This is a genomic window from Streptomyces sp. NPDC093801, assembly GCF_040701585.1.
GTDB lineage: Bacteria > Actinomycetota > Actinomycetes > Streptomycetales > Streptomycetaceae > Streptomyces.
Genome location: NZ_JBFBDP010000009.1, coordinates 143,950 through 200,651 on the forward strand (window position 1 = coordinate 143,950; position 56,702 = coordinate 200,651).

Genomic DNA, 56,702 nt, shown 5'->3' on the forward strand with positions numbered 1-56,702 from the left:
TCCTCGAACATGCCCCAGACCTGGTTGTAGAGCCGCTCGTCCATGGACCAGCCGGCGGCGTCCCCGGCGACGGGGGCGGGGGGCCCTTCCGGGTCGGCGGGGTCGGCGGCGGGTGCCGGGCGGGGCGCCGGCTCGGGCGGCTCGGCGGTGGTGCGGCGGCGGCGCGGGTGGGCGTAGTCGACGGCGGGCCGGGACCCGTCGGGGTCGGCCGGGGCCGGGGCCGGCGCGGGGCCGGGCGGGCCGGCGTGGGGGACCGCGGGGGCGGGGATCGGGTCCGGCGGCGCGGGGGCGGCCGCGGGCGGCTGCGGGGCGAGGTGGCGGGTGGCGTCCGGGCCCTGGGCGTGCGACGGGAGGGAGGCGGGCGGGCGGGCGGCGTCGCCGGTGCGGCGGGCCGCGCGCAGGGCCTCTTCGGTCAGGGCGGCGGCTTCGGGCGCGGCCAGTCCCCCGTCGGCGAGGAGGGCCGCGAGTCCGTCGGCGTACCCCTGGCCGACGGCCCGTACCTTCCAGGCGCCCTGGCGGCGGTAGAGCTCCAGGGCGATCAGGGCCGTCTCGGCGTCGAGGTCGGTGGGGGCGAAGGCCGCGAACTCGGCCCCGCCCTGTGCGGCGATCGCCAGGTGCGGTGCGGGCACGGCGCCGAAGCGCGGGGGACCGCCGGGCGGGAGGACGAGGAGCACGCCGATGCGGTGGACCCCGGCGTCGACGGCGTCGAGGTCGACGGCCAGGGTGTGCCGGTCGGCCGGCTCCTCGGAGACCCGGACCCCGGGGAAGCCGGGGGCGCCCGGGTGCGCCAGGGCTCCGGGGCCGGTGAGCCGGCCCCGCTCGTCCGCCAGCGAGGCCAGTGCGAGCACGGCGGTGCCCGCCGAGACCCTGACCTCCACCCGGCTGTGGGACACGGGGTGGTTCTGCCCCCGGACCAGTTCGGCCGTCATCGTGCAGCCCCTCCCCCGTGCCTTCTTCTCTTGTTTCCCGGTGTTCCGGTGTCCGTGTGCCGGTGTTACAGGTGCGGCAGGATCGCCGGCATGAGGTCCTGGAAGGTCCGGCCGTTGGCCGGGTTGCCGAGGGCCGTCATCTGCCAGCCGCCGCCGACCCGGGACACCTTCGCCATGATCTGGGCGGTGTACTGGCCGCCGCCGTCGAGGGTGTAGCGGGCCAGTTCCTGGCCGTTGGTCTCGTCGACGATGCGGCAGAACGCGTTCTGCACTTCCTGAAAGGTCTGGCCGGTGAACGAGTTCACCGTGAAGACGATCGTGTCGATGTGCACCGGCACGCGCTGGAGGTCGACGAGGATGGCCTCGTCGTCCCCGCCCTGTCCGACGCCGCCGACGAGGTTGTCGCCGGTGTGCCGGACCGAGCCGTCGTCGCTCTGCAGGTGCCGGAAGAACACCACGTCCACGGGCTGCTTGTCGGCGAACAGCACCGCCGAGGCGTCCAGGTCGATCTCGCGGGTGCGCGAGCCGAACAGCCCCCGGCGCTTGGCCGCCTGCCAGCCGAGGCCCATCCGGACCGCGGTCAGCGTGCCTCCGCCCTGCTTCTCCAGACTGATGGCCTGACCCTTGGTCATGTTGACCGTCACGCGCGTCCCCTCTCCATAGCCACCCCCAGGCAGCGTGTACCTGCGGCTGTTGCCACACCCTACTGACCGGCCACGGGTCAGGCGAGGCCCGCTTCCCGCATCTGCCGGAGCTCCTTCTTGAGCTCGCCCACCTCGTCCCGGATGCGGGCTGCGACCTCGAACTGGAGCTCGGCGGCCGCTCCCCTCATCCGCTCGGTCATCTGCTCGATGAGGGCGGCCAGTTCGGCGGCGGGGCGGTCCGTGAGCACCTCGGCGCCCTTGGCGCCCTTGGCCCCCTTGCCGGCCTTGGCCGGGGCGGCCGCGCCGAGCGCCGGGACCGGGGCCTTCGCGCCCTTGCCGTCCTTGGTCTGCCGGTAGCCGGTGCCGAGCAGCTGCTCGGTGTCGAGCTCCTCGCGGGCGATGGTGGCGACGATGTCGTTGATCTTCTTGCGGAGCGGCTGCGGGTCGATCCCGTTGGCCGTGTTGTACGCGATCTGCTTCTCGCGGCGCCGGTTGGTCTCCTCGATGGCCTTCTCCATCGCGGGGGTGATCTTGTCCGCGTACATGTGGACCTGGCCGGAGACGTTGCGCGCGGCGCGGCCGATGGTCTGGATGAGGGACGTCCCGGAGCGCAGGAAGCCCTCCTTGTCGGCGTCGAGGATCGCCACCAGCGAGACCTCGGGCAGGTCGAGGCCCTCGCGCAGGAGGTTGATGCCGACCAGGACGTCGTACTCGCCGGAGCGCAGCTCGCGCAGCAGCTCGATGCGGCGCAGGGTGTCGACGTCGCTGTGCAGGTAGCGGACCTGGATGCCGAGCTCCAGGAAGTAGTCGGTGAGGTCCTCGGCCATCTTCTTGGTGAGGGTGGTGACCAGGACGCGCTCGTCCTTCTCCACCCGCCGGCGGATCTCGTGCACCAGGTCGTCGATCTGGCCCTCGGTGGGCTTGACGACGACCTCGGGGTCGACGAGGCCGGTGGGGCGGATGATCTGCTCGACGAAGCCGTCGGCGCGCGAGAGCTCGTAGGTGCCGGGAGTGGCCGACAGGTAGACGGTCTGGCCGATGCGCTCCTGGAACTCCTCCCACTTCAGGGGCCGGTTGTCCAGCGCGGACGGCAGCCGGAAGCCGTGGTCGACCAGGGTCCGCTTGCGCGAGGCGTCGCCCTCGTACATCGCGCCGATCTGCGGCACGGTGACGTGCGACTCGTCGATGACGAGGAGGAAGTCCTCGGGGAAGTAGTCGATGAGCGTGTTGGGCGCGGAGCCGCGCTCGCGGTCGTCCATGTGCAGCGAGTAGTTCTCGATGCCGGAGCAGGAGCCGATCTGGCGCATCATCTCCAGGTCGTAGGTGGTGCGCATGCGCAGGCGCTGGGCCTCCAGCATCTTGCCCTGCTTCTCCAGCTCGGCGAGGCGCTCGGCCAGCTCCGCCTCGATGCCGGTGATCGCCTTCTCCATGCGCTCGGGGCCGGCGACGTAGTGGCTGGCGGGGAAGACGTACAGCTCGCGGTCCTCGCTGATGACCTCGCCGGTCAGCGGGTGCAGGGTGGAGAGCGCCTCGATCTCGTCGCCGAACATCTCGATGCGGACGGCCAGTTCCTCGTAGACCGGGAAGATCTCGATGGTGTCGCCGCGCACCCGGAAGGTCCCCCGGGTGAAGGCCACGTCGTTGCGGGTGTACTGGATGTCGACGAAGCGGCGCAGCAGCCGGTCCCGGTCGATCTCCTCGCCGACCTTGAGCGGGACCATCCGGTCCACGTACTCCTGCGGGGTGCCGAGGCCGTAGATGCAGGACACGGAGGCGACGACGATCACGTCGCGCCGGGTGAGCAGCGAGTTGGTCGCGGAGTGGCGCAGCCGCTCCACCTCCTCGTTGATCGAGGAGTCCTTCTCGATGTAGGTGTCCGACTGCGGAACGTAGGCCTCGGGCTGGTAGTAGTCGTAGTACGACACGAAGTACTCGACGGCGTTGTTCGGCAGGAGCTCGCGGAACTCGTTCGCCAGCTGGGCGGCGAGGGTCTTGTTCGGCGCCATCACCAGGGTCGGGCGCTGGAGCTTCTCGATCATCCAGGCGGTGGTCGCCGACTTGCCGGTGCCGGTCGCACCCAGCAGGACGACGTCCTTCTCACCCGCGCGGATGCGCTTCTCCAGCTCGGCGATGGCCGCCGGCTGGTCGCCGCTGGGCTGGTAGGGGCTGACGACCTCGAAAGGCGCCACCGTTCGTTCGATCTTCGATACGGGCCGCATGACTCCACCGTACGGCCCCCCACTGACACTCGGGCGCCCGCACGACGCCCCGCGCCCCTCCGGGGAGCCCCCCCCGGGAGCCGGCGGGCCCGTCGGACGGAGCGGCCTCCTCCTTTCTGGTCCGTTTGTCGTAGTTCGGTGGCGTCCGTGTGATCTTCGAGCCCATGATCGCGGTGAACGCTCCGCCGTGAAGTGCACAGCCACAACATCTGCCGCTCCGCATCCGTCTGACGCGGGAACAGGGCTCACGACCCGAGGAGAACGCACATGTACGTCCGATCCGCCGCCGCCGCGGCAGCCGCCGCCTTCCTGGGCCTCACCCTGACCGTGCTGGGCGGGACGGCGCCGGCCTCCGCCGGTCCCGGATCCGCGCCGGGCTCGGCGGGGCTCCTGGGCCCCACCGTGTACGCCCACCGGGGGGCCTCCGCGTACGCCCCGGAGAACACCCTCGAAGCGATCGACCTGGCGATGCGGCTGGGCTTCGACTGGGTCGAGAACGACGTCCAGCGGACCAGGGACGGCGAGCTGGTGGTGATCCACGACGACACCCTGGCCCGCACCACCGACGCCGAGCAGGTCTTCCCCGACCGCAAGCCCTGGCGGGTCAAGGACTTCACGGCGGCGGAGATCGCCCGGCTGGACGCGGGCAGCTGGTTCTCCCCGCGCTTCGCCGGCGCCCGGGTGCCGACCCTGCGCCAGTACATGGAGCGGGTCCAGGACAACCGCCAGCGGCTGCTGCTGGAGATCAAGAAGCCGGAGCTCTATCCGGGGATCGAGGAGCAGACCCTGAAGGTCCTGGAGGAGACCGGCTGGCTGGACGCGCAGCACGTCGCGCGCCGGCTGGTGGTGCAGAGCTTCAGCGCGGACTCCGTGCGCACCGTGCACCGCCTGCGCCCCGACCTGGTCACGGCCTTCCTGGGCACCCCGGCCGTGGCCGACCTGCCCCGGTACGCCGAGTTCACCGACCGGATCAACCCGTGGCACACGACGATCTCGGCCGACTGGGTGGCGGCGGTGCACCGGCTGCGGGGGGCGCACGGCAAGGCGATGGAGGTGGACACCTGGATCGTGGACGACGCGCCCACGGCCCGGAAGGTCCGGGAGATGGGGGTGGACGGCATCATCACGAACGCCCCGGACGTCGTACAGGGGGCGGTGGGCGGCTACTAGGCCGACGCCTCGGCGTGCGGGGCTGTCGGCGGGGAGCCGTACCGTGGAGGCGTGGACAGCACCCAGCGGCCCCGCGGGCCGCACCTCGAATGGACCGTCCTCCCCAGCGAGATCGGTCCCCTGCTCCTGGCCGCGACCCCCGAGGGTCTGGTCCGGGTGGAGTTCCACGCCGGGCCCGACCGGGTCGGCCGGATGGTCGAAGCGCTGGTCTCCCGGCTCGGCGCGGACGCCTGGCGGCCGGACCCGGGCCGGGAGGTGCTGCTGGCGGAGCCGATACGCCAGCTGGAGGCGTACTTCGCCGGGACGCTGCGCCGCTTCGACCTGCCCCTGGACTGGCGGCTCAGCTCCGGGTTCAACCGCCAGGTGCTGCTGGAGCTCGACCGGTCGGTGCCCTACGGGTCGGTGGTCGGGTACGGCGAGCTGGCCGCCCGGGTCGGGCAGCCGGGGGCGGCCCAGGCCGTGGGCAACGCCATGGGTTCCAATCCGCTGCCGCTGGTGGTGGCCTGCCACCGCGTGGTGGAGAACGACGGCGGCATCGGGGGCTTCGGGGGCGGGCTGGAGGCCAAGCGGACCCTCCTCGCACTGGAGGGCGTCCTCCCGCGGCCCCTGTTCTAGGCCGTCCCCTCCGGACCCTGCTCCCGGCTCCGCCGGCGGGCCCTTCCGTCGGGGTCCCCGCCGTCCGGCTTTACCCGGTTCCCCCGGGCGGTAAGGGGTGGGACACTGCGGCGGTGACTACTGCTGCCGCCTGCGGCCCCACCGCGTACGGTCCCGCCCGACCCGTCCCGCCCGCACGCCCGCGACGGGGGTGTCCGGCGTGACGGCCTCCCCCGGATCCCCGCCCGCGGCGTCCTCCGCCACGGCGCAGGCCGCCCCGCCCGTCTCCGCGGCGGAGCTGCCCCGCATCCAGCGCCGGATCTCCACGGTCCTGATCGCCGGGCAGATGCTGGGCGGCCTGGGCGTGCCGATCAGCATCGCCCTGGCCCCCGTGCTGGCCACCGAGATCAGCGGCACCGAGGCCCTGTCCGGCTTCGCCTCCACCGCCGCGGTGATCGGTACCGCCCTGGTCTCCCTGCCCCTCGCCGCCCTGACGACCGCCCGCGGGCGCCGGGCGGGGCTGACGGCGGGCTACGCGATCGGCACGCTCGGGGCGGGCCTCGTCGTCCTGGCCGCCTCGGTGAAGAGCTTCCCGCTGCTCATGCTCGGCATGGCCGCCTTCGGCGCCGCCTCCTCCGCCAACCTCCAGGCCCGCTTCGCGGCGGCCGACCTCGCCGCCCCCGACCGGCGGGCCCGCGCGATCTCGGTGGTGGTCTGGGCCTCCACGATCGGCGCGGTGCTCGGCCCCAACCTCTCCGCCCCGGCCAGCGACAGCTTCGCCGGCACCTCCATACCCCAGACGGCGGGGCCCTTCGTCTGGGCCGCCGCCGTCTTCGTCCTCACCGGCACCCTGCTCGCCGCCCTGCTGCGTCCGGACCCGCTGCTGACCGCCCGGGCGCTGGCGGCGCCCGGCGAGGAGACCCGCCAGAGCCGCTCGCTGCGCGCCGGGCTCGCGGCCGTCAAGGCCTCGCCGCGGGCGCGGCTGGCGCTGCTCACCGTCGCGGTGTCGCACACCACCATGGTCTCGATCATGGTGATGACCCCGGTCGACCTCGGCCACCACGGCGCCGGCCTGAAGCTGGTCGGGCTGGTGATCAGCGGGCACATCGCGGGCATGTTCGCCTTCTCGCCCGTCATGGGCTGGCTCGCCGACCGGCTCGGCAGGTTCTCCGTGATCGGCCTCGCCGCCGGGCTGCTCTCGCTCGCCGCCCTGCTGGCCGGCACCGCCGCCGGCAACCACGCGCAGAGCGCCGCCGGCCTCTTCCTGCTCGGCCTGGGCTGGTCGGCCGGCATGGTCTCCGGCTCGGCGCTGCTGACCGACTCGGTGCCGCAGCCCTCGCGGGCCGCCGTACAGGGTCTGAGCGACCTGACGATGAACGCGGCGGCCGGCCTCGGCGGTGCGGCCGCCGGCCTGGTCATGTCCCGGGCCGGCTACGGGTGGCTCAACGCCATCGGTGCCTCGCTGCTGCTGCCGATGGCGGCGCTGGCCCTGTTCACCGCCCGGCGCCACCCGGTGGCCGCCGCGCCGCAGGGGGACGTCAGAGGTTGATGTGGTAGGCCTTGCGCAGCGTCTCGTGGACCGTCCAGGTGGTCCGGTCGCCCTCGCGCAGCACGCAGGCCGATCCGGGGGCCAGCTCCAGCGTCGCCCCGCCCTCGACCTCGACGGTGGCGCGGCCGCTGACGACCACGAACAGCTCGTCGGCCTCGGTGTCGGTGACCACCCCGGGGGTGATCTGCCAGATGCCCCGGATCTGGGAGCCGTCCTCGGACTCCCAGAGCACCTTCCCCGTCACCACCGGGCTGCCGGAGACGATCTGCGCGGGGTCGAGGTCCTCGGCCTCCAGCTCGCCGTCGGGGACGTCCGCGACGGAAAGGGCGAAGGAGGCGGGGGCGTTGTGGTCACTGGTGCTCATGGTGCGCCAGCCTAGGGCGGCCGCACCCGCTGCGGGGTGATCAGAGCGTCCAGCGCGGACGCGGCACACACGTCACTCCGTCGAGCCATGAGGGCGGCTTCGCGCCGACGTGGGGAGGGGCGCGTTTGGGGGTCCGCCTCCCGTGCCATGGATGGGGACATGCCACAGCACAGAGCATCCGAGGTCCCGGTCCTGTCGGACGAGGTGCGCGAGGCGCTCGCCGCGCGCCGGCCCGTCGTCGCCCTGGAGTCGACGATCATCGCGCACGGCCTGCCCCGGCCCCGCAACCTCGAGGTGGGCCTGGAACTGGAGGACCTCGTACGGGCGGAGGGTGCGGTCCCCGCGACGGTGGCGGTCCTCGACGGGGTGGCGTACGCGGGCCTGGACAAGGCCCGCCTGGAACGGATCGCGGCGGGCGGGGGCGTGCGCAAGCTCGGCCACCGCGACCTCGCCCCGGCCCTCGCGGCGGGTGCCACGGGCGCGACGACGGTCTCGGCGACGGCCCTCCTGGCCGCGCGGGCCGGCCTGCGGGTCTTCGCCACGGGCGGACTGGGCGGCGTGCACCGGGAGTTCACGCAGACCCAGGACGAGTCGGCGGACCTGTCGCTGCTGGCGCGCACCCGGATCACGGTGGTGTGCGCGGGGGTGAAGTCGATCCTGGACGTCCCCGCCACGCTCCAGCGGCTGGAGACGCTCGGCGTCGGGGTCGTCGGCTACCGGACGGACCGCTTCCCCGGGTTCTACCTGGCCGACTCCGGCGAGCCGGTGGACTGGACGGTGGAGCGCCCGGAGGAGGTGGCGGAGGTGATGGCCGCCCAGGACGCCGTGGGCGGGCCCGGATCCGCCCTGGTGGTGGCCAACCCCGTCCCGGTGGAGGAGCAGTTGGACCCCGGCCTCCACGACCGCGTCCTGGCGCAGGCGCTGGCCGAGTGCCGGGAGCGCGGGATCACGGGACAGGCGGTGACCCCGTTCCTGCTGGGGTTCCTGGTACGGGCGACCGGCGGGGCCTCGCTGGAGGCGAACCTGGCGGCGGTACGGGGCAACGTGCGCCTCGGGGCCCGGATCGCCGGGGCCTGGGCGGACCGGGCGTGACGGGGGCACCGGGTGCGCTGCTGGTCGTCGGGGACGTGGTCACGGACGTGGTGGCGGTGCACCGGGAGCCCCTCGCCCCGGCCACCGACACCGCCGCCCGCATCCGCACCCTGCCCGGCGGCGCCGGCGCCAACGCGGCCTGCTGGGCGGCCCGTACGGGCACCGCCGAGGTGCGGCTCCTCGCCCGCGTGGGCTGCGAGTCCGCGCGCTGGCACGAGCGGGCACTGGTCGACGCCGGGGTACGGCCCCGGCTGGTGGTGGACCCGGCCGAGCCCACCGGAACGGTCGTGGCGCTGGTCGGGGAGGACGCGGAGCGGACGTTCCTGACCGACAGCGGGGCCTCCCTGCGGCTGTGCCCCGCCGACTGGGCGCCCGCGCTGCTGGACGGCGCGGCCCACCTCCACCTGTCCGGCTACCTGTTCTTCGCCGAACCGAGCCGGGAGCTGGCCCTGGTCGCGCTGCGGGCCGCCCGGACGCGGGGGGTGCCGGTCAGCGTGGACCCGGCGTCGGCGGGGTTCCTCGCCGAACTGGGCCCCGAGGCCTTCCTGACGGCGGTGGCGGGGGCCGGGATCCTCCTGCCGAACGAGGACGAGGCCCGGCTGCTGGCCGGCTCGGCGGACACGGCCCGGGCCGCGGAGGCCCTCAGCCGGCGGGTGCCGCTGGTGGTGGTGACGCGGGGCACGGGCGGTGCGCTCGTCGCCGAGGGCGGGCGGATCACGGCGGAGGTCGAGGCGGAGCCCGCGGACGCGGTGGACACCACGGGGGCGGGCGACGCGTTCACCGGAGGCTTCCTGGCCGCCCGCCTGTCGGGCGCCGCCCCGGCGGAGGCCACCCGCGCGGGCTGCCGCGCGGCGGCCCGCGCGGTGACCCGCCTGGGCGGCCGCCCCTGAGCCCCTCCCGGCCCCGCCGGCCGCAGGGGGCCGATCCGGGCTGACGCGAAAGACACGGCCTAGCCGTCGGGGAGGCCGGTCCAGGCCGGGTGGCGGGGGTCATCCGCGCGGACCAGGACGTCCGCCGCCGACGCCGGGTCCGTCTCCCGTGCGTAGCGGGCGAACGCCGGCAGGGTCCAGCGCTCGGAGGGGGGCGTGCGCCGGGCCAGCGCCCCCTCCGAGAGGCTGACGTGCACGCTCAGGTCGAAGGGGAACCAGTGGCCCAGCAGCAGCGGGCCGTGCACGATCAGGGCCCCGCCCGGGGGGAGTTCGGCGTACGGGCTGCGGGTCGCGCGGTCGGTCACCGGGTCCCACAGGTCCGGCAGGACCCGGCCGCTGCCGCCCGGGTCCGTCGGCGCGAAGACCTCGCGCCACAGCGCGCCGGTGTCGTACCAGCCGCCGAGGTAGGCGTCCACGTCCTCCCGGCCGAACTCGAACCGCAGGGACGCCGGCCGCAGGAACCCCCCGGCCGCCACCACCTGCACCGACCGGCCGCGCAGCCGCAGGGCGTCGGCCAGTTCACCGGCCAGGACCCCGGTGTCGGCCGCCGGCGCACCGTCGATGCCCACGCGGTGCCACGCACCGCCCTCCGGGGGCGCGCCGAGGTGGCCGGCGAGCCGCTCGGCCATCCGCTGCCAGGTGATCGCTTCGAGCTTCACGGGCCCATTGTCAGTGGTCGCGCTTAGCGTTTTTCACGAGGGATCACCGGTGAACAGGAGCCGGCGGCCCGACTCTTTGGGGAGGGGTCTGTCATGGCTCGGGAGACGACGTACCTGGAGCTGTCGCAGGAGGACGGCGCGGCGCACAAGTTCTACGAGGTGACGGTGGACGGCGTCCTCGTCTCCGTGCGCTACGGCCGCATCGGCGCGGCCGGGCAGCTCCAGAGCTCGTCGTTCCCGACCGTGGAGAAGGCCCGGGCGGCCGCGGCCAAGAAGGTCGGCGAGAAGGTCCGCAAGGGGTACGCCCCGGCGGTGCGGGGGGCTCGGGCCGCGCGGCCGGTGACCCGCCGCCAGGTGGCCTCGGCGCCGTCGACGGCCCGCGCGGTGGCGCCGGTGCTGTGGCGCTTCCGCACCGGCTCCGCGGCCTTCGGCATCCACGTGGACGAGGACCGCTGCTGGGTCGGCAACCAGGCCGGAGACGTCTACACGGTGAGCCACGGCGGCGAGGTGCTCGCCCGCTACTCGCTGCCGGACGGGGTGAAGTGCCTGGTCGCGGACGAGTTCTGGATCTACGCGGGCTGCGACGACGGCACGGTGTACGACCTGTCGTCGAAGGTGCCGTTCGCGGCGTACGGGATAGCGGCCGATGTCGACATCTACTGGCTCGACATCCACGAGGGCGTGCTCAACGTCTCCGACGCGAACGGCGGCCTGACGGTCATCGACCACGAGGACGAGCACCAGTGGTCGCGCAGGTCCGCCGGCGCGGGCGCCTGGATGGTCCGGGCGGACGAGCGGGCGGTGTACCACGGCCACAGCGGCGGTGTGACGGCCTACGCGGCCGACGGCACGGGCCAGTTGTGGCACACCAGGACGCCCGGCGGGGTGCTGTTCGGCTGGCAGGAGCAGGACGCGGTGTACGCGGGCACGGTGCGCAACACCGTGCAGCGCCTGTCGAAGGCGACGGGCGCGGTCGAGGCCTCGTACCCGTGCGACGCGGCCGTGTACTCGTGCGCCACCTCGCCGGACGGCCGCCACGTGTTCGCCGGTGACTCCTCGTCCTCGGTGTACTGCTTCGACGCCGACGGGCGGCGGCTGTGGAAGCTGGGCACCGGCGGCGGGTCCGCGCTGTCGATGCAGTACCTCGACGAGCGGCTCTACCTGGTCACGACGGACGGTTCGCTGGTGTGCGTGGACGCGAGCGAGGCGGCGATCGCGGCGGCCCAGCAGGGGTCCGTGCCGGCGGCGGTGGACGTGAAGTCCGCCGCGGCGCTGCCGGTCTTCACCCCGGCGGCCTCGGCGGCTGCGGTGGCGACGGTCTCGGTCGCCTCGGTCCCCTCGGGCGGTGTCGTGGTCGAGTGCGTGCAGGTGGGCGGGCGGATGCGGGTGCAGGTGGTGTCGGACGGCTTCGAACCGAGCTGGAACGTGCAGTTCCCGCGCGGGATACGGGAGGCCGGGGCCCGGTACGTGGTGGACGGCCTGCACGCGGCGACCGGTGGCTTCTACCGGGTGCGCGGGGAGATACGCCGGCTGGTCTGACCCGTCGGGCCGCCGGGCCCGCGGCCCGCGGGCGGTGTCGTGGTGGACGGGGGTCTCCACGGCACGGCCCGCGGGTGCGCGGGGGCCGTCGCGGAGGTGTGGTCCGGGCAGTCGCAGGGGGTGGCGCCGGGCGGGGTCGGCGCGGGTACGGCCCAGGGCTGGTCGTCGGCGAGACCGCAGGTGATGTGGAGGACGACGGGTGCGGTGCCGAGGTTGCGGCCGAGGTGGACGTGGTCGTGGCCTTCGGGTTCGACGAAGGCGGCCCCTGCGGGGTGGACCTCGACGGTGCCGTCGGACAGGATCCGGGTGAGGGTGCCCGAGGCGACGACCGCGATCAGCGGGACGAGGTGGTAGTGCCAGCCCGTACAGCCGCCGGGTGCGATGACGACCTCCCGGCCCGTGAGGTCCGCCGGGAACCCGGTTCTCGGGCGCCGTTCCGCCGTGGCCTGCCGTCCGCCCATGCGCTGTCCTCCCTGCGCTCTCCTCCACGGGCTCACCACGGCCCGCACCGGGTGACGCTAGGCCGAGGTCACAAGGTCGGGACAGATTTTCGGAATAACCAACAACCCATCCCCGCAAGGTGATAGAGGACCCGGTCGGCGGTATCACAACGGCATGAGTCTCGTCGTCTTCGAGTCACAGAAGCCGATCCACTGCGCCGAGTGCCGACAGGGCCCCCTGCGCCGCCTCGTCCGCGAGGCCGGTGTGCCGCGCTGCCTGGACTGCGCCGATCTCGGGCACCTCGTGTACCTGCCGCGCGGCGACGCGGCGCTCACCCGCAGGGCGCGGGAGGCGAGTTCGCTGTCGGCCGTCGTGGTGCGCCGGCACCGGGGACGTCGCCGCTACGAGCGCCAGGGCCTGCTGGTCGAGGACGCCGCGCTGGCCCGCGCCGAGCGGGCCTGCCTCGCCGACGCCGACGCCAGGGCCCGGCGCAGGGAGCGCGACCGCCGCCGCCGCGCGGCCGAGGACGTACGGTTCACGGCGGCCTTCGCCGCCGAGATACTCCGCCTGTTCCCCGGCTGTCCGCCCGAGCGGGCGCGGGCGATCGCCGCCCACGCCTCGGTGCGCGGCAGCGGGCGGGTGGGGCGTACCGCGGCCGGCCGGGCCCTGGACGGGCAGGCGGTGTCGATGGCGGTCCGCGCGGCCGTGCGGCACACCGACACCGAGTACGACGCGCTGCTGATGGCCGGGGTGCACCGGTTCGAGGCCCGTGCCCGGCTGGCGGCGCGGATCGATGCGATCCTCGACGGCTGGCGCGCGGGCCCCGTCAGCTGACGCGGAAGCGGCGGTAGAGGAGCACTCCGCCGAGGAGGAGGGCGCCGCTGCCGGGCAGCAGGTAGCCGAGGCCGTCGGAGCCGGTGTGGGCGAGGGCCGAGGTGTCGCCGGGCGGCAGGGACGGGGCGGCCGGCGCGGTCGGGGGCGGGGTGGCCGGCCGCTCGGTCACCGGCGGCACGGGCTGGGGCGGCTTGGCTCCGGTGGGGGTCTCGACGTTCACGGAGCTGTTCCCGTGGGAGGCGTTGCCGACGCCGACGACGTTGACCGAGTTCCCGCTGACGTTGAGCGGGAGGTCCACGGGGAGCTGGATGCCGTTGCCCGACAGCAGCCCCGGCGATCCCTTCGCACCGCCCTGCGCGACGGCCCCTCCCCCCTGGACGGATCCGGGGCTGGCCGGACGGGCGGGCCCCGGACCGGGGCGGCCGCCGTCCGGGGCCGCGTTGGTACAGCGGTTGCCCGCGGCGGGGTTGAGGACTCCGGCCACGTTCACGGTGTTCCCGCACGCGTTGACCGGGACGTGCACCGGCAGCTGCACCAGGTTCCCCGAGAGCAGCCCCGGCGACCGCTCGGCGGATCCGCCCGCGTCGGCGTCGGCGTGGGCGAGGCCCACCCCCGCCACCGCCAGGCCGCCGCCCGCGACCATCGCCGCGATCAAGCCGTTCCGACGACTGTGACGCATCAGTTTTCCTGCCTTCCGGAGGGTTTCAGGGCGTCGCGCCCGTACCGGAGACAACGCGGTAGACCCGTTCGGGTTATAGAGCCGGTAGGCATTTCACTCCATTGTGTACTGGGTAGTGCCTACTTCATGACTGAACGCCCCCTGCTCCTGCTGGACGTGGACGGCCCGCTCAACCCCTTCCGGTCCCTCTCCGCGGGTCTGCGCGGCTACACCAGCCACCGGATGCGCCCGGACGTCTGGCTCTCCTACCGCGACCCGGAGTCCCGGCGGGCGCGGCGCGGCGTGCGGGTACGCCTCCACCCCGCGCACGGCGCCCGGCTGCTGGCCCTGCCCTTCGAACTCGCCTGGGCCACCGCCTGGACGCACCAGGCCAACACCCTGATCGCCCCGCACATCGGGCTGCCCGCCGACCTCCCCGTCGTCGACTGGCCCGAGCTCTTCGCCCGCGACCCGGACGGCCTCTCCTGGAAGACCCGGCACCTGCTCGACTGGGCGGCCGGCCGGCCCTTCGCCTGGGTCGACGACATGATCACCCCGCAGGACCGGGCCTGGGTCCGCGCGCACCATCCGGCCCCGGCCCTCCTGCTGCGCGTCCACCCGCGTCACGGCCTGCGCGACCGGGACTTCACCGCCCTGTCCTCCTGGGCGGCCGGGCTCACCCCCGCAGGGCGCTGACCGGGTCCGGGGACGGCCGGCCGGTGGGCCACCAGTCGTCCGTCCCCGGGCGGCACTCGTACGCGTACCAGAGGCCCTCGCGACCCAGCCGCAGCTGGCGGGTGCGGTCCGTGAGGCGGTTGCGCTCGGGACGGAAGGAGCCCAGGCCGGCCGCGAGCAGGCTGGGACGGGCCCGGTCGAAGGGGCCGGCCGGCGGGTCCCACGGCTCGTCGAGGACGGTGAGCGCGGGCAGGCCCCCCTGCCGCCAGGCCGCGGCGGCCCGGGCCAGGTCGGTGGTGGTCCGCCCGGTGGCCCGGGCCAGGTCCCGGTAGAGGGCGCGGGCGGCTCCGGTGAGGCCGGCCGTGGGGTGCGCGGAGGCCAGCCGGACGGCGTCCTGCCAGAGGCCGAGCCCGCCGATCGGGTCCTCGCCCGTGGTGAGCAGGGCCAGGGCGCGGGCGGCGGCGTCGCCGGCGAGCTGCTCCAGCGCCAGCGGGTCCGGGGCCGCCGGGTCGGCGGGATAGACGGGCGGCTGGCCCGCCACGGCGGGTGCGGCGAGCGGGGCGGGCAGCGGGGGCAGGAAGGTACGGGCCGCCGCCGCGCGGGCCGGGACGCCGGGGAAGTCCGGTACGGCGTCGGGCCGTTCCCGCGCGGCATGGGCGGCGTTGCGGCGGGCGAGGTCGTCGAGGAGCTCCCGCTCGCCCCGGCCGCGCAGGAGCAGCAGGACGAACGGGTCGGTGTCGAGGAGGCGGGCCGCCCGGTAGCAGAGGGCCGCGGCGTGCTTGCAGGGCGGGCGGGCGGGGTCCGGGCAGGAGCAGCGGGCGGTGAGTTCGCCCGCGCCGGGCAGGATCCGCCCGGCGAGGGACTGCGGGACCTCCCGCTCCAGCAGCGCCGCCAGGGCGGCGGGATCGGCCGCCACGTCCTCCAGCACCTCGGCCCACTCGGCGTCGGTGAAGGCGGCCAGGGCCAGCTCCGTGCGGTACGGGCGGGCCTTGCTGCCGCGGACGTAGGCCACGATCCGGCCGGGGGTGACCGTGACCGCGTCGACGTGGCCCTCGGCGGCGTAGGCGCGGCCGCGCGCGAGGCGGGCCGCGTCCGGGGCGCGCTCCTCCAGGGCGCGCACCCAGGCCCGGCCCCACCAGGTGGCGGCCTCGGCCCCGGCGGGCACGGTCTCGAAGGTGCGGCGGCGGTCCTCCCGCGCGGTGATCATGCCGGCCTCCGCAGGGAGACGAGGTCGGCCAGCTCCCGGTCGCCGAGCTCGGTGAGGGCGGCCTCGCCGGAGCCGAGGACGGCGTCGGCGAGGGCGCGCTTGGTTTCGAGGAGTTCGGCGATGCGGTCCTCGACGGTGCCTTCGGCGATGATGCGGTGGACCTGGACGGGCTGGGTCTGGCCGATGCGGTAGGCGCGGTCGGTGGCCTGCTCCTCGACGGCCGGGTTCCACCAGCGGTCGTAGTGGACGACGTGGCCGGCCCGAGTGAGGTTGAGGCCGGTCCCGGCGGCCTTGAGGGAGAGCAGGAAGACGGGGACCTCGCCGGACTGGAAGCGGTCGACGAGTTCCTCGCGGCGGGGTACGGGGGTGCCTCCGTGCAGCAGCTGGGTGGGGACGCCGCGGGCGGCGAGGTGGCGTTCGAGGATGCGGGCCATCGTCACGTACTGGGTGAAGACCAGGACCGAGCCGCCCTCGGCCAGGATGGTGTCCAGGAGCTCGTCGAGCAGGGCGAGCTTGCCCGAGCGGTGCGGGATGCGCGGATCGGCCTCCCGCAGGTACTGGGCGGGGTGGTTGCAGATCTGCTTGAGCGAGGCCAGCAGCTTCATGATCATGCCGCGCCGCTCGATGCCCTCGCTCCCCTCGATCACGGCCATCGCCTCCTCCACCGCCGCCTGGTAGAGCGAGACCTGCTCCCGGGTCAGGGACACCGGATGGTCGGTCTCGGTCTTCGGCGGCAGCTCGGGCGCGATGCCGGGGTCGGACTTCCTGCGGCGCAGCAGGAACGGCCGCACCAGCGCCGCCAGCCGGGCGACGGCGGCCTCGTTGCCCCCGTCCTCCTCGGCCTGGTGCTCCACCGGGCGGGCGTGCCGGGCGCGGAAGGTGGTGAGCGGACCGAGCAGCCCGGGCGTGGTCCAGTCGAGCAGGGCCCACAGCTCGGAGAGGTTGTTCTCGACGGGGGTGCCGGTGAGGGCCACCCGCGCCGGGGCCGGGATCGTGCGCAGCGCCTTCGCGGTCGCCGAGTGCGGGTTCTTGACGTGCTGCGCCTCGTCGGCGACGACCAGTCCCCAGCCCTGGGCGGCCAGCCGCGCGGCCGAGGCCCGCATGGTCCCGTAGGTGGTGAGGACGAAGCCGCCCCCGAGGGAGTCCAGGCTGCGGTCCCCGCCGTGGAAGCGGCGCACGGGCGTGCCCGGCGCGAACTTCTCGATCTCCCGCTGCCAGTTCCCCAGCAGCGAGGCCGGGCACACCACCAGCGTGGGTTCCGGACGGGCCCGGTGCAGGTGCAGCGCGATCAGCGTGACGGTCTTGCCCAGGCCCATGTCGTCGGCCAGGCACCCGCCCAGTCCGAGCGAGGTCATCAGGTCCAGCCAGGCCAGACCGCGCAGCTGGTAGTCCCGCAGCACCGCCTTCAGCCCCGCCGGCGCCACCATCGGGCCGGGCTCGCCCGCCAGCCGGTCCCGCAGCGCGGCCAGGGCCCCCACCGGGACGGCCTCCACCGTCTCCCCGTCGACCTCGGCCGTCCCCGTCAGTACGGTGGCCAGCGCGTCCACCGGGTCCAGCAGTCCCAGCTCCCGCTTGCGCGCCTTGCGCACCAGTTCGGGATCGACCCGCACCCACTGGTCGCGCAGCCGCACCACCGGCCGGTGGGCCTGGGCGAGGGCGTCCATCTCCGACGGGGTGAGCCGGTCCCCGCCCAGGGCGAGCTCCCAGGAGAACGCGAACAGCCCGGCGGCGTCGAAGAAGGCGGTGCCGTCGATGGCGGAGCCGGGCGCGGCCTGCCGGACGGCGGCGGTCGCGGTCAGGGTACGGGCCAGCTCGCGCGGCCAGTGGACCACGACCCCGACCCGCTCCAGCCGGGTCGCGGCGGCGCCCAGCAGGTCTTCGAGCTCCGGGTCGGACAGGGCCAGGGCGTCGGGCACGGGCTGGTCGAGCAGGCGCAGCAGCGGCGGCCAGACCCGGCCGGCCCGGCGCAGCGCGAGCACGGCGTCGATCCGGGCGCGCGGCCCGAACCCGGACGCGGCGGCCCCCGCCCACAGCTGCGCGGCGTCGGTCACCAGGGTCGGGTCGGCGAGGCTGTGCACCTGGACCACGGCGGCCCCGGCGCGGCGGACGTCCTCCGGCGCGGCCTCGTCGAACAGGCGGAAGGCGGACAGGTCGAGGCGCAGCGAGATCCCCACCCCGGCATCGGCGCCGGCCGCGACCTGCGCGGCCCACTCCTGTATCCCGGGCACGGGCTGCGGCTCCGCCGCGGCGAAGGGCGGGCCGGCCGCGAACGGCGCGGCGGGAGTGCGGGGCAGGGTGTCGGCGACGGCGTCGAGGAAGGCCCGGACCAGGGCCTGCGGTTCGGGCAGCGCCAGCGGGCGGCGCCCGGCGAGCGGGGTGGCGTACCCCTCGTACGGCAGGGCGGCGGCGACGGCGCGCAGGTACCCGACGTCATCGGCGTCGAGCGGCCCCGCGCGCCATGCGTCGACCCCGTCGGGGGTGAGCCCGGGCAGCAGGCGGCCCCGGGCGGCGAGCACCAGTGCCTGGACGGCGGCGGTGCCCCAGGCGCGGGTGGCGGGATGGGCGGCCGGGCTGCGGGCGGCCCGTACCAGCAGGGGCAGGGCCTCGGCCACGGGCAGGGACACGGCGGGCACGGTACGGGTGCGGATCCCGGAGCCGTGCGGCCGCACCACCTGGAGCGGATGCGCGGTCCCGGCGCCCTCGGGCAGCGGCTCTCCCTCGGGGCACCAGAAGGCGATCCGCCCCTCGCGGGGGACGGCCGCGGGCAGGAACACGGCGGCCCGGCGCAGCAGGGGCTGCGGCGGCGGCTGCGTGGTCACGGGGTCCCCCTCCCTGGTGCTCGGCTCCGCCCGGTCATCGCGGATCCACTGCCGCCGAGTCTAGGCGTGGCCACTGACAACGCCGCTGACCTGGGCATACGCGGGGCACGCAGGGCGTGCGACCATGGAAGGGAGGTCTCCGTCGGGTGAGGGACGACCATGCGCACCGGAAACGAACCCCTGACCGCCCGCAGTCCGCTGCGGCTGCGGTTCTGGCTGAGTCTGTGGGGGCTGGTCTGGGCCGCCGCCGGGGCGGCCGTGTTCTCGCTGGCCGAACGGCCCGGGTGGGCCGCGGCCTGCGCGGCGCTGGCGGTGCTGGCCGCCGTGGACCTGGCGGTCGTGGTGCGGCACATCCACCAGGGACCGCACTACCAGCCGGGCCGGGACGTCCCCCCGTACGAACCCCCGCGCAGCCGCTGACGAGCGACAGCCCGGCCTCGGGGCGGGCGGCTCCGGACAGGGGCGCCCAGGAACCCGGCCCCACCGCGGACGGCAGGCCCCGCCGGACCGCCGCCCCACCGCCGACGACCGCCCCCGCCGGACCGCTGCACGTGAAGCCCGCACGGGCCGAGCGCCCGCACCGGCCACCGCGGCACCGGACCGCTCCGCGTGAGGCCCGCACGGGCCGGGGCACCGGTCCCGACCCGCCGCGGCGCCGGGCCGCAGGCTCCCGGCGGATCCGCGGCGCCCGGTGTCTCAGCCCTCGAAGCCGGCCGCGGCCAGGTACTCCGGCCGGGGGTCGAGGGCGGCGGCGAGCCGGAAGTGGCGGCGGGCCTGCTCGTGCCGGCCGGATCGCTGGTGGGTGCGGGCCAGCGCGAAGTGGGCGAAGGCGTTGTCCGGCTCCCGCTCCAGGACCAGCTCGAACTCCAGCTGCGCGGGCCGCAGCTGGGCCGCCAGGAAGTAGGCCCGGGCCCGCAGCAGCCGGGCCGCGGTGTTCTCCGGGTGGGCGGCTATGACGGAGTCCAGCAGCCGGACCGCGCCGCGCGGGTCGCGGGCGGCGAGCAGCTGCTCGGCGGCCCTGTAGTCGATGACGTGGGTCTCGGGGCTCGGGGGGCCGGAGGACTCCGGCGGGGACGGCGGCGTGGGCGTGGTGTCGGGCACAGTGTGTCTCCTTCCCTCTGCGCACGCCCTCAACGCGCTTGCGCTCCGCGGTTGTTCCCCGTCACCCGGGGGCGCCGCCCGGCTACTCCGCCGGAGCCCCGGACTCCGCGTGCGCGGCGGCCCGGGCGGTGAGCTGCTCCCACACCCGGCGGACCTGGGGCTCCAGCGCCTCCAGCGGGCCGTCGTTGTCGATCACCAGCGTGGCCACGGCCAGCCGCTGCTCCCGGGTGGCCTGGGCGGCCATCCGGGCCCGGGCCTCCTCCTCGGTCATCCCGCGCAGGGCGGTCAGCCGGGCCAGCTGCGTCCCGGGGGCGGCGTCCACGACGACGACCAGGTCGTACAGCGGCGCGAGGCCGTTCTCGGTGAGGAGAGGTACGTCGTGGACCACGATCGCGCCGGCTCCCGCCGCCCGCTCCAGCTCGGCGGACCGGGCCCCGACCAGCGGGTGCACGATCGCGTTCAGGGTCCGGAGCTTCTCCTGGTCCGCGAAGACGATCGCCCCCAGCTTCGGCCGGTCGAGCGTTCCGTCGGCGGTCAGGACGGCGTCCCCGAAGGCCTCCACCACGGCCGCGAGGCCGGGCGTACCGGGCTCCACGACCTCCCGCGCGATCCGGTCGGCGTCCACGACGACCGCCCCGTACCCCGCCAGCAGCCGCGAGACCTCGCTCTTGCCGGCACCGATTCCGCCTGTCAGGCCCACCTTCAGCATACCCAGCACCCTAGCGCCCCTCCCCCGGACGGCTCCGGCCGCATCCCCCGGTCCTGCTACGCCTCGCCCTCGCGCTCGGCGAGGAACCGCTCGAACTCGCGGCCGATCTCGTCCGCCGTCGGGATCTCGGCCGGTTCGGCGATCATGTTGCCGCGGGTCTCGGCCCCGGCGGCGGCGTCGTACTGGTGCTCCAGACCCTGGACCAGGCTGACGAGCTCCTCGTCGCCCTCGCGGATCTGCCGGTCGATCTCCGTCTGCGTGCGGTGCGCCTCGGTGCGCAGGGCGTGGGCGACGGCCGGCAGGACCAGTCCGGTCGCGGCCGTGATCGCCTCCAGCGCGGTGAGCGCCGCGTCGGGGTACGGGGAGCGGGCGACGTAGTGCGGGACGTGCGCCGCGACGCCGAGCACGTCGTGCCCGGCCTGGCCGAGGCGGAACTCGACCAGCGACTCCGCGCTGCCCGGGACCTGCGCCTCGTCGAAGGGGCTGCGGTGGCCGGGCATGAGGTCGGTGCGGTTGCCGTGCGGGGTGATGCCGACGGGCCGGGTGTGCGGGACGCCCATGGGGATGCCGTGGAAGTTGACCGAGAGGCGCACGCCGAGCCGTTCGACGATCTGGCGGACGGCGACGGCGAAGCGCTCCCACTCCACGTCCGGCTCGGGACCCGACAGCAGCAGGAAGGGCGCGCCCGTGGCGTCCTGGACGAGGCGGACCTCCAGCCGGGGCTCCTCGAACTCCGACCAGTGGTCGCGCTGGAAGGTCAGCAGCGGGCGGCGGGCGCGGTAGTCGACCAGCCGGTCGGCGTCGAAGCGGGCCACCACCTGGTGGGGCAGGGTGTCCAGGAGCCGTTCGACGATCTGCTCCCCGGTCTCGCCGGCGTCGATGTACCCCTCGAAGTGGTAGAGCATGACCAGTCCGGCCGAGTCCTGGGCGAGCGCCACGTCGGCCACCGCCAGACCCTTGGCGTCCCATTCGTACAGACCCTGTGGATCAAGCACCGTCACCACTCCTCCCTCTCGCCGTGTTCTCTGCTGGGAACGTCCAAGGACGCCCCGCCATTCCCCAGTTGGCCGGATTCACGGGAATGCGACAAGCCCCCCTCCCCGGACGGGCCCCATCCCGAACGGGCCCCTCCCCGGAAGGGCCCCCTTCCCCGACGGGGAGGTTCCGGCAATGCGACGAGGCCCGCCCCCCGAAGGGGACGGGCCTCGCCGTTCAGCTCACCTCACGCCGGAGCGTGGTGCACGCTGCGCTGCGATCAGCTCTGGCCGCCGGCCAGCTTCTCGCGGAGCGCGGCCAGGGCCTCGTCGGACGCCAGGGCGCCGGAGGTCTCGTCCGCACCCTCGGAGGAGTAGGAGCCACCGGAGATGCCCGCACCGGCGTTGCCACCGGCGGCCGGGGCGGTCTCGCCCGCGGCGGCAGCGGCCTCGTCGGCCTCGCGGCTCTTGATGACCTGCGCCTGGTGCTGCTCGAAGCGGACCTGCGCCTCGGCGTACTGGCGCTCCCACGTCTCGCGCTGGGTCTCGTAGCCCTCGAGCCAGTCGTTGGTCTCGGGGTCGAAGCCCTCGGGGTAGATGTAGTTGCCCTGGTCGTCGTAGGACGCGGCCATGCCGTACAGGGTCGGGTCGAACTCGACCGACGCCGGGTCGGCACCGAAGGACTCGTTGGCCTGCTTGAGGGACAGCGAGATCCGGCGACGCTCGAGGTCGATGTCGATGACCTTGACGAAGATCTCGTCGTTGACCTGGACGACCTGCTCCGGGATCTCCACGTGGCGCTCGGCCAGCTCGGAGATGTGGACCAGACCCTCGATGCCCTCGTCCACGCGGACGAACGCACCGAACGGAACCAGCTTGGTGACCTTACCCGGGACGACCTGGCCGATCTGGTGCGTACGGGCGAACTGCTGCCACGGGTCCTCCTGGGTCGCCTTCAGCGACAGGGAGACGCGCTCGCGGTCCATGTCCACGTCGAGGACCTCGACGGTGACTTCCTGACCGACCTCGACGACCTCGGACGGGTGGTCGATGTGCTTCCAGGACAGCTCGGAGACGTGGACGAGGCCGTCGACGCCGCCCAGGTCCACGAAGGCACCGAAGTTGACGATCGAGGAGACGACGCCGGAGCGGACCTGACCCTTCTGCAGGGTGGTGAGGAACGTCTGGCGGACCTCGGACTGGGTCTGCTCGAGCCAGGCACGGCGGGACAGGACCACGTTGTTGCGGTTCTTGTCCAGCTCGATGATCTTCGCCTCGAGCTCCTTGCCCACGTAGGGCTGGAGGTCGCGGACGCGACGCATCTCGACCAGGGAGGCCGGGAGGAAGCCGCGGAGGCCGATGTCGAGGATGAGACCACCCTTGACGACCTCGATGACGGTACCGGTGACGATGCCGTCCTCTTCCTTGATCTTCTCGATCGTGCCCCAGGCACGCTCGTACTGAGCGCGCTTCTTGGACAGGATCAGGCGGCCTTCCTTGTCCTCCTTCTGGAGAACCAGGGCCTCGATCTCGTCACCGACCTTGACGACCTCGTTCGGGTCGACGTCGTGCTTGATCGAGAGCTCGCGGCTCGGGATCACGCCTTCCGTCTTGTAACCGATGTCGAGCAGGACCTCGTCCCGGTCGACCTTCACGATGACGCCGTCGACGATGTCGCCGTCGTTGAAGTACTTGATCGTCTCGTCGATCGCGGCCAGGAAGGCTTCCGCGTTACCGATGTCGTTGACCGCTACCTGCGGAGTGGTGGTGGCGGTGGTCTCGGTGCTGCTCGTCATGTGGGAAAGGGCTCCGGTTACGGACAGAAAGTCGTAGGTACTGCTACGCCGGGAGCCCTTATCGGCATCTGCCGATGAAGCCGGACAGCCAAGGAAGCCCATCCCCGCAAGGGGTAGGGGCCTCGAAAACCGAGGGGACATTCAACAGATGCAAGCGCAGCCTGCTATGTCTGAGGAGCACAGGCTCGCAGCGCAACTTGTAGCATACGGGGGCAGCCGGACAGGGTCAATGCGCGAAGGCGCACACCGCGGGCGGATCACCTCATAACCGGCACAATTCGTGGGCGGGAACGCCCTGATGAGCGATCCGCACGAATTTTCAGCCGTCCGGGTGCACTACCAGCCATCCGCAGACTACGACGACGGGCCCCATGAACCAAGAGGACTACGCCCCCGAAGACGCGCCCGAGGGCGAGGACGCGTACGAGGACGACGCCGAGGCCACCCGGCGCGAGGCCGGGGAGGCGGAGAGCAGCCGCGCGAGCCGCGGCTGGTGGGACCGCAACGCCGACGAGTACCAGAGCGAGCACGGCGCGTTCCTGGGCGACGACCGCTTCGTCTGGGGGCCCGAGGGCCTGGACGAGGAGGAGGCCGCGCTCCTGGGCCCCGCCGCCTCCCTCAAGGGCAAGGACGTCCTGGAGATCGGCGCCGGCGCCGCCCAGTGCTCGCGCTGGCTCGCCGCGCGGGGCGCCCGCCCGGTGGCCCTGGACCTCTCGCACCGCCAGCTCCAGCACGCCCTGCGCATCGGCGGCGAGGTCCCCCTCGTGGAGGCCGACGCGGGCCGGCTGCCCTTCCGCGACGGCTCCTTCGACCTGGCCTGCTCCGCGTACGGGGCCGTCCCCTTCGTCGCCGACCCGGTCAACGTCATGCGCGAGGTGCACCGCGTGCTGCGCCCCGGCGGGCGCTGGGTCTTCTCCGTCACCCACCCGATCCGCTGGGCCTTCCCCGACGAGCCCGGCCCCGAGGGGCTGTCCGTGTCCGCCTCCTACTTCGACCGGACCCCGTACGTCGAGCAGGACGAGCAGGGCCGCGCCGTCTACGTCGAGCACCACCGCACCCTCGGCGACCGCGTCCGGGACGTGGTCGCCGGCGGCTTCCGGCTGCTGGACCTGGTGGAGCCGGAGTGGCCGGAGTGGAACGCCCAGGAGTGGGGCGGCTGGTCCCCGCTGCGCGGCAGCCTGATCCCGGGCACGGCCGTCTTCGTGTGCGAGCGGGACTGAGCCCTTGATCCGCCGGTCCGCCCTCGACGCCCTCCCCGTACGCCAAGCCCTGCCGGCCCTCACCCGGGCCCTGGACGGCCACGGCGCGGCCGTGCTGTGCGCCCCGCCGGGCACGGGCAAGACCACGCTGGTCCCGCTGGTGCTGGCCGGGCTGGTCGGCGGGGGCCCGCGGCGCCGGGTGGTGGTCGCCGAGCCCCGGCGGATCGCCGCCCGGGCGGCGGCCCGGCGGATGGCCTGGCTGCTGGGCGAGGCCGTCGGGGACTCGGTGGGCTTCACCGTGCGCGGGGAGCGGCTCGCCGGGCGCTCCACCGTCGTGGAGGTGGTGACCACCGGCGTGCTGCTCCAGCGGCTCCAGCGCGACCAGGAGCTGGCCGGCGTGGACGTGGTGGTCCTGGACGAGTGCCACGAGCGGCACCTGGACGCCGACACCGTCGCCGCCTTCCTGCTGGACGTCCGCGCGGCCCTGCGCCCGGAGCTGCGGCTGGTCGCGGCCTCGGCGACGACCGACGCGGCCGGCTGGGCCCGGCTGCTGGGGGACGCGCCCGTGGTGGAGGCCGCGGGGGTCTCGTACCCGGTGGAGACGGTGTGGGCGCCGCCCGCCCGGCCGGTGCGGCCGCCGCACGGGATGCGGGTGGATCCGGCGCAGCTGGCGCACGTGGCCTCGGTGGTGCGCCGGGCACTGGCGGAACGTTCCGGCGACGTGCTGTGCTTCCTGCCCGGTGTCGGCGAGATCGCCCGGGTCGCCGGGCAGCTGGGCAGGGTGGACGCGGAGGTGCTCCAGGTCCACGGCCGGGCGGCCGCCGCGGTGCAGGACGCGGCGCTGACGGCGTCGGCGCACCGGCGGGTGATCCTGTCGACGTCGGTCGCGGAGTCGAGCCTGACCGTGCCGGGCGTCCGGGTGGTCGTGGACTCGGGGCTGGCCCGCGAGCCGCGGGTGGACCATGCCCGGGGGCTGGGCGCGCTGGCGACCGTACGCGCCTCCCGGGCGGCGGGCCGCCAGCGGGCGGGCCGGGCCGGGCGGGAGGCGCCGGGCGTGGTGTACCGGTGCTGGGCGGAGGCGGAGGACGGGCGGCTGCCGGCCTTCCCCTCCCCCGAGATCAGGATCGCGGACCTGGCGCCGTTCGCGCTCCAGGCCGCCTGCTGGGGCGACCCGGACGCGTCGGGGCTCGCGCTGCTGGACCCGCCGCCGGCCGGGGCGATGGCCGCGGCCCGGGAGGTGCTGTCGGCCGTCGGCGCGGTGGACGCGGCCGGCCGGCCGACCGCGCGCGGGCTGCGGATGGCCCGTCTGGGCCTGCACCCGCGGCCGGCGCGGGCGCTGCTGGACGGCGCCGGTGCGCTGGGCGCGCGGCGGGCGGCGGAGCTGGTGGCGCTGCTGAGCGAGGAGGCCCCGCGGGAGTACGGGGACGACCTGGCCGCCGCGTGGCGGCGGGCCCGGCGGGGGGAGGACGCGTACGCGGCCCGCTGGCGGGCGGAGGCGGGCCGCCTGCGGCGGGCGGTGGAGGCCGAAGCCCCCGCCGCCGTCGGCGGGTCCGGCGTCGGCGCCGCCGCGCGGGGCTCCGTCCCGGACCCCGCTCCTCGAACGCCGGAGGGGCTGGATTCGGCTGGGGAAGGGTCTGGGGGCGGAGCCTCCGGGGGGTCCGGGGCGCAGCCCCGGGGAACGGGCGGAGGGCGGGTGGCGGATCCCTCCTCCGGCGGCGGCCGCGCCGCCCCGTCCGACGACCGTGCCGCCGGGCTCGTCGCGGCGCTGGCGTTTCCCGAGCGGGTGGCTCGGGCCAAGGGCTCGGGGTCCTTCCTGATGGTCTCCGGGACCGGGGCCGAGCTCGCGGAGGGGTCCTCGCTGCGGCAAGCGGACTGGCTGGCGGTGGCCGTCGCCGACCGGGCCCCGCATTCCGCGTCCGCACGGGTGCGGCTGGCCGCCGTCCTGGACGAGGAGACCGCCAGGGCCGCCGCCGCGCACCTGCTGGCCTCGGGCGAGGAGGTGCGCTGGGAGGACGGTGACGTGGTCGCGCGGGCTGCCGAGCGGCTCGGGGCGATCGAGCTGGTGGTCCGGCCGCTGCGGGATCCCGACCCGGCGCTGGTGCGGGCCGCCCTGCTGGACGGGCTGCGCGGCGAGGGGCTCGGCCTGCTGCGCTGGTCCCCCGACGCGGTGGCGCTCCGCGCCCGCCTCGGCTTCCTGCACCGTACGCTCGGCGGCGCCTGGCCCGACGTGGCGGACGACGCGGCGCTGCTGGAGCGGGCGGACGACTGGCTGGAGCCGGAGCTGTCGCGGGCCCGGCGCCGCGGCGACCTGGGCCGGATCGACGCCGGGCAGGCCCTGAACCGGCTGCTGCCCTGGGCCACCGGCGAGGCGGTCCGGCTCGACGAGCTGGCCCCGGAGCGGATCGAGGTGCCGAGCGGCTCCCGGATCCGCGTGGACTACACGGGCGAGCAGCCGGTGCTGGCGGTGAAGCTCCAGGAGCTGTTCGGACTGGCGCAGACGCCCCGGGTGGCGGGTGTGCCGGTCCTCGTGCACCTGCTGTCGCCCGCCGGGCGGCCCGCCGCCGTCACCGCCGACCTGGCCTCCTTCTGGCAGGGCGGCTACCGCGCGGTGCGCGCCGAGCTGCGCGGGCGCTACCCGAAGCACCCGTGGCCGGAGGACCCGGCGACGGCCGAGCCCACCCGCCACACCAACGCCCGGCTCAGGGGCCGCTGACCGGGGAGGCCTGGACCCGGCGGCCCCGGGCCTCCAGCCAGAGGGCGGCCGCGAAGAGGGCCAGGCCGCCGAGGGCGAGGCCGGCCGGGGCGTAGGTGTGGAGCGCGAGGATCTTCGTACGGTTGGCGGCGACGAGGGCGCGGGTGTGCTCCGCGTAGTCCTCGCGCATCGTCACGTGCCCGGCGAAGGCGGTGAGCCGCCCCTCGGGGGCACCGGCCGCGATGCCGCCGCGCATCTCCTGCCGGATGTCCTGCTCGGCGTTGACGGGCGCGCCGGTGACCGGGTCGACCCAGAAGCGGACCTCGGCCGTGTACCAGAGGGTGGTCCCGGTGGTCTGCTCGATGGTCGCCGGGTCGATGCCCTCGATCGGCATCTTCTTGGGCATGGGGACCTTGGTCCAGGGGACGGTCTGCTCGAAGTAGTAGACGTCCATGCCCCGGTAGGTGCGGGGGCCGACGTAGTGGATCGGCGAGGAGGTCCGGGTCTGCGCGTCGAAGTAGAGGTAGTCGCGCGGCTCGGTGAAGAAGGGCCACTTGAACTCGATGCCCTCGCGTTTGACGGGGTCGCCGTCGACCGTCTCGCCGGTGGCGTGCACGGGGTCCTGGGTGTGGGCGTCGAAGATGTAGCGCTCGGGGATCCGGGAGACCATCTTGCCGTCCGGGCCGATGATGTAGGTGAGCGTGTCCCAGACGACGACGTCCTTGCCCGCGTCGGCCTCGATCTCGCGGGAGGCCTCGACGTCGCCCTTGAGGGTCTGGACGATGGTGACCTTGTCGACCTTCCTGGGCTGCATGCCGCCGGTGTAGTCGAGGAGGGTGGCGTCCTTGGCCTCCAGGACGACCGCCTGGTACTGGTTCGGCGGGATCTTGGCCAGGCGGGGGTACGCGTACCAGCGCAGCAGCGGTGCGAGGGCTGCGCAGAACACGGCGAGGGCCAGCAGGACGAGGCTCGCTCTGCGTCGCACGGCCGGACCTCCTTACTCCTGTCCGGGCGCGGGGGGCGCGGTGGTGAGCAGGGGCTTGGGCGAGGTCCTGCCTTCGGGCACCCCGAACGCCGTGACGGCGAGGACGAGGGCCAGTGCGGCGGCCAGCCCGATGGCGGCGGCGACGAGTGCGCGCACGGCGGGGCCTCCCTGGATCTGATGGGTCGTCAGGGAGGCGTACCGTAGCAACGCGGGGGTCAGATGAGAACCGTCGGGAACCGTCCGGGCCGGACCCCCGCGCGGCGGCCCAGGCCCTGTCGTCCGAGTCCCGGCGCCGCCCGCGGGGCGGCCCCGCGGCGCATGGTGCGTGCTCTCGGCGTGCCGCGCGAGCGCGTGCCATGCGCCGCAGGGCGGACGGGAGTGTGACGACAGGCCCTAAGGAGCGGCGGGGGAAGTCGCCTTCGCGGAGGCGGAGGCGGAGGCCGGGGCGGAGACGGACGGGGCGGGGGCCGAGGGCGAGGCCGTCGGCCGGGGGGCGGCCGTCGGCTTCGGGGAAGCGGACGGGCCCGGGGTCCCGCCCGGCGTGGGCGTGGGGCCCGGCGTCCCGCTCGGCGTGGGGGTCGGCTTCGGGGTCGGGGTGGGCGTGGGGCTCGGCGTCGGCTTCGGGGTCGGCGTGGGTGTGGGGCTCGGCGTCGGCGTGGGGGTGGGCGTGGGGCTCGGCGTGGGGGTGGGGCTCGGCGTCGGCTTCGGGCTCGGCGTCGGGCTCGGCGTCGGCGTCGGCTTCGGGCTCGGCGTGCCGGGGGCGGGCAGCGGGCCCGGGCCGGTGCCGTCCGGGACCTCGTGCGCGCCCCTGAGGTAGTACGCGAACCAGGACCGCACCGTCCGCAGGTACTCCGCGGACTGGTTGTAGGAGAGCACGGCCCGGTCCAGGCCGGCGCCGGTCCTCAGGTCGCGGCTGCCCGCGCACAGGTAGCGTCCGGCCGCCAGGGCCGCGTCATGGACGTTGTTGGGGTCGCGCCGGCCGTCGCCGTTGCCGTCCTGGCCCCAGGCGGCCCAGGTGGAGGGGATGAACTGCATCGGGCCGACGGCCCGGTCGTGGCGGGCGTCGCCGTCGTAGGCCCCGCCGTCGGTGTCGGGGATGTTCGCGAAGCCGTTGCCGTCGAGCACGGGGCCCAGGATCGGCCGCAGGGTGGTCCCGTTCGCGTCGACCCGGCCGCCGCCGGCCTGCCCCGACTCGACCTTGCCGATCGCCGCGAGCAGCTCCCAGCGCAGCCCGCACCCGGGGTCGTCCGCCCCCACCCGCCGCTCGGCCCCGCGGTACGCGGCGAGCACGCTGGCCGGTATGCCCTGTGCGCCCTCCCCCGCCGGCTGCGCGGCCTCCGGTGCGGGCGCGGGCTCCGGCCGCCCGCCGGCGGCCGCGGCCCCGCCGTCCGGCAGGAGGGCGGCCGGCGGTGCGGGGCTGTCCAGCGGCGGCAGTTCGGTGAAGTAGGACGAGTCCCCGCCGGAGCCCGGTGCGGCGACGGGCGGGCGGGCGGCGTCCTCCCCGGCCGCCGCGATCCGCTCGGGGCCCGCGACCGCGGGCCCCTGGGAGGCCGTCATCGCGGCGGCCACCAGTGCCGATACCAGTGCCGCGGCCGCGCCCCGGCGCAGGCCGCGTCCGAATATTCGTGCCGACATGAGCGGGTCCCCTCCACTGGACGTCCGAACGTCCGCGTGACCCTACGTCAACTCCCTGCACACGGCACGCACTACGGTCCCGACATTCACCACATCCCCACGTGCCTGCGCAGGTCACGCATACTGTCCCGACATCCACACCCCGGGGAGGTCCCGTGCCGTTCACTCTCAGCCATGCGGCTGCCGTACTTCCGGCCATCCGCCGCACGGGGCGTGCGCGGGGGCCGCTGGTCGCCTCGGCGCTGGTGCTGGGATCGTTCGCGCCGGACTCCTTCTTCTTCGCGGACGCGGTCGTCGGCGGCGTCATGGGCTACGGCCGGTTCACGCACTCGCTGACGGGCGTGGTCACCGCGGACGCCGTCCTCACCGCCCTGCTCGCCGCGTGCTGGCTGCTGCTGCGCGAGCCGCTGGTCGCGCTGCTGCCGCAGTCCTGGCGGGGCCGCGTCCACGCCCTCGTCCGCGGCGAGCCCTGGCACGGCCTGCGGCCCTCCGCGCTCGCGCTCCGCTTCTACCTCTCGGCGGTCGCCGGCTCGCTCACCCACGTGGTGTGGGACAGCTTCACCCACGGGCACCGCTGGGGGACGGACGCGCTGCCGTGGCTGGGCCGGCCCCTCGCCCTCGGCCTGCCGGCGTACACCTTCCTCCAGTACGGCACCTCCGCGGCCGCCGCCTGCGCCCTGCTCTGGTTCACCGTCAGCGCCCTGCGCCGGCTGCCGGCCCGGCCCGTGCCGCCGTCGGTGCCGGCGCTCGGCCGGGCGGAGCGGTGGGGGGCACTGCTCCTGGTCGGCGCGTGCGTGGCGGCCGGGACCACGCTCCGGATGCTGCGCTTCTTCACCTTCTACGACCGGATCCGCAGCCCCCTCGACATCATCCCGACCCTCTGCTTCGGAGCCGGCGGCGGCCTCGTGGTCGGCCTGCTGCTCTACGGGGCCCTGGTGCGGCTGCGACGGCGCCGCGACCGGGACCGCCCCCGCCCGGACCGGGAAACGCGGACGCCCGTCCCCGCCGCGTAGGCGGGGACGGGCGCGCGGGCGTACGGGCGGGGTCAGTGCGCGGCGGACTCCCAGTCGCCGCCGACGCCCACGGACACGTCCAGCGGGGCCCGCAGCTCCACGGCCGCGCCCATCTCCCGGCGCACCAGCTCCTCGACGCGCTCCCGCTCGCCGGGAGCGATCTCCAGGACGATTTCGTCGTGGACCTGGAGCAGCATCCGCGAGGCCAGCCCGGCCTCGGCCAGGGCCCTGTCCACACGGAGCATCGCGACCTTGACGATGTCGGCGGCGGTGCCCTGGATCGGGGCGTTCAGCGCCATCCGCTCGGCGGCCTCGCGGCGCTGGCGGTTGTCGCTGTTGAGGTCGGGCAGGTAGCGGCGGCGCCCGAAGACCGTCGCCGTGTAGCCGGTGGCCCGGGCCTCGTCCACCACGCGCTGGAGGTAGTCGCGGACCCCGCCGAACCGCTCGAAGAAGGTCTCCATCAGGCCGCGCGCCTCGGCGGGCTCGATGTTCAGCTGCTGGGCGAGACCGAAGGCGGAGAGCCCGTACGCCAGGCCGTAGGACATGGCCTTGATCTTGCGGCGCATCTCGGCGTCGACCTGGGAGCGCTCCACCCCGAACACCTGGGAGGCGACCGTGGTGTGCAGGTCCTCACCGGAGTTGAAGGCCTCGATCAGGCCCTCGTCCTCGGAGAGGTGGGCCATGACCCGCAGCTCGATCTGGCTGTAGTCGGCCGTCATCAGCGACTCGTAGCCCTCGCCGACGACGAAGCCCCGGCGGATGGCCCGGCCCTCGTCCGTGCGCACCGGCACGTTCTGCAGGTTGGGGTCCGTGGACGACAGACGGCCCGTGGCGGCGGTGGTCTGGCTGAAGCTGGTGTGCACCCGGCCGTCGGCGGCGATCGACTTGACCAGGCCCTCCACGGTCACCCGCAGCTTGGCCTGCTCCCGGTGGCGCAGCATGATCACCGGGAGTTCGTGGTCGGTCTGCGTGGCCAGCCAGGCCAGCGCGTCGGCGTCCGTCGTGTACCCGGTCTTGGTCTTCTTCGTCTTCGGCAGGTCCAGCTCGCCGAAGAACACCTCCTGGAGCTGCTTGGGCGAGCCGAGGTTGAACTCGTGCCCGACGGCCGCGTGCGCCTCCTTCACCGCCTGCTGCACGGCGCCGGCGAACTGCTGCTCCATGCCCTCCAGGTGGTCCCGGTCGGCGGCGATGCCGGCCCGCTCCAGGCGCGCCAGCAGCTCGGAGGTGGGCAGCTCCATGTCGTGCAGCAGGTCCACGGCGCCGACCTCGGGCAGCTTCGCGGTGAACGCGCCGCCCAGGTCCAGGACCGCGCGGGCCTGCGCCATCAGCGCGTCCGCCTCGGCGGTCTCGTCCGCGCCGAAGGCCAGCTGCCCGTCGGCGGCCGGCGGCTGGAGCTCGCGGCCCAGGTACTCCACCGACAGCACGTCCAGCGCGAAGGAGCGCCGGCCCGGCTTGACCAGGTAGGCGGCCAGCGCGGTGTCCATGACGACGCCCGCCAGGGTCCAGCCGTGCTCCGGGAAGACCCGCATCAGGCCCTTGGCGTTGTGCACCACCTTCGGCGCGGAGGCGTCGGCCGCCCACGCGGCGAAGGCCTTGTCGTCCGCCTCGTCCAGCGCGGACGGGTCGAACCAGGCGGCCGCACCGCCCGCCGCGGCCAGCGCCACCTCGGCGACGCTGCCCTGGCCCAGCGCCCAGCTGTCCACGGTGGAGACGCCGAGGGGGCCTCCCGCGTGCGCCGCGAGCCAGGGCGCGAGCTCACCCGCACCCAGCACCGAACCGTCCAGCTCCACACCGGCCGCCGGAGCCGGCGCCTCCTCCCCGGCGGCGCCCGGGTCCACGGCCAGAAGCCGCTCGCGCAGCGAGGCGTTGCGGATCTCCAGCACGTCCAGCACGCCCGTGACCGCGGAGCGGTCGTAGGGGGCGCGGCCCAGGTCGGCGGGGGTCTTCGGCAGCTCCACGTCCTTGACCATCTCGGTCAGGACCCGGTTGAGCTTCACGGCCTCCAGGTGGTCGCGGAAGTTCTGGCCGGCCTTGCCCTTGACCTCCTCGGCGCGCTCCACCAGCTCCGCGAACGAACCGAACTGGTTGATCCACTTCGCGGCCGTCTTCTCGCCGACGCCCGGGATGCCCGGCAGGTTGTCGGACGGGTCGCCGCGCAGCGCCGCGAAGTCCGGGTACTGGCGCGGGGTGAGCCCGTACTTCTCCACGACCTTCTCCGGCGTGAACCGGGTCAGCTCCGAGACGCCCTTCGTCGGGTACAGCACGGTCGTGTGCTCGGAGACCAGCTGGAAGGAGTCCCGGTCGCCGGTGACGATCAGCACCTCGAAGCCGAGGGCCTCCGCCTGCGTCGCCAGCGTCGCGATCACGTCGTCGGCCTCGAAGCCCTCGACCGCGAACCGCGGCACCTTCATCGCGTCCAGGAGCTCGCCGATCAGCTCGACCTGCCCCTTGAACTCGTCGGGGGTCTTGGAGCGGTTCGCCTTGTACTCGGGGAACTCCGTCGAGCGCCAGGTCTTGCGGGACACGTCGAACGCCACCGCGAAGTGCGTGGGCGCCTCGTCGCGCAGCGTGTTCGCCAGCATCGACGCGAAGCCGTAGATGGCATTGGTCGGCTGGCCCGTCGCCGTCGTGAAGTTCTCCGCCGGCAGCGCGAAGAACGCCCGGTACGCCAGGGAGTGCCCGTCCATGAGCATCAGGCGGGGACGGTCCGCTGCGGTCGTCTGCTCGGTCTTCTTCGATGCTGTCTCTGCCACGCTCCCGATCCTAGGCGCCCGCAGTGACAAATCCGTCGTCGGCGATGTCGGCGGAGCGTGACAGGATCGGGGGGATACGCGCAGACAGCTCGAAGGGGAGCGACATGGCCACCAAGCCGCCCGCAGGTGATCCGGTACAGGACGCTCCGCACGTCGGACCCCCTCGGCGCGCCGCGGCCGGCCTGCCCGCCATCGGCCACACCCTCAAGATCGCGAACGACCAGATGGGCGTGCTCCGCACCGCGCAGACCCTCCTGAAGGTCAACCAGAAGAACGGCTTCGACTGCCCCGGCTGCGCCTGGCCCGAGGGCGACAAGCGGCACACCGCCGAGTTCTGCGAGAACGGCGCCAAGGCCGTCGCCGAAGAGGCCACCCTGCGCCGCGTCACCCCCGCCTTCTTCGCCGAGCACCCCCTGGCCGAGCTCGCCGAGCGCTCCGGCTACTGGCTGGGCCAGCAGGGCCGCATCACCCACCCGATGTACCTGCCCGAGGGCGGCGACCGCTACGAGCCGGTCGCCTGGGAGCGGGCCTTCGAGATCATCGCCGAGGAGCTGAAGGCCCTCTCCTCCCCCGACGAGGCCGTCTTCTACACCTCCGGCCGCACGAGCAACGAGGCCGCGTTCCTCTTCCAGCTCTTCGCCCGCGAGTTCGGCACCAACAACCTGCCGGACTGCTCCAACATGTGCCACGAGTCCTCCGGCTCGGCGCTCGTCGAGACCATCGGCATCGGCAAGGGCAGCGTCTCCCTCGAAGACCTCCACCAGGCCGACCTGATCATCGTCGCCGGCCAGAACCCGGGCACCAACCACCCCCGCATGCTCTCCGCCCTGGAGAAGGCCAAGACCTCCGGCGCGAAGATCATCTCGGTGAACCCGCTGCCCGAGGCCGGCACCGAGCGGTTCAAGAACCCGCAGACCCCCCTCGGCATGCTCAGGGGCACCCCCCTCAGCGACCTGTTCCTCCAGATCCGCATCGGCGGCGACCAGGCCCTCTTCCGCCTCCTGAACAAGCTCGTCATCGAGACGGACGGGGCCACCGACGAGGACTTCATCCGCGAGCACACCCACGGCTACGAGGAGCTCGCGGCCGCCGCCCGCGACGCCGGCTGGGACGAGACCCTCAAGGCCACCGGCCTCACCCGCCCCGAGATCGAACGCGCCCTCGCGATGGTCCTCGCCTCGAAGCGCACCATCGTCTGCTGGGCCATGGGCCTCACCCAGCACAAGCACGCCGTCGCCACCATCCGCGAGGTCGTCAACCTCCTCCTCCTGCGCGGCAACATCGGACGCCCCGGCGCCGGCGTCTGCCCCGTCCGCGGCCACTCCAACGTCCAGGGCGACCGCACCATGGGCATCTTCGAACGCCCCGCACCCGCCTTCCTCGACGCCCTCGACCGCGAATTCGGGATCACCTCGCCGCGCGCCCACGGCTACGACGTCGTCCGCGCCATCGAGGCCCTGCGCGACGGGCGGGCCAAGGTGTTCTTCGCCATGGGCGGCAACTTCGTCGGCGCCACCCCCGACACCGACGTCACCGAGGCCGCGGTGCGACGGGCCTCCCTGACCGTCCACGTCTCGACCAAGCTCAACCGCTCCCACGCCGTCACCGGCCGGCGCGCGCTGATCCTGCCCACCCTCGGCCGCACCGACAAGGACGTCCAGGCGGGCGGCAAGCAGTTCGTCACCGTCGAGGACTCCATGGGCATGGTCCACGCCTCCCGCGGCAACCTCGCCCCCGCCTCCCCGCACCTGCTCTCCGAGCCCGCCATCGTCGCCCGCACGGCCCGCGCCGTCCTCGGCGCCGCCTCGAAGACCCCCTGGGAGGACTTCGAGCGCGACTACGCCGTCATCCGCGACCGCATCGCCCGCGTCGTCCCCGGCTTCGAGGACTTCAACGCCCGCGTCGCCCGCCCCGGCGGCTTCCAGCTGCCCCACGCCCCCCGCGACGAACGCCGCTTCCCCACCAAGACCGGCAAGGCGAACTTCACCGCCGCCCCCGTCGAGTACCCCGAGGTCCCCGCCGGGCGCCTGCTCCTGCAGACCCTGCGCAGCCACGACCAGTACAACACCACCATCTACGGGCTCGACGACCGCTACCGCGGCATCACCGGCGGACGCCGGGTCGTCATGGTCCACCCCGACGACGCCGCCGAGCTCGGCCTCGCCGACGGCTCCTACACCGACCTCGTCGGCGAGTGGAAGGACGGCGTCGAGCGCCGCGCCCCCGGCTTCCGCGTCGTCCACTACCCCACCGCACGCGGCTGCGCCGCCGCCTACTACCCGGAGACCAACGTCCTGGTCCCCCTCGACTCCACCGCCGACACCAGCAACACCCCCGCCAGCAAGTCCGTCGTCGTGCGCTTCGAACCGGCCTGATAGAACCACCCCAGGACCAGATGGTTAACGATCGTTGACGAACGGAGCAGGCCCATGGCCGACGAGCAGCAGCACGCCGTGAAGTTCCCCCAGGAAGTCCTCGACGAGTACGCGGCCCTGGGCATAGACCTGCCCGCCCTGTTCTCGGCGGGCGCCCTCGGCGAACGCATGGAGATCAGGATCCTGGAGGCCTCCGCCGACCGCGTCGTGGCCACGATGCCGGTCAAGGGCAACACCCAGCCCTACGGACTGCTGCACGGCGGCGCCTCCGCCGTCCTGGCCGAGACCCTCGGCTCGGTCGGCGCCATGCTGCACGGCGGCAGCAGGAAGATCGCCGTCGGCGTCGACCTCAACTGCACCCACCACCGGGGCGCCCGCGAGGGGATCGTCACGGGCACCGCCACCCCCGTCCACCGGGGCCGCTCCACCGCCACGTACGAGATCGTCATCGCCGACGAGCAGGACCGCCGCGTCTGCACCGCCCGCCTCACCTGCCTCCTGCGCGACACGGAGTCCTGACCTCCGGCTGCGAGGACGACACGGAGCCCCGACGACGGGGACGGGACGGGCCGTTGTGCGGCCCCCGGCGCCGGTCTAGCGTTCCCGCATGGGAACCGGACCGGCGCCTCGGCGCATCACGCCCCTCCCCGGCGGCCCGCGGTGAGCGGCGGGGGCATAGGCCCCCTGGAGCCCGGTGAGGGCACCTGGGCCCGCGAGGACGCCCGCACGCGGCCCCACGGGCCCCCTCCTCCCCGCTGGAGCGGCCGCCCGCGCGCCTTCTGCGCCCGCCACCGCCGCGCCGTCCTGACCGCCGCCTCGGTGACCGTCCTGGCCGCCGCCGCCCTGCGGATCCAGGCCACCCGCCCCGCACCGCCGCCGCCTCCGGCGCCGCCGCCCGCCCCCTCCCAGACCCTCTCCCTCACCTACGGGGATCCGGTGGAGCCGGCCCCCGACGGGGCCGCCTTCGCGTTCACTGTCCGTGTGCGGACCTCGTCCGGACCTGCGGTCTCGGTGGAGCGGATCGATCAGCCGTCACCGGCCCTGAGCGTGACGATCCGGCCATCCCTCCCGGCCGCGGTCGCGGCGGGGGAAGTCCGCGAGCTCCTCGTGCTGATTCGGACGAAAGACTGCGTGCATGTAGCACGGAATTCCGGACTGCCATTCCTGGAAGTAACCCTGAGTAATGGATTCCAGAAAGAGGATCACAGTTACATCCCCGGTGACCGATATGCCAGGGATCTTTCCGTCGCACTGACCAGGGCATGTCCCGAAGGCCGAGACGAGGCCTCCGCGGCGCCGTCATGACCAAAAACCCCTAGAGTCCTGGCGTGTCAGGACCCAAATGGCCACATGGTCCTGCCGCATCTCAGCATCCGGACAAGACGAACCGGCCTGAATTCCCCCGTTCCACCCGCACACATCCGCTATGTATTACGCCGTGGCATAACAAGAGAGTCACATCATTGGCCTCAGCCCTCCATATCCCCCGATGAGCCGCCTAGAGTCACGGCCAGTTACCGCGACCCGCCGGATTTCCTCAGTTCGGTTCCCCGCGTTCGACTCGACGCGTCCCACGGGGGACGCGGCGCCAGGAAAGGACTGCTTGTGCGCTCTCGTCAGCTCATCGCCGTGACCGCCGCCCTCGCCGCGGGCGCTCTCACCCTCACCGCCTGCGGCTCGCGCAACGACAACGGCGGCTCCGCCGGCGGCGACGGCGGCACCACGGTCGTCATCGGCGTCGACGCCCCGCTGACGGGCGACCTCTCCGCCCTCGGCCTCGGCATCAAGAACTCCGCCGACCTCGCCGCCAAGCAGGCCAACGAGAAGAAGTACGTCAAGGGCGTCACCTTCAAGGTCGAAGCCCTCGACGACCAGGCCCAGGCCTCCTCCGGCCAGCAGAACGCCACCAAGCTCACGGCCAACAAGGACGTCCTCGGCGTCGTCGGCCCGCTCAACTCCTCCGTCTCCGAAGCCATGCAGAAGGTCTTCGACGACGCCAAGCTCACCCAGATCTCGCCGGCCAACACCAGCCCCTCCCTGACCCAGGGCCCCAAGTGGGCCGAGGGCCAGAAGAGCCGCACCTACAAGAGCTACTTCCGCACCGCCACCACGGACGCCATCCAGGGCCCCTACGCGGCGCAGTACCTCTTCAACAAGGCCGGCAAGAAGAAGGTCTTCATCATCGACGACAAGAAGACCTACGGCGCCGGCCTCGCCGGAACCTTCAAGGGCGAGTTCACCAAGCTCGGCGGCCAGGTCGCCGGCGAGGGCCACATCGACCCGGAGAGCAAGGACTTCTCCGCGATCGTGACCCAGGTCAAGAGCTCGGGCGCCGACGTCGTCTACTACGGCGGCGAGTACCCCGCGGCCGGCCCGCTCAGCAAGCAGATCAAGGCCTCCGGCACCAACATCCCGCTCGTCGGCGGCGACGGCATGAAGGACAAGAAGTACGTCGAGCTCGCCGGCGACAGCGCCCAGGGCGACCTCTGCACCTCCGTCGGCGCCCCCGTCGAGAGCCTGCCCTCCGCCAAGGAGTTCATCGACAACTACAAGAAGGCCGGCTACAAGGACGACTACTCCGCCTACGGCGGCTACTCGTACGACTCCGCCTGGGCCGTCATCGAGGCCGTCAAGAAGGTCGTCGACGCCAACAACGGCAAGCTCCCCTCCGACGCCCGCGCCAAGGTCCTCGAGGCCGTCCAGGGCGTCAGCTTCGACGGCGTGACCGGCAAGGTCTCCTTCGACGAGTTCGGCGACGCCACCAACAAGCAGCTCACCGTCTACAAGGTCGACGGCGACGACTTCAAGACCGTCGAGTCCGGCACCCTCGCCGGCTGACCCTCCGCCAGTCCCCTGGCACAACCCCCTCACCTGCCGCGCGGGGCGCCGCACCACAGCGCCCCGCGCGGTGTCACATCCGTCGAAAGACTCGGAGGACCTGCGGTGCACGAACTGCCGCAACAGCTGGTCAACGGCCTGCTACTGGGATCCATGTACGGGCTCGTCGCCATCGGCTACACGATGGTCTATGGCATCGTCCAGCTCATCAACTTCGCCCACGGCGAGATCTTCATGACCGGCGGGTTCGGAGCCCTCACGGTCTGGCTGATGCTCCCCGGCGGGACCACCATGTGGATCGCCCTGCCCCTCATGCTCATAGGCGCGGTCATCGTCGCCACCCTGATCGCCGTGGGAGCCGAACGCTTCGCCTACCGGCCCCTGCGCAGCGCACCGCGCCTCGCGCCACTGATCACCGCCATCGGCCTCTCCATCGTCCTCCAGCAGGTCGTCTGGGCCTGGTTCCCCGACGCGAAGTCCTCCGTCAAGTTCCCCGAACTCCCCGGCGGCCCCTTCCACATCGGCAGCATCACCATCCAGACCGGTGACGTCTTCCTGCTGATCGCCGCCCCCATCTCCATGGCCTTCCTCGGCTTCTTCGTCAAGAAGACCCGCACCGGCCGCGGCATGCAGGCCACCGCCCAGGACCCCGACACCGCCAAGCTCATGGGCATCAACACCGACCGCATCATCACGGTCGCCTTCGCCCTCGGCGCCACCTTCGCCGCCGTCGGCGCCGTCGCCTACGGCCTCAAGTACGGCGAAGTCAACTACCGCATGGGCTTCATCCTCGGCCTCAAGGCCTTCACCGCGGCAGTCCTCGGCGGCATCGGCAACATCTACGGCGCCATGATCGGCGGCATCGTCCTCGGCCTCGCCGAAACCCTCACCACCGCCTACATCGCCGACGTGCCGGGCATGCAGCAGCTCGGCGGCCAGTCCTGGGGCAACACCTGGGCGTTCGTACTCCTCATCCTCGTGCTCCTCTTCCGGCCCCAGGGCCTCATGGGCGAGCGCGTGGCGGACAGGGCGTGAGAACCATGACGACCACCACCACCGACACCACCCCCCAGACGGCGGCCACCGGCCGAGCCGGCATCTCCTTCCCCGAGAAGACCGGCCGCGCCCTCGCCACCGCCGGCGGCGCCCTCACCGTCATCGCCTGCTTCCTCGCCTGGACCTGGACCTCCGCCTTCCCCGGCGACCTCACCGTCTACGGGTACCCCGGCGGCCTCCAGTGGCTCGTCCTCGTCGGCGGCGCCCTGACCGCGCTCTTCGGCCTCTCCTCCTACGGCATCAAGGGCCTGCGCTGGATCGCCCCCGCCGGAACCGACGCCGCGATCAAGCTCTGCGCCCTCGGCACCCTCCTCACCGTCGCCTACACCGCCTGGGCCATCAGCAACACCCTCGGCGGCCTCGTCAACCTCGAGCCCGGCGGCTTCGTCGTCATCGCCACCTCGCTCGTCGCCTACCTCGGCGCCCGCTCCCTCCCCTTCGAGCGCCCCCTCACCGAGCTCGCCGACCCCGACGACAGCTGGTGGGAGCAGACCAAGCACAACATCGGCAACAGCTGGGCCGTCACCAAGGCCGCCCACGCCGGCGGCACCCCCGCCCCGGCCCGCGCCCTCCCGGCCTACGCCGAGATCCTCGTCATCACCGCCGTACTGGCCGTGGCCCTCGGCGTCTTCACCTACGGCGTCACCACCCCCTACCAGGAACTCTTCATCGGCTTCCTGATCACCGCCGGCTTCGGCTTCGCCGCCCTCAACAAGGCCGGCCTGGTGGCCCGCTTCACCGCACTCACCGCCAAGCACCGCAACGTCGCCCTCGTCGGCGCCTTCGTCGCCGCCGCGGCCTTCCCGCTCACCCAGACCGACGACCAGTACGCGACCCTCGGCGTCAACATCCTGATCTTCGCCACCGTCGCCCTCGGCCTCAACATCGTCGTCGGCCTCACCGGCCTCCTCGACCTCGGATACGTCGCCTTCCTCGGCGTCGGCGCCTACACCGCCGCCCTGGTCTCCGGCTCCCCCAACTCCCCCTTCGGAGTCCACCTCCCCTTCTGGGCCGCCATCCTCCTCGGCGCCCTCGCCTCCATGGTCTTCGGCGTTCTCATCGGCGCCCCGACCCTGCGCCTGCGCGGCGACTACCTCGCCATCGTCACCCTGGGCTTCGGAGAGATCTTCCGCATCTCGATGAACAACCTCGACGGCGTCTCCGGCCCCGACCTCACCAACGGCCCCAACGGCGTCGCCGGCGTCCCCAACGTCAACCTCTTCGGGTTCGACTTCGGCGCCACCCACACCATCGCCGGCTTCGCCGTCGGCCGCTTCGCCAACTACTTCCTGCTGATGCTCCTGGTCACCCTCATCGTGATCATGGTCTTCCGCCGCAGCGCCGAATCCCGCATCGGCCGCGCCTGGGTCGCCATCCGCGAGGACGAGACCGCCGCCGAAGCCATGGGCATCAACGGCTTCCGCGTCAAGCTCATCGCCTTCGCCCTCGGCGCCACCCTCGCCGGCCTCGCCGGCGCCGTACAGGCCCACGTGAACTACACCGTCACCCCGGACCAGTACGTCTTCGCCAACGCCGTCCCCCCGAACTCCGCCTTCCTCCTCGCGGCAGTCGTCCTCGGCGGCATGGGCACCATCTCCGGCCCCCTCGTCGGCGGCGCCCTCCTCTTCATGATCCCCAACAAGCTCCAGTTCCTGGGCGAGTACCAGCTCCTCGTCTTCGGCATCGCACTCGTCATCCTGATGCGCCTGCGCCCCGAAGGCCTCATCCCCAACCGGCGCAACCAGCTCGAGCTCCACAAGGACCTCGAAGCGCCCGCAGTCCTCAGCAAGGCAGGGGCCTGACCATGACGACGACCACGACCGAAACGGTCCTCGACGCCCGCGGCGTCACGATGCGCTTCGGCGGCCTCACCGCCGTCAAGAACGTCGACCTCACCGTCAACAGCGGCGAAATCGTCGGCCTCATCGGCCCCAACGGCGCCGGCAAGACCACCTTCTTCAACTGCCTCACCGGCCTCTACATCCCCACCGAGGGCGAAGTCCGGTACAAGGGCACGGTCCTGCCGCCCAAGTCCTTCAAGGTCACCGCGGCCGGCATCGCCCGCACCTTCCAGAACATCCGTCTCTTCAACAACATGACGGTCCTGGAAAACGTCCTCGTCGGACGGCACACCCGCACCAAGGAAGGCCTCTGGTCCGCCCTCCTGCGCCTGCCCAGCTTCGGCCGGGAGGAGCAGGCGAGCCGCGAAAAGGCCATGGAGCTGCTCGCGTTCATCGGCCTCGACCACAAGGCCGAGCACCTCGCCCGCAACCTCCCCTACGGCGAGCAGCGCAAGCTGGAGATCGCCCGCGCCCTCGCCAGCGACCCGGGCCTCATCCTCCTGGACGAGCCCACCGCCGGCATGAACCCGCAGGAGACCCGGGCCACCGAAGAACTCATCTTCGCCATCCGGGACAAGGGCATCGCCGTCCTCGTCATCGAGCACGACATGCGCTTCATCTTCAACCTCTGCGACCGCGTCGCCTGCCTCGTCCAGGGCGAAAAGCTCATCGAGGGCTCCGCCGGCGAGGTCCAGAGCGACGAACGCGTCGTCGCCGCCTACCTCGGCGAGCCCTTCGAAGGCGCCCCCGAGGACGAGGACGCCGCCGCGGTCGCCGCGGCCGAGGCGACCACCGAGACCGAGGAGGCCCCCGAGGCCGCCCCGGCGGAGGAAGCCGCCGAGGCCACCCCGGCCGAGGAGACCACCGAGGCCCCCGAGGCCGACGAGGCCCCCGAGGCCACCGAGACCGCCGACGCCACCCCGGCCGACGCCGAAGCGGCCACCGACGCCGAGGCCACCGCCGACGCCGAGGAGACCACCGACGCCCCCGACGCCGAAACGGCCACCGGAGCGGACGAGGCCACCGAGGCGGACACCACGGCCGAGGCCCCCAGCACCACCAGCACCACCCGCACGGACGGAGAGGCCAAGTGACCGCACTCCTTGAGGTCGAAGACCTCCGCGTCGCCTACGGCAAGATCGAGGCCGTCAAGGGCATCTCCTTCTCCGTCGAAGAAGGCCAGATCGTCACCCTCATCGGGACGAACGGCGCCGGCAAGACGACCACCCTGCGCACCCTCTCCGGACTGATCAAGCCCAAGGGCGGCCAGATCAAGTTCCAGGGCAAGTCCCTCAAGAAGGTCCCCGCACACAACATCGTCTCGCTCGGCCTCGCCCACTCCCCCGAGGGCCGGCACATCTTCCCGCGCATGACCATCGAGGACAACCTCCTCCTCGGCGCCTTCCTGCGCAACGACAGGGAAGGCATCCAGAAGGACGTCCAGCGCGCCTACGACCTCTTCCCCATCCTGGGAGAGCGCCGCAAGCAGGCCGCCGGCACCCTCTCCGGCGGCGAGCAGCAGATGCTCGCCATGGGCCGGGCCCTCATGTCCCAGCCCAAGCTGCTCATGCTCGACGAGCCCTCGATGGGCCTCTCGCCGCTCATGATGCAGAAGATCATGGCGACCATCGCCGAGCTCAAGGCGTCGGGCACCACGATCCTGCTCGTCGAGCAGAACGCCCAGGCCGCGCTGTCGCTGGCCGACCAGGGCCACGTCATGGAGATCGGCAAGGTCGTCCTGACCGGTCCGGGCCGCGAGCTGCTCGTCAACGAGGACGTCCGCAAGGCGTACCTCGGCGAGGACTGACCGCACCCACCCGCAAAGCCGTGAGGCCCGCCTCCCCTCGGGGGGAGACGGGCCTCACGCACGTACCGCCCTACTTGCCGGCGGCGTTCTGCTTCTTCTCCTCGGCGTCCTCGATGACGGCCTCGGCGACCTGCTGCATGGACATCCGGCGGTCCATCGACGTCTTCTGGATCCACCGGAACGCGGCCGGTTCGGTCAGCCCGTACTGGGTCTGGAGGATGCTCTTGGCACGGTCGACCAGCTTGCGCGTCTCCAGACGCGCCGAGAGGTCCGCGACCTCCTTCTCCAACGCCTTCAGCTCCGCGAACCGGGACACCGCCATCTCGATGGCGGGCACGACGTCGCTCTTGCTGAACGGCTTGACCAGGTACGCCATGGCGCCGGCGTCCCGCGCCCGCTCGACCAGCTCGCGCTGCGAGAAGGCGGTGAGCATGAGGACGGGGGCGATGGACTCCCCGGCGATCTTCTCGGCGGCCGAGATGCCGTCGAGGACCGGCATCTTCACGTCGAGGATCACGAGGTCGGGCCGGTGCTCCCGGGCCAGCTCGATGGCCGTCTGCCCGTCGCCGGCCTCGCCGACCACGGAGTAGCCCTCCTCTTCGAGCATTTCTTTGAGGTCGAGACGGATGAGCGCCTCGTCCTCGGCGATGACGACGCGGGTCGTCAGCGGCGGAACGTGCGACTGGTCGGCGTCGGGCGTGGGCGTCGACTCGTGCTCGGCGGTCACGGAGGCTCCTCTTTGCGGGGCATAACAAGCTCCCCCGAGCCTACCCAGCTCCTGTAAGGTGGTGCCACGCAGGGATCCCTGATCCCTTTGTTTCTTAGGCCCCAGTACTCCAACTGGTCAGAGAGGCCGCTCTCAAACAGCGGACAGTGTGGGTTCGAATCCCACCTGGGGCACTCTTCCTTGAATTCCAAGGTCACGCGAGTTTGGCGGGCCATCCCCCTTTCAGGGGAATCTACCGAAAAACGCACGCGCGAGCGGCAGGTTTTCCCCAATGTCGGCCATATGTGCGATCTGGCGCCCCGTCGACATGCGCTCATCCTCCTGAGGGACGGACGCAGTCTGAACTCTGTCAGCAAAGAGACCGGGATATCCCGGGCTATCCGCGCTTGGCAAACCCGCACCTCCCCCCTCACCCGCGCCCTCGACCGCGTCGGCGTCGGCGTCGGCGTCGGCGTCGGCGATCCCCCTCACCGGTCCAGGGCGTGGACGACGCAGGGGCGGTCCAGGACCGTGTCCTCGCGCAGGGGGGTGAAGCCCAGGCGCTGGGCTACGGCGGTCGAGGCGGAGTTGCCGTGGTGGATCATGGCGGTGATGCGGTCGAGGCCGAGGGGGCCGAAGCCCCACTCCAGGACCGCCCGGGCTGCCTCCGTCGCGTAGCCGTGGCCCCAGTGGGCGCGGGCGAAGGTCCAGCCGATCTCGGTCTCGTCGAACTGTTCCCACCAGTTCAGGCCGCAGCGGCCGATCACCTCGCCGGTGGCGCGCAGTTGGACGGCGCAGAGGCCGTGGCCGCGTTCGGTCCACTGCTGCCGTATCTGGCGCAGGCGTACCTCGGCCTGCTCGGGGGTGTAGCTGCCGACGAAGCGTGCGACTTCTTCGTCGGCGTGGAGGCGTACCCACCAGTCTGCGTCGTTCTCGGTGAGGGGGCGCAGGTGGAGGCGTTCGGTGGTGATCACTGTGGTTCGGGTCTCGCTTTCCGTGGGTGTGGGGAGGCCTGGGCTACTTGATCGAGGACGGTTGGGGGCCCCTGTCGGATGCGGGTTGCGGCAGGGGTCTGCGGATGAGGGCGTGGGCCGTTTCCGCGGTGCCGAGACCGAGGATGAGGAAGGTCGCGCCGACGGGGCCGAGCCAGTGGGGTCCGAGGGGGGTCATCGCGGCCTGGGCGACCAGGGGTGCGGCGGAGACGCCGGTGTAGACGGCTGCGGAGGCGAGGCCGGTGAGGAGGGGGGCCGCGGTGGGCAGGGCGGTGATGAGGCGGTGGGTCTGTGGTGCGAGGAGTCCCCATCCGCAGGCGCCCCAGACGAGGAGGGCGGCGAGGGTGGTGGGGAGGTGGGCGGTGGTCCAGGGCAGGAGGGCGAAGTCGAGGGCGGCGAGGGTGAGGGCGGTGTTGATGACGCGGCGGGTGCCGTAGCGGTCGACGAGGGGGCCGGAGCTGAGGGTTCCGGCGGTGGCGGCGAGGCCCCAGATGAAGAGCAGGGCGGCGAGGGTGGCGCTGTTGCCGCCGGTGGCGCGGTCGAGGGAGGGGCCGATGAAGGAGTAGACGGTGTAGAGGCCGGTGTAGGCGAGGAGGGTGGTCAGGAGGGTGAGGCCGATGCGGCGGTCGGCGAGGGGGGCGATGCGGGTGCGGAGCGGGACGGTGGGCGGTGTGGGGAGGGTGGGGAGGAGGAGGGTGGTGCCTGCGGCGGCGAGGAGGCCGAGGGCGGAGACGAAGAGGATGGTGGTGCGCCAGTCGTCGGTGAGGCCGGCGAGGGCGGTGCCGAGGGGTGCGCCGAGGGCGGTGGCGGCGCTGAGGCCGGTCATGACGGTGGCGATGGCGCGGCCGCGGCGTTCTGGTGGTGCGAGGGCTGCTGCTGCGGCGACGGCGGCGGGGGTGATCATGGCGCCGCCGAGTCCCGCGAGGGCGCGTGCGGCGAGGGTGATGCCGAAGACGGGGACGAGGGCGGTGAGGAGGTTGCCCGTGGTGAAGATCGCGAATCCGGTGAGGAAGAGGGTGCGGCGGGGCCATCGGGTGGTGAGTGCGGCCATGACGGGGCCGAGGAGGGCGTAGGTGAGGGCGTAGGCGGTGAGGAGCCAGCCGGCGGTGCCGAGGGGGACGTGGAGCGAGTGGGCTGCGTCGGGGAGGATGCCGGCGATGACGAAGCTGTCGGTGCCGATGGCGAACATGGCGGTGGCGAGGGCGAGGAGTGGTCGGTGCACGGTGGTGGGGTCTCCGGGGTCGTTGATGTAACAAATCCAGTTACGACAGCGGCCTGAAAAGGGGCCGGCCTGTGGGGGCCGGCCGGTGTCAGGACGGGGAGGTGACGGTTTCCCTCAGTACGTCGGCGACGGTGACGGAGGACAGCTCCCGCACCATCGCCTCCTGCGCGCGGTCGTACACCTCGCGCAGCACGGGCGGGATGCCGGTGCCGACGGGGCACTTCTGGTTGGGGGTGGAGGCGTGCAGGGCGAGGAGGGGGTCGGGTTCGACGGCGAGGTAGACGTCCCTGAGGGTGATCTCCTCCGGTGCGCGGGCCAGCATCCAGCCTGCGCCCGCGCCGCGCCGCGATTCCACGAGGCCGGCGTCGCGCAGGCTTCCGAGGGTGCGGCGGATGACGACGGGGTTCGTGTTGACGCTGTCGGCGATCTGGTCCGAGGTGACGATGCCGTCGGGGCGCCTGGGGCAGACGAGGGCCATCCAGGTGAGGGTGTGCGTGGCCACGGTCATGCGGCTGCTGTTCGCGCCCATCGGGGTCTCCCGTCTCGCTGTCGCAACTGATTCTGTTACGACATGGGGTCCCGCGTCCAGTCCGGCCGCCGGACCTAGCCTTGAGTCTCCAGTGGGTGGAGACCTCAGGGTGGGGGCATGGACGGCGCGACGGAGTGGTTTTCGATCGGGGAGCTGGCCCGGAGGTCCGGGTTGGCGGTGCGGACGATCCGCTTCTACTCCGACGAGGGGATCGTCGTGCCGGCCGGTCGTAGTCGTGCCGGGTACCGGTTGTACGACGTCGGGGCGCTGGTGCGTCTGGAGCTGGTGCGGACGTTGCGCGAGCTGGGCGTGGGTCTGCCCGCCGTGCGGCGGGTGCTGGATCGGGAGTCGTCGGTGGCCGAGGTGGCCGCCGTGCACGCCGATGCGGTGGAGGTGCAGATCCGGGTGTTGCGGTTGCGTCGGGCGGTGTTGCGGCTGGTGGCGGAGCGCGGGTCGAGTCCGGAGGAGGTTCGGTTGATGCACAGGGTGACGCGGTTGTCGGCGCAGGAGCGGCGGCGGTTGGTGGAGAAGCTGGTGGAGGGGGCGGACGAGTCGGTGGCGGCGATGGTGCGGGTGGCCGCGCCGGATCTGCCGGAGGATCCGTCGGTGGAGCAGGTGGCGGCGTGGGCGGAGTTGGTGGAGTTGATGGGGGACGAGGGGTTCGGGGAGGTGTTCCGGCGGTCTCCGGGGGTGGAGGGGCCGGTGGATCCGCGGGTGGAGCGGTATTGGCGGCTGGTGTGGGTGGTGAACGGGTGGGAGGTGGTGCCGGGGTGGGTGCCCTAGGTTGGGGTGTCCGTTGGTGATGGAGGGATGTTGCGGTGAGCGAGAAGGCTCGGAAGCTGTTCGATGCGTTGGATCTGAACCATGACGGTGAGCTGACGCGGCTGGAGGTGATTTCGGCCCTGCGGTCGAAGGGGCCGACGCTGGCGGCTCAGGGGGACCTGCCGTTCTGGGGCGTGGGGGACGCGGACGCGTCGTCGGCGCTGTTCGATGCGGCGGACAAGAACGGTGACCAGGTGTTGTCGTTCGAGGAGTTCGAGGCGGAGGTGGACCGGCGGTTCGGCTGGTAGGGGGGTAGGGGGGTTTGCCCCACCTGGGGTCGGGTGGGTAGCGGGATCCCGTGGACGGCCCCTTCCGGGAAAGGGTGGATACGCCACCGATCGGTGGTGTTCCTTCTGTGTTCCGGGAGTTGGCCCATGGGTGAGCGGTTGAGGCGGAGGCGTCGGGGTCTGGCGGCTGCGGCGGCGGTCGGGGTTCTGGCGGTGGGGGTGGCCGCGCAGCCGGCGGCGGCGTCGGCGGGCCGGCCGGACGGGGTGCAGCGGGGGCTGGACGCGCTGGTGCGGGAGGGCGGGGTGCCGGGGGCGCTGGCGACCGTGACGGAGCGGGACGGGCGTTCGCGGACGTACACCGCCGGGGTGGGTGATGTCGGCACGGGAGCGGGGGTGCCGCGGGACGGGCAGGTGCGGATCGGGAGCAACACGAAGGTGTTCACCGCCGTGGTGCTGCTGCAGTTGGTGGGTGAGGGCCGGCTGGGGCTGGACGACACGGTGGAGGAGCACCTGCCGGGGGTGGTGCGCGGCGACGGGTTCGACGGGCGTTCGCTCACCGTCCGGCAGCTGCTGCAGCACACGAGCGGGATCCCGGACTACGAGGCGGAGGTCGGGGAGGCGATCGAGCAGGGGCGGTACGTGGAGCCGCGGGAGCTGCTGGAGATCGCGTTCCGGCATCCGGCGACGTCGCGGGACGGGAAGACGTTCGGCTACAGCAACACGAACTACGTGCTGGCGGGTCTGATCGTGGAGGAAGTGGCGCGGCGGCCGCTGGCGGAGGAGATCGAGCGGCGGGTGGTGCGGGAGCTCGGGCTGCGGCACACGTACTTCCCGGCGCCTCGTGACCGGGGTATCCGGGAGGCGCATCCTCGGGCGTACCACCAGGACGTGGTGGGCGGGCCGTTGCGTGACGTGACGGAGATCGATCCGTCGGCGGCGTGGGCGGCTGGTCAGATGGTGTCCACGAATTCCGATCTGAACCGGTTCTTCGGTGCGCTGCTGGAGGGGGATCTGCTGGAGCCCGAACAGCAGGCGGAGATGATGCGGACCGTGCCGGTCGGGGATTCGGGTGCGGGGTACGGGCTGGGGCTGATGAGCCGGCCGTTGTCGTGCGGCGGGGTGTACTGGGGGCACGGGGGCGACATCACGGGGTTCGAGACCCGGGGTGGGGTGAAGGTGGGCGGGCGCGCGGTGAGCATCGCGGTGACGGCCGATCCGGCGGACTACACGGTGACGCAGCGGCTGGAGGGGCTGGTGGACCGGGCCCTGTGCGGCTGACGGCGGGCGTGCGGGTGCGCCGCCGGGGCCCTTGCGTGCGGGCTCCGGCGGCGTGGGCGTGCGGGTGTCAGCGGACGGGGTCGCCGATGTGGTGGATGCGGACGAGGTTGGTCTTGCCGCTGACGCCGGGGGGTGATCCGGCGGTGATGACGACGATGTCGCCGGGCCGGCAGCGTCCGATGCGCAGGAGTTCCTCTTCGACCTGGGCGACCATGGCGTCGGTGGAGTCGACGTGGGGGCCGAGGAAGGTTTCGACGCCCCAGGTGAGGTTGAGCTGGGAGCGGGTGGCGGGGTCGGGGGTGAAGGCGAGGAGGGGGATGGGTGAGCGGTAGCGGGAGAGGCGGCGGACGGTGTCGCCGCTCTGGGTGAAGGCGACGAGGTATTTGGCGTCGAGGAAGTCGCCCATTTCGGCTGCGGCTCGGGCGACGGCGCCGCCTTGGGTGCGGGGCTTGTTGCGGTCGGTGAGGGGCGGGAGGCCCTTGGCGAGGATGTCCTCTTCGGCGGCTTCGACGATGCGGGCCATGGTGCGGACGGTTTCGACGGGGTGTTTGCCGACGCTGGTCTCGCCGGAGAGCATGACGGCGTCGGTGCCGTCGATGACGGCGTTGGCGACGTCGGAGGCTTCGGCGCGGGTGGGCCGGGAGTTGTCGATCATCGAGTCGAGCATCTGGGTGGCGACGATGACCGGTTTGGCGTTGCGCTTGGCGAGTTTGATGGCGCGCTTCTGGACGATGGGGACCTGTTCCAGGGGCATTTCGACGCCGAGGTCGCCGCGGGCGACCATGATGCCGTCGAAGGCGGCGACGATGTCGTCGATGTTCTCGACGGCCTGGGGCTTTTCGATCTTCGCGATGACGGGGAGGCGTCCGCCTTCCTCGTCCATGATGCGGTGGACGTCCTCGATGTCGCGGCCGGTGCGGACGAAGGAGAGGGCGATGACGTCGGCGCCGGTGCGCAGGGCCCAGCGGAGGTCTTCGATGTCCTTGTCGGAGAGGGCGGGGACGGAGACGGCGACGCCGGGGAGGTTGAGGCCCTTGTGGTCGGAGACCATGCCGCCTTCGATGACGCGGGTGTGGACGCGGGGGCCGTCGACGGCGGTGACTTCGAGGGTGACGCGGCCGTCGTCGACGAGGATGCGTTCGCCGGTGGTGACGTCGGCGGCGAGGCCCTTGTAGGTGGTGCCGCAGGTGTGGCGGTCGCCTTCGTGGTCTTCGACGGTGATGGTGAAGTCGTCCCCGCGTTCAAGGAGTACGGGGCCTTCGCGGAAGCGGCCGAGGCGGATCTTCGGGCCTTGAAGGTCGGCGAGGATGCCGACGCTGCGGCCGGTTTCGTCGGAGGCCTTGCGTACGCGCTGGTAGCGCTCCTCGTGTTCGGCGTAGGTGCCGTGGCTGAGGTTGAGGCGGGCGATGTCCATTCCGGCTTCGACCAGGGCTTTGATCTGGTCGTACGAGTCGGTGGCGGGGCCCAGGGTACATACGATTTTCGCTCGGCGCATGGGGGGAGCGTATGCCCTACCGAGGGGTAGGAAATGTGGTGGGCATGTCTGCTCAACAACCGTTGGGCAAAAGGTTGTTGACATTTGTTGAATGTGCGTGGAGGTGCTCTGATGAGCACCTCCGCGCAGGTCGCGTCCCGGCGTTCCGGACGGGTTTCAGAGCCGGGGCGGGGTCATCGTGAAGCGGGCGTTGACCTGGGCGAGGACGGTCTGCCGCTGGGGTTCGAGGTCGAGGGGCGGGGCGCCCGCGTCCTCGGTCCCGGCGAAGGCCATGGAGCGGTAGGCGCCGGCGGGGGCGGCCATGGCGAGGGGGGCGGCGTCCTCGGCCCCGAGGTCGGCGAGTTCGACGAGGGCGGCGAGGTCGGCGCCGAGGGCGTGGGCGTATGCGCGGGCGCGCTGGACGGCTTCGAGGACGGCCTGGCGGCGGGCTTCGCCGTGGGCGGGCGAGGTGGGGCGCAGGGCCCACCAGGGACCGTCGACGCGGGTGAGTTCGAGGTCGGCGAGCCGGCTGGTGAGTTCACCCAGGGTGGTGAAGTCGTTCAGTTCGACGGTGAGGTGGACGGTTCCGTGGTAGGCGCGGACGCGTTCGCCGCGGCCGTGGCGGGTGAGTTCGGGGGTGATGGAGAAGGCGCCGGTCTCCAGCTTCTCGACGGGGTCGCCGTAGCTCTTGACGAGGTCGAGGACGGTGTTGTTGCGGCGGGTGAGGTCGTCGAGGGCGGCGCGGCGGTCGGTGCCGCGGGCGGTGACGGTGATGCCGATGCGGGCGATCTCGGGGTCGACTTCGAGGCGGGCTTCGCCGCGGACGGAGACGCGGGGGGCTTCGGGGGTGCCGTAGGGGTGGTGGGCGGCCGGGGCGGGGTGCGTGGCGTCCTGGGTCATGGCTTCACTGTCGCACCATCGCCCGTTCGGGTCTGGTCATCGGATCGAAACCTGGGTGGGGTGTTGCGGCTTGTTACCCATCGGTCAGAATCTACGCGCGTTGTCCACGCGTTTTGACGCTGTACTGACACACGCCTGACTAGGGGAGATGGCATGGGGTTCGACCGTAGGACGTTCATGGGGGCTTCGGCCGCGACGGGTGCCGCCGTGGCGCTGGCGGGGGCTTCGGCCGCTCCGGCCGCCGCCGCGCCGGCCGCAGCCGCGCCGTCGGCGAAGCAGCGGACGTACTCGTTCACCGTGATGGGGACGACCGACCTGCACGGGAACGTCTTCAACTGGGACTACTTCACGGACAAGGAGTTCGACGACAAGGCGCACAACGACATCGGCCTGGCGAAGATCTCGACGCTGGTGAACCAGGTGCGGGCGGAGAAGGGCCGGTGCAACACCCTGCTGATCGACGCCGGTGACACCATCCAGGGCACGCAGCTGGCGTACTACTACGCGAAGGTGGATCCGATCACCGCGCGCCGGGGTCCGGTGCACCCGATGGCCCAGGCGATGAACGCGATCGGGTACGACGCGGCGGCCATCGGCAACCACGAGTTCAACTACGGCATCCCGGTGCTGCGCAAGTTCGAGGAGCAGTGCCACTTCCCGCTGCTGGGTGCAAACGCGCTGGACGCGAAGACGCTGAAGCCGGCGTTCGCCCCGTACAGCATGCACCGGCTGCGGACCCCGCACGGGCGGGACGTGAAGGTGGCCGTACTGGGGCTGACGAACCCGGGCATCGCGATCTGGGACAAGGCGAACGTCCAGGGGAAGATGACGTTCCCGGGCCTGGAGGAGCAGGCGGCGAAGTACGTGCCGCGGCTGCGGTCCATGGGCGCGGACGTGGTGATCGTGTCGGCGCACTCCGGGTCGAGCGGTACGTCCTCCTACGGCGACCAGCTGCCGTACATCGAGAACGCGGCCGGTCTGGTGGCCGAGCAGGTGCCGGGGATCGACGCGATCCTGGTGGGTCACGCGCACACGGAGATCCCGGAGTACCGGGTGAAGAACAAGGCGACCGGCAAGGACGTGGTGCTGTCGGAGCCGCTGAAGTGGGGCCAGCGGCTGACGCTGTTCGACTTCGAGCTGGCGTGGGACCGGGGCCGCTGGTCGGTGTCGAAGGTGTCGGCGAAGGTGCTGAACTCGAACACGGCCGCCGAGGACCCGAAGATCACGAACCTGCTGTCGGACGAGCACCGCAAGGTGGTGGCGTACGTCAACCAGGTGATCGGCACGTCGAAGCTGGCGATGTCCTCGGCGGACGGTCCGGTGAAGGACGTCCCGATCATCGACCTGATCAGCCACGTGCAGGCGGAGACGGTGAAGGGCGCCCTGGCGGGTACGGAGTGGGCGGCGCTGCCGGTGCTGTCGCAGGCCTCGTGCTTCTCGCGGACGGCGTCGATCCCGGCCGGGCAGGTGACGATCAAGGACGCGGCGGGTCTGTACCCGTTCGAGAACACCCTGGAGGCGCGTCTGCTGACGGGTGCGCAGCTGAAGGACTACCTGGAGTACTCGGCGAAGTACTACGTCCAGACGGCGCCGGGCGATGTGGTGGACCCCGCGAAGCTGACGAACGCGGAGGCGACCCCGGACTACAACTACGACGCGGTGTACGGGCTGTCGTACGACATCGACGTCGCGCAGCCGAAGGGTTCGCGGATCTCGGGGCTGTCGTTCCAGGGCAAGCCGGTGGATCCGGCGGCGCAGTTCGTGCTGGCGGTGAACAACTACCGGGCGTCGGGCGGTGGCAACTTCCCGCACGTGCCGCAGGCGAAGCAGCTGTGGTCGAACTCGGAGGAGATCCGTACGACGATCATCCAGTGGGTGAAGGCGAAGGGGACGATCGACCCGGCGCAGTTCGCGTCGGTGGACTGGAAGCTGACGCGGGCCGGGGTGCCGGTCTTCTAGCGGCGCTGCTGCCGCCCGTGGCGTTCGGGGCCGGGGTCCGCCGTGTGGCGGGGCCCGGCCCCGGGTGCGTTCAGGGATGGTCGACGAGCGGGAGGAGGTCGACGGCGGGGCGCGGGCGGGTGTGTTCGCGCTGTTCGAGGCCGAAGGTGGTGAAGGCGGTGCGGTCGGGCTGGGGGTAGGGCTCTTTGCCGGTGAGGGTGTTGAGGATGGCCGCGCTGCGCCAGGCGGCGAGTCCGAGGTCGGGCGTTCCGACGCCGTGGGTGTGGCGTTCGCCGTTCTGGACGAAGACGGTTCCGGTGACGGAGGGGTCGAGGACCATGCGGTAGCGGTCGTCGATGCGGGGGCGGCCGGAGGAGTCCGTGCGCATGTAGGGGTCGAGGCCGGCGAAGAGGCTGGTCAGAGGGCGTTCCCGGTAGCCGGTGGCGAGGACGACGGCGTCGGTGGTGAGGCGGGAGCGGGTGCCCTGCTGGGTGTGTTCGAGGTGGAGTTCGACCTTGGTGGTGGCGACGCGTCCGGCGGTGCGGACGGTGACTCCGGGGGTGAGGACGGTGTCGGGCCAGCCGCCGTGGAGGGTGCGGCGGTAGAGCTCTTCGTGGATGGCGGCGATGGTGGCGGCGTCGATGCCCTTGTGGAGTTGCCATTGGGCGGGGACGAGGCGGTCGCGGACGGGTTCGGGCAGGGAGTGGAAGTAGCGGGTGTAGTCGGGGGTGAAGTGTTCGAGGCCGAGCTTCGAGTACTCCATGGGGGCGAAGGAGGGGGTGCGGGCGAGCCAGCTGAGGCGTTCGCGGCCGACGGGGCGGGCGCGCAGGAGGTCGAGGAAGACCTCGGCTCCGGACTGGCCCGAGCCGATGACGGTGACGTGTTCGGCGCCGAGGATGCGGGCGCGGTTGTCGAGGTAGTCGGCGGAGTGGATGACGGGGACGGTGGGGGCGTCGGCGAGGGGGCGCAGGGGTTCGGGGACGTAGGGGGCGGTGCCGATGCCGAGGGCGAGGTTGCGGGTGTGGGTGCGGCCGAGGGCTTCGGCTTCTCCGTCGGCGTCGAGTTGGGTGTAGTCGACTTCGAAGAGGTCGTGTTCGGGGTTCCAGCGGACGGCGTCGACCTGGTGGCCGAAGTGGAGTCCGGGCAGGCGGCCGGCGACCCAGCGGCAGTAGGCGTCGTATTCGGCGCGCTGGATGTGGAACTGCTCGGCGAAGTAGAAGGGGAAGAGCCGTTCCTTGTGTTTGAGGTAGTTGAGGAAGGTCCAGGGGCTGGCGGGGTCGGCGAGGGTGACCAGGTCGGCGAGGAAGGGGACCTGGAGGGTGGCGCCGTCGATGAGGAGCCCGGGGTGCCAGCGGAAGTCGCGGCGCTGGTCGTAGAAGGCGGTGGCGAGGCGGTCGGCGCCCTGCTGGGGGAGGCCGTGGCTGAGGGCGGCGAGGGAGAGGTTGAAGGGGCCGATGCCGATTCCGACGAGGTCGTGGGGTGCATCGTGCTGGGCGGTCATCGGTGGGTCCTGCCTTCCAGGTGGGCGATGAGGGTGTCCAGGTCCTCGGCCGTGGTGTGGGGGTTGAGGAGGGTGGCCTTGAGCCAGAGGCGGCCGTCGGCGGTGGCGCGGCCGAGGACGGCGGTGCCGTCGTGGAGGAGGGTGCGGCGCAGGGTGGCGAGCCGGCCGTCGTCCGCGGGGGTGGGGCGGAAGAGGACGGTGGTGATGGTGGGGCGGGCGTGGAGTTCGAAGCCGGGGTGTGCGTCGAGGAGGTCGGCGAGCCGGTGGGCCGCGGCGCAGGTGCGGTCGATGAGGTGCGCGAGGCCGTCGCGGCCGAGTGAGCGCAGGGTGGCGGCGATCTTGACGGCGTCGGGGCGGCGGGTGGTGCGCAGGGAGCGGCCGAGGAGGTCGGGGAGGCCCGCTTCGGTGTCGTCGGCGGCGTTGAGGTAGTCGGCCTGGTGGGCGAGGGGGGCCAGCAGGCGGGTGTCGGGGACGGCGAGGAGGCCTGCGGCGACGGGTTGCCAGCCGAGTTTGTGCAGGTCGAGGGTGAGGGTGAGGGCGCGGTCGAGGCCGGCGAGCCGGGGGCGGTGGCGGGGGCTGAAGGTGAGGGTTCCGCCGTAGGCGGCGTCGATGTGGAGGTCGGCGCCGTGCTGGTCGCAGACGTCGGCGAGGGCGGGGAGGGGGTCGATGAGTCCGGCGTCGGTGGTGCCGGCGGTGGCGGTGACGAGGACGGGGCCGGGGGTGCGGGTGAGGGCGGCGTCGAGGGTGGCCGGGTCGAGGGTGCCGGCGGGGGTGGGGAGGGTGAGGGTGGGGGGCAGGCCGAGGAGCCAGGCCGAGCGGGGGACGGAGTGGTGGGCGTTGGCTCCGTGGACGACGGTGAGGCCGGGGCCGTGGCGTTCGCGGGCGAGGAGGAGGGCGAGCTGGTTGGCCTCGGTGCCGCCGGTGGTGAGGAGGGCGTCGGGGCGGGGGGTGTCGTAGAGCTCGGCGGCGAGGGCGGCGGTGAGGTGTTCCTCGATGGCGGAGGCGGCGGGGGCCTGGTCCCAGGAGTCGAGGCTGGGGTTGAGGGCGCTGACGGCGAGGTCGGCGGCTGCGGCGACGGCGAGCGGGGGGCAGTGGAGGTGGGCGGCGCAGAGGGGGTCGGCGGGGTCGGCGGCGCCCGCGGTGAGGGTGTGGACGAGGGTGGTGAGTGCTTCGTGGTCGCCGGTGCCGTGGGCGGGGAGGACCTCGCCGAGCGCGGCGCGGACGCGGGCGGCGGTGGTGCGGGGGCCGCCGGCGGGGAGGGGGCCGCCGCGGTCGGCGGCCCCGCTGCGCAGGGCGGCCAGGACGGTGTCGAGGAGGGGCCGCAGCGCGTCGGCGCCGCCCGGTCCGCCGGCGAGCGGGGGGGTGGGCAGGGGCGCTGTCATGGAGGGCCTCCGGGGCTGGGCGGTGGGGTGCGCGGGCCTGGGGCTGCTCGGTGGCCGAGGCCGGGCGGGACACCCGGCCGGTACAACGATCAGACCCGAATGGGGTAACCGTCGGGATCCGGCGGGGGTCTGTTTTCGGCCGTCCGACCGGTACGGGCGCGGGGGTGGGAGGGCCTGCGGGCAGGCGGGCGGTGGCCGGATCGGGATGGGGAAATCTTGGGTTTCCGGGCTCTGGGAGGCAGGTAGCGGCGGTACTACAGTGCCGTCGGCACCGGGCGCGCGTGCTCTGCGGGAGGGGGACCCGATGGCTGGATCCGGGGTGTGGGCGAAGGTGGCCGGCGCGGTCGGCGGGAAGACGGCCGCGGTGGTCGCCGCGGGGGCCGTGGTGGTCGCGGGTGCGGCCGGCGCGGGGGTGTGGTGGACCTCGCAGGGGCCGGAGCCGGTGGTGGTGGTCCAGCGCTCCACGTCGGTGGCGGTGCCGGCGGGCGCGGAGCAGCTGACGGTGGCGGGGTGCCTGCCGCACGAGACGGCGCTGGGCGGCGGGTACGCGATCGCCGGGTCGGGTTTCGCGACGGACAGCCACTTCATCGGGGGTGCGTGGCTGGCGTCGGCGTTCAACCCGGGGGACGCGTCGT

49 protein-coding genes, 1 tRNA gene and 1 pseudogene (2 of these 51 only partly in view) are annotated in these 56,702 nt (G+C 73.1%); 26 read left to right on the forward strand and 25 right to left on the reverse strand.

Annotated elements, in window-relative coordinates; all coding sequences use genetic code 11:
• The 3 genes from AB0469_RS12480 to uvrB form a co-directional block, all read right to left on the reverse strand.
• Positions 1-929 carry the start of a TerD family protein gene (locus AB0469_RS12480; protein ID WP_366451288.1) on the reverse strand. 1,051 nt of this gene lie to the left of the window's left edge, so 929 of the gene's 1,980 nt are visible here — the first part of the coding sequence; the start codon lies at positions 927-929; its stop codon lies off the left edge, out of view.
• 65 nt (positions 930-994) lie between these two features.
• Entirely contained in the window at positions 995-1,573 is a 579-nt protein-coding gene (locus AB0469_RS12485) for a TerD family protein (RefSeq protein ID WP_366451289.1), read from the reverse strand.
• Positions 1,574-1,650: 77 nt separating this feature from the next.
• Positions 1,651-3,792, reverse strand: a complete 2,142-nt coding sequence (uvrB, locus tag AB0469_RS12490) for an excinuclease ABC subunit UvrB (RefSeq protein ID WP_366451290.1) — start codon at positions 3,790-3,792, stop codon at positions 1,651-1,653.
• A 267-nt stretch (positions 3,793-4,059) separates the two neighbouring features.
• Here uvrB and AB0469_RS12495 point away from each other — a divergent pair, with 267 nt between their 5' ends.
• The 3 genes from AB0469_RS12495 (at position 4,060) to AB0469_RS12505 (ending at position 7,105) form a co-directional block, all read left to right on the forward strand.
• A complete protein-coding gene (locus AB0469_RS12495; RefSeq protein ID WP_366451291.1) occupies positions 4,060-4,962 on the forward strand; it encodes a glycerophosphodiester phosphodiesterase family protein in 903 nt (300 codons plus the stop codon).
• A 51-nt stretch (positions 4,963-5,013) separates the two neighbouring features.
• Positions 5,014-5,577, forward strand: a complete 564-nt coding sequence (locus AB0469_RS12500; protein WP_366451292.1) for a methylated-DNA--[protein]-cysteine S-methyltransferase — start codon at positions 5,014-5,016, stop codon at positions 5,575-5,577.
• Positions 5,578-5,854: 277 nt separating this feature from the next.
• The gene (locus AB0469_RS12505) at positions 5,855-7,105 is read left to right on the forward strand and encodes an MFS transporter (RefSeq protein ID WP_366451424.1); all 1,251 of its coding nucleotides are present in this window, start codon (positions 5,855-5,857) and stop codon (positions 7,103-7,105) included.
• Here AB0469_RS12505 and AB0469_RS12510 read toward each other — a convergent pair.
• Positions 7,095-7,469: a cupin domain-containing protein gene (locus AB0469_RS12510; RefSeq protein ID WP_366451293.1), complete on the reverse strand. Its 375-nt coding sequence runs from the start codon at positions 7,467-7,469 to the stop codon at positions 7,095-7,097. The genes AB0469_RS12505 and AB0469_RS12510 overlap by 11 nt on opposite strands.
• A gap of 159 nt (positions 7,470-7,628) precedes the next feature.
• Between AB0469_RS12510 and AB0469_RS12515 the strand changes: the two genes are divergently transcribed.
• A complete protein-coding gene (locus AB0469_RS12515) occupies positions 7,629-8,561 on the forward strand; it encodes a pseudouridine-5'-phosphate glycosidase (RefSeq protein WP_366451294.1) in 933 nt (310 codons plus the stop codon).
• Positions 8,558-9,451, forward strand: coding sequence for a PfkB family carbohydrate kinase (locus AB0469_RS12520; protein WP_366451295.1), 894 nt, complete (start codon positions 8,558-8,560; stop codon positions 9,449-9,451). The genes AB0469_RS12515 and AB0469_RS12520 overlap by 4 nt, the downstream gene beginning before the upstream one ends.
• Positions 9,452-9,510: 59 nt before the next feature.
• Here AB0469_RS12520 and AB0469_RS12525 read toward each other — a convergent pair whose 3' ends face one another.
• A complete protein-coding gene (locus AB0469_RS12525; protein WP_366451296.1) occupies positions 9,511-10,149 on the reverse strand; it encodes a uridine kinase in 639 nt (212 codons plus the stop codon).
• 93 nt (positions 10,150-10,242) lie between these two features.
• On the opposite strand from AB0469_RS12525, the gene AB0469_RS12530 reads away from it, so the two are divergent.
• Entirely contained in the window at positions 10,243-11,688 is a 1,446-nt protein-coding gene (locus AB0469_RS12530; protein ID WP_366451297.1) for a WGR domain-containing protein, read from the forward strand.
• Here AB0469_RS12530 and AB0469_RS12535 read toward each other — a convergent pair.
• A complete protein-coding gene (locus AB0469_RS12535) occupies positions 11,652-12,149 on the reverse strand; it encodes a hypothetical protein (RefSeq protein ID WP_366451298.1) in 498 nt (165 codons plus the stop codon). The two genes, AB0469_RS12530 and AB0469_RS12535, sit on opposite strands and share 37 nt — an antisense overlap.
• A gap of 154 nt (positions 12,150-12,303) precedes the next feature.
• Between AB0469_RS12535 and AB0469_RS12540 the strand changes: the two genes are divergently transcribed.
• Positions 12,304-12,963, forward strand: a complete 660-nt coding sequence (locus AB0469_RS12540; RefSeq protein ID WP_366451299.1) for a DUF2293 domain-containing protein — start codon at positions 12,304-12,306, stop codon at positions 12,961-12,963.
• On the opposite strand, the gene AB0469_RS12545 is transcribed toward AB0469_RS12540, so the two are convergent.
• On the reverse strand, positions 12,956-13,642 hold the full coding sequence (locus tag AB0469_RS12545) for a chaplin (RefSeq protein ID WP_366451300.1): 687 nt from the start codon (positions 13,640-13,642) through the stop codon (positions 12,956-12,958). The two genes, AB0469_RS12540 and AB0469_RS12545, sit on opposite strands and share 8 nt — an antisense overlap.
• A gap of 126 nt (positions 13,643-13,768) precedes the next feature.
• On the opposite strand from AB0469_RS12545, the gene AB0469_RS12550 reads away from it, so the two are divergent.
• On the forward strand, positions 13,769-14,317 hold the full coding sequence (locus AB0469_RS12550; RefSeq protein ID WP_366451302.1) for a hypothetical protein: 549 nt from the start codon (positions 13,769-13,771) through the stop codon (positions 14,315-14,317).
• On the opposite strand, the gene AB0469_RS12555 is transcribed toward AB0469_RS12550, so the two are convergent.
• Positions 14,298-15,503, reverse strand: coding sequence for an SWIM zinc finger family protein (locus tag AB0469_RS12555; protein WP_366451303.1), 1,206 nt, complete (start codon positions 15,501-15,503; stop codon positions 14,298-14,300). The two genes, AB0469_RS12550 and AB0469_RS12555, sit on opposite strands and share 20 nt — an antisense overlap.
• Complete coding sequence (locus AB0469_RS12560) at positions 15,500-18,322, reverse strand: DEAD/DEAH box helicase (protein ID WP_366451304.1); 2,823 nt, start codon at positions 18,320-18,322, stop codon at positions 15,500-15,502. Before AB0469_RS12560 ends, AB0469_RS12555 begins: the two co-directional genes overlap by 4 nt.
• Positions 18,323-18,481: 159 nt before the next feature.
• Between AB0469_RS12560 and AB0469_RS12565 the strand changes: the two genes are divergently transcribed.
• The gene (locus tag AB0469_RS12565) at positions 18,482-18,742 is read left to right on the forward strand and encodes a DUF6343 family protein (protein ID WP_366451305.1); all 261 of its coding nucleotides are present in this window, start codon (positions 18,482-18,484) and stop codon (positions 18,740-18,742) included.
• A 276-nt stretch (positions 18,743-19,018) separates the two neighbouring features.
• Here AB0469_RS12565 and AB0469_RS12570 read toward each other — a convergent pair whose 3' ends face one another.
• The 4 genes from AB0469_RS12570 to rpsA form a co-directional block, all read right to left on the reverse strand.
• Positions 19,019-19,423 (reverse strand): tetratricopeptide repeat protein, encoded by a 405-nt coding sequence (locus tag AB0469_RS12570; protein WP_366451306.1) that lies wholly within the window; start codon positions 19,421-19,423, stop codon positions 19,019-19,021.
• Between the two features lie 82 nt (positions 19,424-19,505).
• Complete coding sequence (gene coaE / locus AB0469_RS12575; RefSeq protein WP_366451307.1) at positions 19,506-20,132, reverse strand: dephospho-CoA kinase; 627 nt, start codon at positions 20,130-20,132, stop codon at positions 19,506-19,508.
• A gap of 56 nt (positions 20,133-20,188) precedes the next feature.
• Positions 20,189-21,127, reverse strand: a complete 939-nt coding sequence (locus AB0469_RS12580) for a PAC2 family protein (protein ID WP_042812804.1) — start codon at positions 21,125-21,127, stop codon at positions 20,189-20,191.
• A gap of 260 nt (positions 21,128-21,387) precedes the next feature.
• Positions 21,388-22,902, reverse strand: a complete 1,515-nt coding sequence (rpsA, locus tag AB0469_RS12585) for a 30S ribosomal protein S1 (protein WP_042812805.1) — start codon at positions 22,900-22,902, stop codon at positions 21,388-21,390.
• Positions 22,903-23,273: 371 nt separating this feature from the next.
• Between rpsA and AB0469_RS12590 the strand changes: the two genes are divergently transcribed.
• Positions 23,274-24,122 carry a class I SAM-dependent methyltransferase gene (locus AB0469_RS12590; protein ID WP_366451308.1) on the forward strand — a complete coding sequence of 283 codons (849 nt, stop codon included), beginning with the start codon at positions 23,274-23,276 and terminating at the stop codon, positions 24,120-24,122.
• 4 nt (positions 24,123-24,126) lie between these two features.
• Positions 24,127-26,814 (forward strand): ATP-dependent helicase C-terminal domain-containing protein, encoded by a 2,688-nt coding sequence (locus AB0469_RS12595; protein WP_366451310.1) that lies wholly within the window; start codon positions 24,127-24,129, stop codon positions 26,812-26,814.
• Here AB0469_RS12595 and AB0469_RS12600 read toward each other — a convergent pair.
• The 3 genes from AB0469_RS12600 to AB0469_RS12610 form a co-directional block, all read right to left on the reverse strand.
• Positions 26,801-27,778 carry a DUF3068 domain-containing protein gene (locus AB0469_RS12600; RefSeq protein WP_366451311.1) on the reverse strand — a complete coding sequence of 326 codons (978 nt, stop codon included), beginning with the start codon at positions 27,776-27,778 and terminating at the stop codon, positions 26,801-26,803. The genes AB0469_RS12595 and AB0469_RS12600 overlap by 14 nt on opposite strands.
• A gap of 12 nt (positions 27,779-27,790) precedes the next feature.
• On the reverse strand, positions 27,791-27,934 hold the full coding sequence (locus AB0469_RS12605; protein WP_366451312.1) for an SPW_0924 family protein: 144 nt from the start codon (positions 27,932-27,934) through the stop codon (positions 27,791-27,793).
• 237 nt (positions 27,935-28,171) lie between these two features.
• Positions 28,172-29,413: a lytic murein transglycosylase gene (locus tag AB0469_RS12610; RefSeq protein ID WP_366451314.1), complete on the reverse strand. Its 1,242-nt coding sequence runs from the start codon at positions 29,411-29,413 to the stop codon at positions 28,172-28,174.
• A gap of 155 nt (positions 29,414-29,568) precedes the next feature.
• Here AB0469_RS12610 and AB0469_RS12615 point away from each other — a divergent pair, with 155 nt between their 5' ends.
• Positions 29,569-30,426 carry a DUF4184 family protein gene (locus AB0469_RS12615; protein WP_366451315.1) on the forward strand — a complete coding sequence of 286 codons (858 nt, stop codon included), beginning with the start codon at positions 29,569-29,571 and terminating at the stop codon, positions 30,424-30,426.
• Between the two features lie 32 nt (positions 30,427-30,458).
• Here AB0469_RS12615 and polA read toward each other — a convergent pair whose 3' ends face one another.
• Entirely contained in the window at positions 30,459-33,179 is a 2,721-nt protein-coding gene (gene polA, locus AB0469_RS12620) for a DNA polymerase I (protein WP_366451317.1), read from the reverse strand.
• Positions 33,180-33,283: 104 nt separating this feature from the next.
• On the opposite strand from polA, the gene AB0469_RS12625 reads away from it, so the two are divergent.
• From AB0469_RS12625 to AB0469_RS12655, 7 genes are all read left to right on the forward strand, one after another.
• Positions 33,284-35,554 (forward strand): FdhF/YdeP family oxidoreductase, encoded by a 2,271-nt coding sequence (locus AB0469_RS12625; RefSeq protein WP_366451318.1) that lies wholly within the window; start codon positions 33,284-33,286, stop codon positions 35,552-35,554.
• 54 nt (positions 35,555-35,608) lie between these two features.
• Positions 35,609-36,073 (forward strand): hotdog fold thioesterase, encoded by a 465-nt coding sequence (locus tag AB0469_RS12630; protein ID WP_366451320.1) that lies wholly within the window; start codon positions 35,609-35,611, stop codon positions 36,071-36,073.
• A 1,086-nt stretch (positions 36,074-37,159) separates the two neighbouring features.
• Positions 37,160-38,392, forward strand: coding sequence for a branched-chain amino acid ABC transporter substrate-binding protein (locus AB0469_RS12635; RefSeq protein WP_366451321.1), 1,233 nt, complete (start codon positions 37,160-37,162; stop codon positions 38,390-38,392).
• Positions 38,393-38,497: 105 nt separating this feature from the next.
• Positions 38,498-39,427 carry a branched-chain amino acid ABC transporter permease gene (locus AB0469_RS12640; protein ID WP_042815507.1) on the forward strand — a complete coding sequence of 310 codons (930 nt, stop codon included), beginning with the start codon at positions 38,498-38,500 and terminating at the stop codon, positions 39,425-39,427.
• 5 nt (positions 39,428-39,432) lie between these two features.
• Positions 39,433-41,250 carry a branched-chain amino acid ABC transporter permease gene (locus AB0469_RS12645; protein ID WP_366451322.1) on the forward strand — a complete coding sequence of 606 codons (1,818 nt, stop codon included), beginning with the start codon at positions 39,433-39,435 and terminating at the stop codon, positions 41,248-41,250.
• A gap of 2 nt (positions 41,251-41,252) precedes the next feature.
• On the forward strand, positions 41,253-42,383 hold the full coding sequence (locus tag AB0469_RS12650) for an ABC transporter ATP-binding protein (RefSeq protein WP_366451323.1): 1,131 nt from the start codon (positions 41,253-41,255) through the stop codon (positions 42,381-42,383).
• Positions 42,380-43,096: an ABC transporter ATP-binding protein gene (locus AB0469_RS12655; protein WP_042815513.1), complete on the forward strand. Its 717-nt coding sequence runs from the start codon at positions 42,380-42,382 to the stop codon at positions 43,094-43,096. Before AB0469_RS12650 ends, AB0469_RS12655 begins: the two co-directional genes overlap by 4 nt.
• A gap of 70 nt (positions 43,097-43,166) precedes the next feature.
• Here AB0469_RS12655 and AB0469_RS12660 read toward each other — a convergent pair whose 3' ends face one another.
• Positions 43,167-43,823 (reverse strand): response regulator, encoded by a 657-nt coding sequence (locus AB0469_RS12660; protein ID WP_079425828.1) that lies wholly within the window; start codon positions 43,821-43,823, stop codon positions 43,167-43,169.
• A 98-nt stretch (positions 43,824-43,921) separates the two neighbouring features.
• Here AB0469_RS12660 and AB0469_RS12665 point away from each other — a divergent pair.
• Positions 43,922-43,996 (forward strand) — tRNA-Leu (locus AB0469_RS12665).
• Between the two features lie 109 nt (positions 43,997-44,105).
• Positions 44,106-44,240, forward strand: a pseudogene (locus AB0469_RS12670) (transcriptional regulator); the annotation flags it as partial.
• A gap of 50 nt (positions 44,241-44,290) precedes the next feature.
• On the opposite strand, the gene AB0469_RS12675 reads toward AB0469_RS12670, so the two are convergent.
• The 3 genes from AB0469_RS12675 to AB0469_RS12685 all read right to left on the reverse strand — a co-directional run bounded on the left by AB0469_RS12675 (position 44,291) and on the right by AB0469_RS12685 (position 46,545).
• The gene (locus AB0469_RS12675; RefSeq protein ID WP_366451324.1) at positions 44,291-44,776 is read right to left on the reverse strand and encodes a GNAT family N-acetyltransferase; all 486 of its coding nucleotides are present in this window, start codon (positions 44,774-44,776) and stop codon (positions 44,291-44,293) included.
• A gap of 43 nt (positions 44,777-44,819) precedes the next feature.
• Positions 44,820-46,016, reverse strand: a complete 1,197-nt coding sequence (locus tag AB0469_RS12680; RefSeq protein WP_366451325.1) for an MFS transporter — start codon at positions 46,014-46,016, stop codon at positions 44,820-44,822.
• Between the two features lie 88 nt (positions 46,017-46,104).
• Entirely contained in the window at positions 46,105-46,545 is a 441-nt protein-coding gene (locus tag AB0469_RS12685) for an Rrf2 family transcriptional regulator (RefSeq protein ID WP_366451326.1), read from the reverse strand.
• A gap of 117 nt (positions 46,546-46,662) precedes the next feature.
• Between AB0469_RS12685 and AB0469_RS12690 the strand changes: the two genes are divergently transcribed.
• The 3 genes from AB0469_RS12690 to AB0469_RS12700 all read left to right on the forward strand — a co-directional run bounded on the left by AB0469_RS12690 (position 46,663) and on the right by AB0469_RS12700 (position 48,872).
• Positions 46,663-47,328: a MerR family transcriptional regulator gene (locus tag AB0469_RS12690; protein WP_366451327.1), complete on the forward strand. Its 666-nt coding sequence runs from the start codon at positions 46,663-46,665 to the stop codon at positions 47,326-47,328.
• Positions 47,329-47,363: 35 nt separating this feature from the next.
• Positions 47,364-47,615, forward strand: a complete 252-nt coding sequence (locus AB0469_RS12695; protein ID WP_366451328.1) for an EF-hand domain-containing protein — start codon at positions 47,364-47,366, stop codon at positions 47,613-47,615.
• A gap of 126 nt (positions 47,616-47,741) precedes the next feature.
• Positions 47,742-48,872: a serine hydrolase domain-containing protein gene (locus tag AB0469_RS12700; protein WP_366451329.1), complete on the forward strand. Its 1,131-nt coding sequence runs from the start codon at positions 47,742-47,744 to the stop codon at positions 48,870-48,872.
• A 67-nt stretch (positions 48,873-48,939) separates the two neighbouring features.
• On the opposite strand, the gene pyk is transcribed toward AB0469_RS12700, so the two are convergent.
• Entirely contained in the window at positions 48,940-50,367 is a 1,428-nt protein-coding gene (pyk, locus tag AB0469_RS12705) for a pyruvate kinase (RefSeq protein WP_366451330.1), read from the reverse strand.
• Between the two features lie 156 nt (positions 50,368-50,523).
• Complete coding sequence (locus AB0469_RS12710) at positions 50,524-51,246, reverse strand: SIMPL domain-containing protein (protein WP_366451331.1); 723 nt, start codon at positions 51,244-51,246, stop codon at positions 50,524-50,526.
• Between the two features lie 153 nt (positions 51,247-51,399).
• Between AB0469_RS12710 and AB0469_RS12715 the strand changes: the two genes are divergently transcribed.
• A complete protein-coding gene (locus AB0469_RS12715) occupies positions 51,400-53,205 on the forward strand; it encodes a 5'-nucleotidase C-terminal domain-containing protein (protein WP_366451332.1) in 1,806 nt (601 codons plus the stop codon).
• A gap of 70 nt (positions 53,206-53,275) precedes the next feature.
• Here AB0469_RS12715 and AB0469_RS12720 read toward each other — a convergent pair whose 3' ends face one another.
• Both AB0469_RS12720 and AB0469_RS12725 read right to left on the reverse strand, forming a co-directional pair.
• Complete coding sequence (locus tag AB0469_RS12720) at positions 53,276-54,685, reverse strand: SidA/IucD/PvdA family monooxygenase (RefSeq protein WP_366451334.1); 1,410 nt, start codon at positions 54,683-54,685, stop codon at positions 53,276-53,278.
• Entirely contained in the window at positions 54,682-56,055 is a 1,374-nt protein-coding gene (locus AB0469_RS12725; RefSeq protein ID WP_366451425.1) for an aminotransferase class V-fold PLP-dependent enzyme, read from the reverse strand. The genes AB0469_RS12720 and AB0469_RS12725 overlap by 4 nt, the downstream gene beginning before the upstream one ends.
• Positions 56,056-56,371: 316 nt before the next feature.
• On the opposite strand from AB0469_RS12725, the gene AB0469_RS12730 reads away from it, so the two are divergent.
• Positions 56,372-56,702, forward strand: partial view of a hypothetical protein gene (locus tag AB0469_RS12730; protein ID WP_366451335.1) — the beginning only. 1,478 nt of this gene lie beyond the right edge of the window; only the first 331 of its 1,809 coding nucleotides appear in the window; it begins with the start codon at positions 56,372-56,374; its stop codon lies beyond the right edge, outside the window.

What these genes read in the sequence shown, in the direction of transcription:
- AB0469_RS12690 (WP_366451327.1), top strand. Translation starts at nt 46,663, where the DNA reads ATGGACGGCGCGACGGAGTGGTTTTCGATCGGGGAGCTGGCCCGGAGG.
- pyk (WP_366451330.1), bottom strand. Translation starts at nt 50,367, where the DNA reads ATGCGCCGAGCGAAAATCGTATGTACCCTGGGCCCCGCCACCGACTCG.
- AB0469_RS12515 (WP_366451294.1), top strand. Translation starts at nt 7,629, where the DNA reads ATGCCACAGCACAGAGCATCCGAGGTCCCGGTCCTGTCGGACGAGGTG.
- AB0469_RS12510 (WP_366451293.1), bottom strand. Translation starts at nt 7,469, where the DNA reads ATGAGCACCAGTGACCACAACGCCCCCGCCTCCTTCGCCCTTTCCGTC.
- AB0469_RS12530 (WP_366451297.1), top strand. Translation starts at nt 10,243, where the DNA reads ATGGCTCGGGAGACGACGTACCTGGAGCTGTCGCAGGAGGACGGCGCG.
- AB0469_RS12545 (WP_366451300.1), bottom strand. Translation starts at nt 13,642, where the DNA reads ATGCGTCACAGTCGTCGGAACGGCTTGATCGCGGCGATGGTCGCGGGC.
- AB0469_RS12590 (WP_366451308.1), top strand. Translation starts at nt 23,274, where the DNA reads ATGAACCAAGAGGACTACGCCCCCGAAGACGCGCCCGAGGGCGAGGAC.
- AB0469_RS12715 (WP_366451332.1), top strand. Translation starts at nt 51,400, where the DNA reads ATGGGGTTCGACCGTAGGACGTTCATGGGGGCTTCGGCCGCGACGGGT.
- AB0469_RS12630 (WP_366451320.1), top strand. Translation starts at nt 35,609, where the DNA reads ATGGCCGACGAGCAGCAGCACGCCGTGAAGTTCCCCCAGGAAGTCCTC.
- AB0469_RS12550 (WP_366451302.1), top strand. Translation starts at nt 13,769, where the DNA reads ATGACTGAACGCCCCCTGCTCCTGCTGGACGTGGACGGCCCGCTCAAC.
- AB0469_RS12535 (WP_366451298.1), bottom strand. Translation starts at nt 12,149, where the DNA reads ATGGGCGGACGGCAGGCCACGGCGGAACGGCGCCCGAGAACCGGGTTC.
- AB0469_RS12495 (WP_366451291.1), top strand. Translation starts at nt 4,060, where the DNA reads ATGTACGTCCGATCCGCCGCCGCCGCGGCAGCCGCCGCCTTCCTGGGC.
- AB0469_RS12610 (WP_366451314.1), bottom strand. Translation starts at nt 29,413, where the DNA reads ATGTCGGCACGAATATTCGGACGCGGCCTGCGCCGGGGCGCGGCCGCG.
- rpsA (WP_042812805.1), bottom strand. Translation starts at nt 22,902, where the DNA reads ATGACGAGCAGCACCGAGACCACCGCCACCACCACTCCGCAGGTAGCG.
- AB0469_RS12650 (WP_366451323.1), top strand. Translation starts at nt 41,253, where the DNA reads ATGACGACGACCACGACCGAAACGGTCCTCGACGCCCGCGGCGTCACG.
- AB0469_RS12700 (WP_366451329.1), top strand. Translation starts at nt 47,742, where the DNA reads ATGGGTGAGCGGTTGAGGCGGAGGCGTCGGGGTCTGGCGGCTGCGGCG.
- AB0469_RS12540 (WP_366451299.1), top strand. Translation starts at nt 12,304, where the DNA reads ATGAGTCTCGTCGTCTTCGAGTCACAGAAGCCGATCCACTGCGCCGAG.
- AB0469_RS12565 (WP_366451305.1), top strand. Translation starts at nt 18,482, where the DNA reads ATGCGCACCGGAAACGAACCCCTGACCGCCCGCAGTCCGCTGCGGCTG.
- AB0469_RS12645 (WP_366451322.1), top strand. Translation starts at nt 39,433, where the DNA reads ATGACGACCACCACCACCGACACCACCCCCCAGACGGCGGCCACCGGC.
- AB0469_RS12555 (WP_366451303.1), bottom strand. Translation starts at nt 15,503, where the DNA reads ATGATCACCGCGCGGGAGGACCGCCGCCGCACCTTCGAGACCGTGCCC.
- AB0469_RS12685 (WP_366451326.1), bottom strand. Translation starts at nt 46,545, where the DNA reads ATGGGCGCGAACAGCAGCCGCATGACCGTGGCCACGCACACCCTCACC.
- AB0469_RS12625 (WP_366451318.1), top strand. Translation starts at nt 33,284, where the DNA reads ATGGCCACCAAGCCGCCCGCAGGTGATCCGGTACAGGACGCTCCGCAC.
- AB0469_RS12710 (WP_366451331.1), bottom strand. Translation starts at nt 51,246, where the DNA reads ATGACCCAGGACGCCACGCACCCCGCCCCGGCCGCCCACCACCCCTAC.
- uvrB (WP_366451290.1), bottom strand. Translation starts at nt 3,792, where the DNA reads ATGCGGCCCGTATCGAAGATCGAACGAACGGTGGCGCCTTTCGAGGTC.
- coaE (WP_366451307.1), bottom strand. Translation starts at nt 20,132, where the DNA reads ATGCTGAAGGTGGGCCTGACAGGCGGAATCGGTGCCGGCAAGAGCGAG.
- AB0469_RS12720 (WP_366451334.1), bottom strand. Translation starts at nt 54,685, where the DNA reads ATGACCGCCCAGCACGATGCACCCCACGACCTCGTCGGAATCGGCATC.